Source organism: Sphingomonas lycopersici (assembly GCF_026130605.1).
Lineage (GTDB): Bacteria > Pseudomonadota > Alphaproteobacteria > Sphingomonadales > Sphingomonadaceae > Sphingomonas > Sphingomonas lycopersici.
Map to the genome: position 1 here is coordinate 57,170 of NZ_JANFAU010000006.1, position 57,671 is coordinate 114,840.

Sequence of the window (57,671 nt, forward strand, 5' to 3'; positions counted from 1 at the left end):
ACGCAGACCTTGCCCGCGCGGCTCGGCGCCGACGGCACCGGGCGGCAATCGATCGAGGTGCCGCAGGGGCTCGATGGCACGACCGACATGACGGTCGAGATGGATTATCAGGACGCCAACGGCCAGACCTTGACCGCCTCGCGGACGATCCCCGTCTTCGCTTCGCGCGTCCAGCTCGGGGTCAAGACCGACGGCTGGCTGATGAAGCAGGACGATTTGCGGCTCCGCTTCGTCGCGCTCGACCCCGAGGGCAAGCCGATCAAGGGGCAGAAGATCAATGTCGCGCTGTACAGCCGGCAGATCCTTACCGCGCGGCGCCGGCTGATCGGCGGCTTCTACGCCTATGACAATCAGATGCGGACGACCAAGCTCTCCGCTTCCTGTTCGGCGACGACCGACGCGCAGGGGCTGGCGCAATGCGCGGTCGATCCGGGGGTGTCGGGCGAAGTCTATGCCGTCGCCACCGCGGCCGATGCCGACGGCAATGTCGCGCGCGCGGTCCGCTCGGTGTGGCTGGCGGGCGACGACGATTGGTGGTTCGGCGGCGACAATGGCGACCGGATGGACGTCGTGGCCGAGCAACCCGCCTATAAGGCCGGCGACACCGCGCGCTTCCAGGTGCGGATGCCGTTCCGTTCCGCCACCGCCCTGGTGACGGTCGAGCGCGAGGGCGTGCTGTCGAGCTTCGTCACCGAATTGTCGGGCAAGGACCCGGTGGTCGAGGTGAAGATGCCGGGAAGCTATGCGCCCGACGTCTATGTCTCGGTGATGGCGGTGCGCGGGCGCGTGACGCAAAGCTGGTGGGGCTGGTTCAAGAGCCTGTTCGGCGCGCGCGACGAGGCGCCGGCGGCGACCGCGACGGTCGATCTGTCGAAACCGGCCTATCGCCTCGGGATCGCCAAGGTGAAGGTCGGGTGGGAAGCGCATAAGCTGGCGGTGACAGTGAAGCCCGATCGCGAACGTTATGCCGCGCGCGAGACCGCGCAGGTGGCGATCGCGGTGACCGGGCCGGACGGCAAGCCCGCGCGGACCGCCGATGTCGCCTTCGCCGCGGTCGATCAGGCATTGCTCCAGCTCGCCCCCAATGAATCGTGGGACGTGCTCACCGCGATGATGGGCGAACGCCCGCTCTCGGTGCTCACCGCCACCGCGCAGATGCAGGTGGTCGGCAAGCGGCATTACGGGCGCAAGGCGGTCGAGGCGGGCGGCGGCGGTGGCGCGGATAGCGCGGCGCTCAACCGCGAGAATTTCCAGCCGGTGCTGTTGTGGAAGGGCCGCGTCGCGCTCGATGCGCAGGGGCGGGCGATCGTCCCGGTGGTGCTCAACGATGCCTTGTCCTCGTTCCGGCTGGTGGCGATCGCCACCGACGGCGCGGACCGCTTCGGGATGGGGGCGACCAATATCCGCACCGCGCAGGATCTGTCGCTCTATGCCGGGCTGCCGCCGGTGGTGCGCACCGGGGATCAATATGCCGCGGGGTTCACACTCAGGAACGGCTCGGACAAGCCGATGACGGTGACCGCGGAGGTCGCGCTCACCCCGCGCATCGCCACCGGGCGGCCGCTCACGGTGACGATCCCGGCGGGCGGCGCGGCGCCGATCGCGTGGAACCTCACCGCGCCGCCGCAGCCGGGCAATCTGCGCTGGCAGGTCAGCGCGCGGACCAGCGACGGCAGCGCGGCGGACAAGGTGACGGTGACGCAGGAAGTGGTGCCCGCGGTGCCGGTCGAGGTGTGGGCGTCGACGCTCGCGCGCATCGGCGCCGAAACGACGATCCCGATCCGCGCGCCCGCCGGGGCGCTAAAGGGATTGGGCGGCGGGATGGGATCGGTCGACCTTCGGCTCGACGATACGCTCGCGCCGCCGATGGCGGGGGTGCGCGCGTTCATGGCGGCCTATCCCTATCAATGTTTCGAGCAGCGGATGAGCCGTATCGTCGCTTTGGGCGATACCGCCGGCTGGACCCAGCTTGCGGGCGAGATCCCGGCCTATCAGGCGCCCGACGGGTTGCTGCGCTACTGGCCGAGCGAAAGCCTGCAGGGATCGGAGGCGCTGACCGCTTACGTCCTGTCGATGGCGGGTGAGGCGGGGCTGGCGATCCCCGAGGCGAGCCGGACCAAGATGGTCGAGGGGCTGCGCGCGGTGCTCGACGGGCGGCTGCGGCGCGAGGAATATGGCGATGTCCGGCTCCAGCGGCTCGCCGCCTTCGCCGCGCTCGCCCGCGCCGGCGCGGCGACCCCGGCGATGCTCGGCCAGATCGGGTTGACCCCGGCGGAAATGCCCACCGCGAGCCTGGCCGATTATCTCCTCGCGCTCGATCGCGTCTCGGGGCTCGCCAATGCGCAGGCGTTGCGCGGCGCGGGCGAGACCGCGCTGCGCAGCCGATTGGTCTATGAAGGAACGCGGCTCGATCTCAGCGATGCGTCGAACATGCCGTGGTGGCTGATGTCCTCGGCCGACGAAGGCTCGATCAAGGCATTGCTCGCGGTGCTCGGCAAACCCGGCTGGCAGGACGAGGGGCCGAAGATGATGGTCGGCCTCGCGCTTCGCCAGCAGCGCGGGCGCTGGGATACCACCACCGCCAACGCCTGGGGGGCGCTGACCGTGCGGCGCTTCGCCCAGCTCTATCCGGCGACCGCGATCGCGGGGACGACGACCGCGACCCTGGGGCAGCGCAGCGCGACCTTCGCCTGGCCGCTCGCGGCGGACCGGCGGCAGGCGTCGCTGCCGCTGCCGGCGGGGCAGACGCCGCTGGTGCTGCGCCAGTCGGGCGGGGCGGGGCCGTGGGCGACCGTCTCGGTGCGCGCGGCGGTGCCGCTCACCCAGCCGCTCTCGGCGGGCTATCGGCTGTCGCGCAAGGTCGAGGTGGTCCAGCGCCGCGTCGCCGGGCAACTGACCCGCGGCGACGTGCTGCGCATCACGCTGACGGTCGACGCGACCGCCGAGCGCAACTGGGTGGTGATCGACGATCCGATCCCCGGCGGGGCGACGATCGTCGGCGATCTCGGCGGGCAATCGAAGATGCTCGCCGATCAGGCGAGCGGCGGCGACGGGGTCAAATTCGGCGCGGTCGATGGCGACGGCAAGCTGTGGGACGTCCAGGTCGGGGTCGTCCCGGCCTATATCGAGCGCGGCAATGCGGCGTGGCGCGCTTTCTACGCCTGGGTGCCGCGCGGGCGGTTCCAGGCGTCGTACATGCTGCGGCTGAACGGCGCCGGGCGCTTCCAGCTCCCGCCGACGCGGGTCGAGGCGATGTATTCGCCCGCGATCCACGCCGCGGTGCCCAATGCGCCGGTGGTGGTGGTGCAGAAGTGACGCGATGCCTTTCCCCAAACCTCCGTTCGGGCTGAGCTGCACTTTCTTCCACGGAAGAAGGGCAGCCCTTCGACAAGCTCAGGGCGAACGGGGGGATGTTGGGCACGAACGGGGAGGGCGCGCGCGCGAACGCTGGGCGGTTCCGGTCATCCTCGCGATTGCCGTGCTGTTCGGTATCGCGGACTGGCTCACCCGGCCGCCGCCGCTCCCCGGCTATGCGCAGGTGCGCAATGCGTGGCGGCCATCGGAGGCGTGGCTTTACGATCGCAACGGCATGTTGCTCGATTCCTCGCGGGTCGATTTCGCGACGCGGCGGTTGGCGTGGACCCCGCTCGATCGCATCGCGCCGGTGGTGCGGACGACGATCGTCGACAGCGAGGATCGCCGCTTCGCGCAGCACAATGGGGTCGACTGGCTCGCGCTCGCCGCATCGGCGCGCGATCGCGTCGCGGGGAAGCGCCCGCGCGGGGCGAGCACGCTGGCGATGCAGCTCGCCGGTTTCCTCGCGCCCGATCTCGCGCGGCCGGGCGCACGCGGCTGGCTCGATAAATTGCGCCAGATCCGGGCGGCGCGCGCGCTCGCGGGGGATTGGAGCCGCGATCAGATATTGGAGGCCTATCTCAACCTCGCCGGGTTCCGCGGCGAGGCGCAGGGCATCGGCGCGGCGGCGCTCGGGCTGTTCGGCAAGACCCCGGCGACCGTGACCCGCGACGATGCGTTGCTGCTCGCCGCCTTGCTGCCCAACCCGCAGGCCCCGGCCGAGGCGGTCGCGCGGCGCGCCTGCGCGCTGGCGCACGAGGGGAATTGCGCGCGTTTCCCCGCGCTTGCCGCCTCGGCGCTGGGACCGGCGCGCAGCCTCGCGCTCGATCCGGGGCTGGCGCCGCATCTCGCCGACCGGCTGCTCAAGAGGCCGGGGATGCGCGTCACCACCACGCTCGACATCGCGGTGCAAAGGGTCGCGGTCGCCGCGCTGCGCCGGCAATTGCTCGGGCTCGGCGCGACCCGCGCGCGCGACGGGGCGGTGATCGTGGTCGACAATGCGAGCGGCGACGTGCTCGCTTATGTCGGCGGCGTCGGCGGCAATTCCAGCGCGCCCTCGGTCGACGCGGCCAATGCCTATCGCCAGGCGGGGTCGACGCTCAAGCCGTTCCTTTATGCCGAGGCGATCGAGAAGGGCTATCTCACCCCCGCCTCGATCCTCGACGATACCCCGGTCGAGCTCGATACCGCCTCGGGGCTGTATGTGCCGCAGAATTACGATCGCGCGTTCAAGGGCCCGGTTTCGGCGCGCGCGGCGCTGGCCGGGTCGCTCAACGTGCCTGCGGTGCGCACGCTGCTGCTCGTCGGGGTCGATCCGTTCCGCGATCGTCTATGGGATACCGGGTATCGCGGACTGGTCGAGGACGGGTCCTATTACGGCTTCAGCCTCGCGCTCGGCTCGGCCGAGGTGACGCTCGCCGAGCAGGCCGCCGCCTATCGCAGCCTCGCGCTCGGCGGGCGCTGGGCGCCGCTGCGGCTGGCGGCGGATGATCCGCGCCCCGCGCCGCGCGCGGTGACGACCCGCGCGGCGGCGTGGATCGTCGGTGACATGATGGCCGATCCCGTCGCGCGTGCGGGCACCTTCGGGCTCGATTCGGCGCTGCGGCTGCCGTTCTGGGCGGCGGTGAAGACGGGAACGTCGAAGGCGATGCGCGACAATTGGTGCGTCGGCTTCACCGATCGCTTCACCGTCGCGGTATGGGTGGGCAATGTCGAGGGCGATGCGATGCGCGCCGTCTCGGGCACCAGCGGCGCGGCGCCGGTGTGGCGCGACGTGATGCTCGCGCTCAACGCCCGCCGCGCCGGTGCGCCGCCGCCCCCGCCGCCGGGGGTCGAGGCGCGCCGCGTGACCTTCGCGGGGACGGGCGAGCAGCCGCGCCGCGAATGGTTCCTCGCCGGCACCTCGTTCGCGCGCGCTGACGTCGCGCCCGCCGAGGCGCGCCGCCCGCGGATCGCCGCGCCGGTTTCGGGGAGCGTCTATGCGCTCGATCCCGATATCCCGCGCGATCGGCAGCGGCTGGCGGTATCGGTGACGGGGGCGGCGGGCACGCACCGGCTGCGGCTCGATATGCGCGATCTCGGCGCCGCGACGACGGCCCCGGTGATCTTCCCGCCGCCGGGCCGGCACCAGCTCGCGTTGGTCGATCTGGCGGGGCGAACGGTGGACCGGGTGATCTTCACGGTACGTTGAGTCCGGGCGATCGAACCCGATCGCACGGCGGGCGTTTGTCGTTCGGTCCCATCCCCCTCCCTTTCGGGACTGGCGCGCGTATCGCGCCGGCCGCGTCGCAAGCGTATCGTGCGACGCGGCCACCCCCGTGCTATCGTTACGGCACCGGCCCGCTCCCCCACCCGGCCTCCCACGAAAGTATCCTTGATGGGAGGCCGGGTGGGGAGCGGGCCGGTGCCGCGACAAGGAACAGGTAAGATCATGAGCACAGGCACGATTCGCGTCGGTATCGGCGGCTGGACCTATGAACCGTGGCGCGGCACCTTCTTCCCGCCGAAATGGCCCGCGAAGCGCGAGCTCGAATATGCCGCGGGGAAGATGACCGCGATCGAGGTCAACGGCACCTATTATAGCGGGTTCAAGCCCGCGACCTTCGCCAATTGGGCCAAAGCGGTGCCCGACGGGTTCGTCTTCACGCTGAAGGCCTCGCGCTTCTGCACCAACCGCAAGGTGCTGGCCGAGGCGGCCGAATCGGTCGGGCGCTTCGTCGGGCAGGGGATCGTCGAACTCGGCGATCGGCTCGGGCCGATCCTGTGGCAATTCATGGCGACCAAGAAATTCGATGCGGAGGATTTCGGCGCCTTCCTCAAGCTGTTGCCCGCTGCGCATGAGGGCGTGGCGCTGCGCCACGCGGTGCAGGTGCGGCATGACAGCTTCGCCGACCCGGCATTCATTGCGATGTGCCGCGCCGCCGGGGTGGCGATCGTCTATGCCGATTCGGCGGATTATCCCGCGATCGCCGACGTGACCGGGGATTTCACCTATGCGCGGCTGGAAAATGGCGTCGAGGAGGAACCGGCGGGCTATAGTCCGGCCGAGCTCGATCGCTGGGCGGCGGCGGCGCGCGACTGGGCCGCGGGTGGCGCGCCCGAGGGGCTGCCTTATGTCGAGGCGGCGAAACCGGCGCCCGCGCCGCGCGATGCCTTCGTCTTCTTTATCAACGGCGCCAAGGTCCGCGCGCCGCACGGTGCGATGGCGCTGATCGAGCGGGTCAGATAGCTTCCCGCGCCGGCCCCGCCGGCTCGGCGCGAACCGCCGGTTCGGCGGGCGGCGGCGGCGCGGCATTGGCTGAATTGTTGTTGTCGGCGGATGCGGGCGGCGGGACCATCAGCGCCGCCGCTTCTAAGGCATCGAGCGCGTGGTGCGCGGCGATGAAGCGGCGTGCGGCATTGGCCCAATTGCCCGACGACCCGGCGCCCGGCAGCCGCGAAACCTCGCCCAGCGCGGCCTGCACCTGCCCCGCGTCGAGCAGCCGCCGCGCGCGCGCCAGCCGCTCGGCGGGGAGCTGCGACGGCGTGCTGACGTCGTGGAGGATGATGAGGCTGCCGAGCTGGTGGCGAATCCCGGCGAGCCAGCCCGAGACCCAGCCGTCGCCGCCGCCGTTGGTCAGCCGATCGGCGTTGGCGTCGAGCGCCTGGCGCAGCGCGGCGACCGTCACCGGCTGGCGTGCGGCCTGGATCACGGTGGCGACGGGGCCGGCGGCGATCTGGCCGAACCGTTCGCGCAGCTGGACCTCGAGATAGCCGAGCGTCACCCCGCGATCGATCGCGCGGCGCGCGGCGAAGGCGACCATCATCGCCTCGGCGCGACCGGCCTGCGCGGCGGCGGCGGCAGTGGTGCTGTCGATCGAGGCGGTGCGCGCTTCGAGCGCGGAAAGCTGCGCGGCAAGCGCGGTTTCGCGTGAATCGAGCGCTTCCGGGGTCGGCGGGACGGTGGCTTGCGGGGAAGGTTGCGCTTCGGGCTGCGGCGCGGTTTGCGGCTGGGCGGCGTCGGGCGCGGGCTGGGTGGTCGACGGGGTGTGGACGAACCAGCCGCCCGAATTACGCATCGCGACGAGCATCAGCGCGATGCCGACGACGAATGCCAGCACGACGAGCGTCGTGATGACCAGCCCGACCCGCGGCCGGCGCGCGGCGGTTTCGCTCGGCAGTGGATCGTTCATCGGCGCACTATCCCCGGCCCGGCGCCACGGGTCAACTCGCGAGCGACGCGGCGAGTGCGACGAGCAATGCGTCGTCGGGGCGCGGCGTGCTGGCGATCGCGTCCCAGCCCGCGCCGGCCGCCGCGGCGATCTTCTCGCTCAGCGCGGCAAGACGGATCGTCTCGCGCGGCACCGCGTCACGGTCGACCAGCTCGGCGAAGCGGCGCGCGGCGCGCGGCGAGTGGAGCAGCGCGACCCGGTCGCGTGCCGCCGCGAGCGCCCCGGCGGCCAGATCGAGCGGCGCGCTGCGATAGACGGTGATCGAAACCACATCCGCGAAGGCGATATGCTCCTGCCCCGCGAGGTGGAGCGGCGCGCGAAATCCCGCCGCCCGGGCGGCGTCCAGCGCGGCGACGCCGTCGGTCGTACCGGTCACCGCGACGGTGAGGCCACCGGCGCGCGCGGCATCGGCGCTTTCCTCGCCGACCGCGATCACCGGCAGGTGACCCAGCGCCGTCAGCCCGGCGCCGGCGTGGCGCACCGCATTGGCGCTGGTGATAAGCAATGAATCGAACGCCCCGCCGTGTGTCTCCCACGCGACCGGCTCGACCGCGAACAGCGGCAGCGCCAGCGCCGGCACCCCCAGCGCCGCGAGCCGCGCGATCGTTCGCGCATTGCCCGGCTCGGGGCGCAGCACGATCGCGGCGCGCGTCACCCGCCGAACAGCCGGCGGACCGATTCCGGCGCGCGGCCGAGCAAGTCGCGGGCCAGCGCCGCGGCGACGATCGCGCCGTCCGCGCCCTGCTGCTCGCCCTCGACCGCTTCGCTGCCGTCCTCGGCGAGCAATTGCGCGCGAAGGCCGATCCCGCCCTCGACGATCCGCGCCAGCGCGCCGACCGGCGAGTGGCAGCCGGCGCCGAGCGCGGCGAGAAAGGCGCGCTCGGTCAGCACCGCCTTGCTCGTCGGCGCATCGTCGATCGCCGCGACCAGCGCCGCGGCGGGCGAACCGGCGCGCACCTCGATCCCCACCGCCGCCTGCGACGGGGCGGGAAGCATCTGGTCGATCGGGATCGCCTGCCCGGTGTCGTGGCGTCCGAGCCGGTCGAGCCCGGCGGCGGCGAGCAGGGTCGCATCCGCCTCGCCCGCGGCGAGCTTGGCAAGGCGGGTGTCGACATTGCCGCGGAACAGGATGATCCGCAGGTCGGGGCGCAGCCGCAACAGCTGCGCGCGGCGGCGCGGCGAGCTGCTCCCGACGATCGCGCCGGGTGGCAGATCGGCGATCGATGCCGCGCCGATCAGCCGGTCGCGCACGTCGGCGCGCGGCAGCATCGCGGCGATCGCGATCTCGGCCGGGCGGATCGTCTCGACATCCTTCATCGAATGGACGCAGGCATCGACCTCGCCGTCGAGCAAAGCGCGATCGAGCTCCTTGGTCCACAGCGCCTTGCCGCCGATCTCGGCGAGCGCGCGATCCTGCACCCGGTCGCCGGTGGTGCGCACCGTGACGAGTTCGACCTCGAGGCCGGGATGCGCGGCGACGAGCGCGTCGCGCGTCATCCCCGCCTGGGTGAGCGCAAGGGGGGAGCCGCGGGTGCCGAGCCGGAAGATCATGCCGCGAGCGATGGCCCAGGACGGGGCGACATTCAACCGGATGGATTGTCCCGACGCTTCTCGCTTATCCGTCATGCCGGGCCCGACCCGGCATCCAGAGCCGCAAACACCGCCGCCCGTGGCTCTGGATGCCGGATCAAGTCCGGCATGACGGAGAGGGTTCGCGCCCCCTTCGACAAGCCCGGACGGACGCGATAGAGGGCGGGACATGCTGATCCTCGGGCTCGAATCCTCCTGCGACGAGACTGCCGCCGCTTTGGTCACCGGCGACCGCCAGGTGCTCGCGCACCGGCTGGCGGGGCAGGAAGCCGCGCATCGTCCTTATGGCGGGGTGGTGCCGGAAATCGCCGCGCGCGCGCATGTCGAGGCGCTGGAGCCGCTGATCGAGGCGGCGCTGGCCGATGCCGGCGTGTCGCTCGATCGGGTCGACGCGATCGCCGCGACGGCGGGGCCGGGGCTGATCGGCGGGGTGATGGTCGGGCTCGTCACCGGCAAGGCGCTGGCGCACGCGGTCGGCAAGCCGCTGATCGCGGTCAATCATCTCGAAGGACACGCGCTGAGCCCGCGGCTCGCCGATGCCGATCTCGCTTTTCCCTATCTGCTGCTGCTCGTCTCGGGCGGGCATTGCCAGTTGCTGCTGGTCGAGGGGGTCGGGCGCTACCGCCGGCTCGCGACGACGATCGACGATGCGGCGGGCGAGGCGTTCGACAAGACCGCCAAATTGCTCGGGCTGGGTTTCCCCGGCGGGCCGGCGGTGGAGCGCGCCGCGGCGCTCGGCGATCCGCGCGCGGTGCCGCTGCCGCGCCCGTTGCTCGGATCGGGCGAGCCGCATTTCTCCTTCGCCGGGCTCAAGAGCGCGGTGGCGCGTGCGGTGGGGCAGTATCGCGCGGAGGATATCGCCGCCTCGTTCCAGCAGGCGGTGGTCGATTGCCTGATCGACCGCACCCGCCGCGCGCTCGATCGTGCCGACGGCGCCACCGCGCTGGTGGTGGCGGGCGGGGTCGCGGCCAATGCGGCGGTGCGCGGTGCGCTCGAGGCGCTGGCGGCGGACAATGGCTTGCGGTTCGTTGCGCCGCCTTTGTGGCTGTGCACCGACAATGCCGCGATGATCGGCTGGGCGGGGGCCGAACGGTTCGTCGCGGGGCTGAGCGACCCGCTCGACGTGCCGGCGCGCGCGCGCTGGCCGCTCGATCCGAGCGCGGAGGCGGTGCGCGGCGCGGGGGTGAAGGCATGAGGATCGGGGTGATCGGCGGCGGCGCCTGGGGCACCGCGCTCGCGGCGGTGGCGGCGCGCGGCGGCGAGGTGCTGCTGTGGGCGCGCGAGCCAGAGGTGGTGGCCGCGATCAACGCCGATCATGCGAACCCCCTGTTTCTGCCGGGGGTGGCGCTGTCGCCGGCGATCCGCGCGACCGGGGCGCTCGGCGATCTCGCCGGGGTCGATGCGTTGCTGGTCGTCGCGCCGGCGCAGCATGTCGGACGGGTGCTCGCGGAGACCCCGGTCGGCGCGACGCCGCTGGTGATGTGCGCCAAGGGGATCGAGGCGGGGACGCGGCGGCTGGTCGGCGAAGTGGCGCATGCCGCGCATCCGGGGGCGCCGATCGCGGTGCTTTCGGGGCCGACCTTCGCGCATGAGGTGGCAGCGGGGTTGCCGACCGCGGTGACGTTGGCGTGCGAGGATAGCGACTTGCAGGCGCGGCTCGCGGCGCGGCTCGCGGGGCCGGCGTTCCGGCCCTATGCGTCGACCGACGTGATGGGGGCGGAGATCGGCGGGGCGGTCAAGAATGTCCTCGCGATCGCCTGCGGCGTGGTCGAGGGTGCGGGGCTGGGGCAGAATGCGCGGGCCGCGCTGATCGCGCGCGGCTTTGCCGAGATGACGCGCTTCGGGCTGGCGCGCGGCGCGCGGGCGGAGACGCTCGCCGGATTGTCGGGGCTGGGCGATCTGGTGCTGACCTGTTCGTCGACCAGTTCGCGCAATTTCTCTTTGGGGGTCGGGCTGGGGCGCGGGGAAAGCGCCGCGACCCTGCTCGCCGATCGCCGGACGGTGGCGGAGGGGGCATTCACCGCGCCGGTGCTGGTCGAGGCGGCGCGCGACGTGGAGGTCGATATGCCGATCGTCGAGGCGGTGTGCCGGCTGCTCGACGGCGCCGATGTGCGCGCGGTGACGCGGGATCTGCTGTCGCGCCCGCTGCGCGACGAGGTGTGAGTCTGAAGGGAAGGACCTCTCACCGTTCGGGCTGAGCGTGTCGAAGCCCTGCCTTTTCTTCGTCGGAAGAAGCGCAGCCCTTCGACAGGCTCAGGACGAACGGGTTTTATTTCGTGCGCCGCGCTCAGAAATCGACCGCAATGCCCTTGAGCTCCCAATCGCCGAAGCGGGTCGGGTCGCGATCGTTGGGATCGGTCGGGCCGGGGGTCGCCGGGGCGGGCTTGGGGACCGGCTTGTTGGGCGAGAGATAGGCCGGCGGCTTCACATGCGCGGGGCGTTTCGACATTTGCGATATCCGATCTTGCTGGCGATCTGGCTGGTTCCCCGCCACATGGGCTTGATGACGACCCGCGCCAAGCCCCCTAGACCGCCCCGCCGCCCCGCTTTGCCGCTCGGCACCGCGACCCGCCGCGCCGCCTTGCGATTGCTCGATGCGGTGCTCAGGCGCGGCGAGGCGCTGGAAGCGGCGCTGCCCGCGGCGACGCGCGATCTCGTCTCGCCGCCCGATCGCGGGCTGGCGCATGCGATCGCCGCCGAGACGCTGCGCCGGCTGCCCGATCTCGACGCGCTGATCGATTCGGCCACCCGCCAGATCCTCCCCGACGATGCCAAGGCGCGGATGGCGCTGCGCATCGCGCTCGCCCAGGCGCTCGCGCTCGGCACCCCGCCGCATGCCGCGATCGCCACCGTCCTCCCGCTGGTCGACGGCGGGCCGCGGCGGCTGGTCCACGGCGTGTTCGGGACGCTGATGCGCGGCGGCGCGGCTCTGCCGGAGACGCCGACCCTGCTTGCACCCGTCGCCGAGCGCTGGCGTGAAGCATGGGGCGAGGAGGTGGTCGCCGCCGCGTCGCGCGCGATCGCCGCGCCGCCGCCGCTCGATCTCACGCTGCGCGATCCGGCGTGGTCGGGGCTCGAAGGAGAAAGCCTCGCGCCGGGGCATGTGCGGCTCGTCGATGCCGGGCCGGTGCCCGAGCTTCCGGGCTATGACGCGGGCGCGTGGTGGGTGCAGGATCTCGCCGCCTCGCTCCCCGCGCGGCTGATCGGCAGCGGCGCGGGGCAGGCGCTCGATCTGTGCGCGGCGCCGGGGGGCAAGACGCTCCAGCTCGCCGCCGCCGGCTGGCAGGTCACTGCGGTCGACGCGTCGAAAAGTCGCGCCGCGCGACTGAACGAGAATCTCGCGCGCACAGGGCTTTCCGCCGACGTGGTGGTGGGCGATGTGCTCGATTGGGCGCCCGACGCGCCGGCCGAGGCGGTGCTGGTCGATGCGCCGTGCAGCGCGACCGGCATCTTCCGCCGCCACCCCGATGTGCTCCACCGCGCGCATGACGGGGTGATCGCCGAAATGGCCGAGCTGCAGGGCCGCATCCTCGCCCGCGCGGCGGATTGGGTGAAGCCGGGCGGATTGCTCGTCTACGCCACCTGCTCGCTCGAACCCGCCGAGGGCGAGGCGCAATTGGCGCAGTTTCTCGGGCAGCGGGGCGATTTTGCCGTCATGCCGCCGGCGCCGGGCGAACTCCCCGCCGGAATCGCCGCCCACCCCGACGGTTATGTCCGCACCTTGCCCGGAACGGTCGAGGCGACGGGGGGGTGCGACGGCTTTTTCATCGCACGGCTGCGACGTGCTTCCGCCTGAGCCAGTTGCGCGTTAAGCGGACCGTATGACCAAGCCCGTCCGCATCGCCCCCTCGATCCTGTCCGCCGATTTCGCCAAGCTCGGCGAGGAGATACGCGCGATCGATGCCGCGGGGGCGGATTGGATCCACGTCGACGTGATGGACGGCCATTTCGTCCCCAATATCACGATCGGCCCGGCGGTGGTGAAGGCGCTGCGCCCGTATACGGCGAAGCCGTTCGACGTCCATCTGATGATCTCCCCGGTCGACCTCTATCTCGACGCCTTCGCCGAGGCCGGGGCGGATACGATCACCGTCCACCCGGAGGCGGGGCCGCACGTCCACCGCACGATCCAGCACATCAAGAGCCTCGGCAAGCGCGCCGGGGTGGTGCTCAACCCGGCGACCCCGGTCGATGTGCTCGATTATCTCATCGATCTCGTCGATCTGGTGCTGGTGATGAGCGTCAACCCCGGCTTCGGCGGGCAGAGCTTCATCGACAGCCAGTTGCGCAAGATCGCGGCGATCCGCGCGATGATCGAGGCGAGCGGGCGCGATATCGATCTCGAGGTCGACGGCGGGATCGACCGGCAGACCGCGCGGCTGGCGATCGACGCCGGCGCCGATGCTTTGGTCGCCGGCACCGCCACCTTCCGCGGCGGGCCGGAGGCTTATGCCGCCAATATCCGGGCGCTGCGCGGCGAATGAGCCAACAGGACGATAAAGCCGTTGATTCCGGCCCCGACGGGATCGAACAGGGCAAGAGGCTGGTACGGTCGGGCGGCGATCGCGGGCTGTCGCTCGCCGAGCGCTTGTCGCAGACCTTCGACCGGCTGACGTGGCGCACCCCGATCCATTCGTTCCGGCTCAAGGGGCGCTATCCGCTCAAGCTGATCGCGGTGCCCGACGACCCCGTATTCGGCGATGTCGCGCGCGGGCAGGCGCTGCTCGCCGGGCATTTCCTGTGGCGCGGCGAACAGCTCGCGATCGCCGGGCTCGATTTCCGCACGCTCGATGTCGCGCCGGGCTATGCCGATTATCTCCATTCCTTCGCGTGGCTGCGCGATCTTTCCTCAGTCGCGACGCGGGTGCAGGGTGCGCCGATCGCCGAGGGGCTGATGTCGCGCTGGCTGCTGGCGCATGCCGAAAAGGTCGCCGGCGCGGCGTGGCGGCCCGATCTGTGGGGGCGGCGCATCCTGTTCTGGACCGCGCACGCGCCGCTGATCCTGTCGTCGACCGATCTCGTCTATCGCTCGAAGGTGCTCAACACGCTGGCGCGGGGCGCGCGGCATCTCGATCGCGGGGCGGACAAGACCCCGCCGGGGCCGAAGCGCGTCGCGGCGTGGAGCGGGCTGCTCGCGGCGCGGCTGCTGATCCCCGGCGGCGATGCGGGGCTCGCCTTCGCCGAAGCCGGGCTGACCCGCGCCCTGGGCACCGCCTTGTTCGAAGACGGTGGCGCGGTGAGCCGCGCGCCCGATGCGTTGCTCGATATCGCCGCGCTGCTCGCGACGTTGCGCGAATGCTATGAAGCGCGCCGGCTGGCGCTGCCCGAGGTGGCGGAAAGCGCGCTGGCGCGGCTCGTTCCGGCATTGCTCGGGGTGTGTCATGCCGATCGCGGGCTGGCGAGCTGGCAGGGCAGCGGCCCGGTGCCGGCCGAGCGCGTCGCGCAGGTGATCGAGGCGACCGGGGTGCGCGCCCGCCCGCTCAAGCAGGCGCGCGAATGGGGCTATCAGCGGCTGACGGGGGGCAAGGCGGTGCTGATCGTCGATGCCGCCCCGCCGCCGGTGGCGCGCGCGGTCGACGGCGGGTGCGCCTCGACGCTGGCGTTCGAATTTTCCGACGGCGCGACGCGGCTGATCGTCAATTGCGGTGGCGCGCGCGATGCCTCGCCGCGGCTGCCGCGCACGCTGGCAGAGGGGCTGCGCACGACCGCGGCGCATTCGACGCTGACGCTCGACGATTCCAATTCGACCGCGATCCTTTCCGACGGCAGCCTCGGCAAGGGGGTCACCGCGGTCGAGCTGTCGCGGCAGGAATCGGACGGCGCGAGCCGGATCGAGGCCAATCACGACGGCTATGTCCGCCGCTTCGGGTTCATCCACCGCCGTCAATTGGTGCTGGCGGGCGACGGGCGCGAGCTGCGCGGCGAGGATGCCTTGCTGCCCAAGGGGCGACGGCGCCGGCCCGGGACGACGCCGTTCGCGATCCGCTTCCACCTCGGGCGCGGGGTGGAGGCGTCGCCGACCGCCGATGGGCTCGCCGCGGTGCTGCGCGTGCCGGGCGGGGCCTTGTGGCAATTCCGCGCGCGCGGCGATTCGCTGGCGATCGAGGACAGTCTGTGGATCGACCCCGAGGGGCGGCCGATCGCGACGCAACAGCTCGTCATCACCGGCGCGGCCGATGCCGGCGGGGCGAGCATCAGCTGGGCGTTGAAGCGCGCGCGCTGAGGGTAACTGGCCTTACTCTATTTCGTCATGCCGGACCTGATCCGGCATCCAGAGCTGCAAATGTCGTCACTCGTGGCTCTGGATGCCGGGGCGAGCCCGGCATGACGGAGGGTGAGGGTGGCGCGCAAGCGAATTGAACCCTAATAGGCCGCGCGAACCCTCCCTAGCTTCGCGAAAGCCGACCATGACCACGATCCCGATCAAGCGCGCGCTTCTTTCCGTGTCCGACAAGACGGGGGTGGTCGATCTCGCCCGCACGCTGGCCGGGCGCGGCGTGGAACTGGTCTCGACCGGGGGCACCGCCAAGGCGCTGCGCGACGCGGGGCTCGACGTGCGCGACGTTTCCGATCTCACCGGCTTCCCCGAGATGATGGACGGCCGCGTCAAGACGCTTCACCCGATGGTCCACGGCGGGCTGCTCGCGGTGCGCGACGATCCCGCGCATGCCGCGGCGATGGCCGAGCATCGGATCGGCGCGATCGATCTGGTGGTGGTCAATCTCTACCCCTTCGCCCAGACCGTCGCGAAGGGCGCCGAGCGCGACGAGATCATCGAGAATATCGACATCGGCGGCCCGTCGATGGTCCGGTCGGCGGCGAAGAACCACGCTTATGTCGCGATCGTCACCGATCCGGCGGATTATGCGATCGTCGCCAAGGGCGAGACCGACCTTGCCGAGCGCAAGCGGCTCGCGGCCAAGGCGTTCGCCGCCACCGCCACCTATGATGCGATGATCGCGAGCTGGTTCGGCTTCGCCGATCAGCGCGAGCTGTTCCCCGCGACCCTGCCGTTCGTGCTCCAGGCGCCGACCGTGCTGCGCTACGGCGAGAACCCGCACCAGCAGGCGGCATTCTACAACCACGCCGGCCCCGCGACCCCCGGCATCGGCCAGGCGCGGCAGGTGCAGGGCAAGGAACTGAGCTACAACAATCTCAACGACGCCGATGCGGCGCTCGAGCTGGTCAGCGAATTCCGCGACGCCGCGCCGTCGTGCGTGATCGTCAAGCATGCCAATCCGTGCGGGGTGGCCACCGCGGCGACCTTGGCCGAGGCGTATGAGGCGGCGTTCGCCTGCGACACGGTGTCGGCGTTCGGCGGGATCATCGCCTTGAACCGCACGCTCGATGCGGCGACCGCGCGGGCGATCACCGGGATCTTCACCGAGGTGGTCGTCGCGCCCGATGCCGACGAGGAAGCGATCGCGCTGTTCGCGGCGAAGAAGAATCTGCGGCTGCTGCTGACCGGGGCGCTGCCCGATCCGGCGCGCGGCGGGCTCACCGCCAAGTCGATCACCGGCGGCTGGCTGGTCCAGTCGCGCGACAATGGCCAGATCACCGACGAGATGCTCAAGGTGGTGACCAAGCGCCAGCCCACGGCGCAGGAACTGGCCGATTGCCGCTTCGCCTGGACGGTCGCCAAGCACGTCAAGTCGAACGCGATCGTCTATGCCAAGGATGGCAGCACCGCCGGGGTCGGCGCGGGGCAGATGAACCGGCTGGAAAGCGCGCGGATCGCGGCGTGGAAGGCGAAGGATGCGGCGGACAAGGCCGGCTGGGCTGCGCCGCGTACGATCGGCTCGGCGGTGGCGTCGGACGCTTTCTTCCCCTTCGCCGACGGGCTGCTCGCGGCGGTCGAGGCGGGCGCGACCGCGGTGATCCAGCCGGGCGGCTCGATCCGCGATGCGGAGGTGATCGCGGCGGCCGACGAGGCCGGGCTGGCGATGATCTTCACCGGGATGCGCCACTTCCGGCATTGAGGTCGGGCGCGCGAGACGCGCTTCCCTCTCCCCGTTCGGGCTGAGCCTGTCGAAGCCCTGCACTTTCTTCGCAAGGAAGAAGGGCAGCCCTTCGACAAGCTCAGGGCGAACGGTTCTTTGCTTGAGCGGGGCTTACCGCGTCGCCGCCCCCACGTGGGGCAGGGTCGCCTCGTCCGCGCGCGGCATGCGGCTGAACAAGGCGCGGTCGTCGGGGCCGAACGCCCAGCGCCACAGGATGAACAGATAGGTCGCGGCGATCGCGGGGATGCCGATGATCACCTCGGCCCATTCATATTCATGCGGCAGCGCGGCGAAGGCGCCCCCGACGACGATCGCCGCCGCCGCCGCCCACAGCAGCGGCCAGCGCAACGGCGAGACCGACGCCTGCAGCAGGTGCCCGAGCAGCCGCGCCTTGATCACCGAGGTCAGCGCGACGCTGGTCATCAGCGCCACCGCCGGCCCCGCGGCCTGATATTCGACCGGCCAGCCCAGCGCGCGCATCGTGAGGATCAGCGCGAAGCTCAGCACCACCTGGAACAGCAGCATCGCGGCGGAGATCGCGAGATTGCGGTGGCGCGCGACATAGACGAGCGCGGATTCGCACACCGCCCCGGTCGAGGCGAGCACCTCGGCGGTGAGCAGGAAGGCGAGCGCCGCGGTGCCGGCGACGAATTGCGGCCCCACCGTCCCCATCACCGCCTCGCCGGGGATCGACCCCATCAGCGCGAGGCAGCCCTGCGCGGCGATGATCCAGAACGCCACCTGCCGCACCTGATCGGCGATCGCGGCGCGGTTGCCGGTGGCGAGGTTGCGGGTGATGACCGGCCCGAGGATCGGATCAAACGAGGTCTTGAGCTTCTGCGGCAGCGAGGCGACCTGCTGCGCCATATAATAGATGCCGACGATCTTGGGCGCGAACATCACCCCGAGGATAAAACGGTCGACGTTGCGCGTCCCCCATTCGAGCGCGTCGGCGCCGGCGAGCGGGGCGTTGCGGCGCGCGAGCGCGAACAATTCGCGCAAATGCGGCGACCAGCCGTGGGGCAGGCCGTAGCTGCGCAGGAACGGCACGAGGCTGGCGGTCAGCGCGGCGAGCATCGACGAGACATAGGCCAGCACCAGCCCGTCGCGCGTCGTGATGAACGAGAAGATCCAGGCGGTGATCGAGATCGTCCACGGCTCGACCACCGCGCGCGCGGTCACCGCGGCGCGGACGTTGAGGCGATAGGCGAGCGCGGCGAGGCTGATGTCGGACCAGGCGATCGCGAGGATGATCAGCGGCAGATAGCGATCGAGCCCGGTGACATAGCTGTTGGGGTACATCACCTCGGGGAAGATCCACAGCACCGTGCTCGCGGCGAGGCTGAGGATGCCGCCGAGGACGAGCGCGTCCCATACGACATGGACATGCGGGCGATCGGTGGTGGCGAGCGCCTGCGCCAGCCCGCGTTTCAGCCCGAGCGTCGAGACCAGCGCCGCCAGCTCGACCACCACCACGGCGATCGCGAACCGCCCGACGAGATCGGGGCCGTAGAGCCGTCCGGCGATGAACAGGAACGGGATGCGCGCCGCCAGCCGCAGGATGAACCCTGCGACATTGGTGCGGCCGCCCTTGGCGAGCGTGGCAATATCCTCCGCGGTTTCGCTCATCGCTGGCGCTCCCGACGCCTGAGGTATTTTCGCGGGCCGGCGCCGCACGAAATGCCCCGCTGGGGCATTTCCGAACGATCCGTCAATGCGCCGCCCCCCAGCTTTCGCCGACGCCGATCTCCACCGCCAGCGGCACGTCGAGCTTCACCGCCGGCTCGGCGGCAGTGGCCATCACGCGCTCGATCACGACGCGCGCGGCATCGACCTCGGCTTGCGGCACTTCGAATACCAGTTCGTCATGCACCTGGAGCAGCATCCGTGTGCCGGTAAGACCCGCTTCGGCCAGCGCGGGTTCCATCCGCGCCATCGCGCGCTTGATGATATCGGCCGAGGTGCCCTGGATCGGCGCGTTGATCGCGGCGCGCTCGGCGCCCTGTCGTTCGTGCTGGACCTTCGATTTGAGCCGCGGGAAATGCGTCTTGCGGCCGAACAAGGTCTCGGTGAAGCCATTGTCGCGCGCATGGGTCAGCGTGTCGGCGATATAGCGGCTGATCCCCGGGAAGCGCTCGAAATAGCGATCGATCATCGCCTGCGCCTCGTCCGGGGTCACCGCCAGGCGGCCCGCGAGCCCCCAGCGGCTGATCCCGTAGAGGATCGCGAAGTTGATCGTCTTGGCGCGCGCGCGGGTGTCGCGGTTCAATTCGCCGAACAATTCCTGCGCGGTGAGCGAGTGGATGTCGTCGCCGCGCGCGAACGCCTCCTTCAACGCGGGAACGTCGGCCATATGCGCGGCGAGGCGCAATTCGATCTGCGAATAATCCGCCGCGAGGATGACATTGCCCGGCTCGGCGACGAAGGCGTCGCGGATCTGCCGCCCGGTCTCGGTGCGGATCGGGATGTTCTGGAGGTTGGGATCGGTCGAGGAGAGCCGCCCGGTCTGCGCGCCGGTGAGGCTGTAGCTGGTATGGACGCGCCCGGTGGCGGGGTTGATCTGCTCCTGCAGCGTATCGGTATAGGTGTTCTTGAGCTTGGTCAGCTGGCGCCAGTCGAGCACGCGCATCGCGATCTCGGCGCCGGGGGATTCGTGCGACGCGGCGATCCGCTCGAGCTCATTGACGTCGGTCGAATAGACCCCCGACTTGCCCTTGCGCCCGCCCTTGATCCCCATCCGCTCGAACAAGACGTCGCCCAATTGCTTGGGGCTGCCGATCGTGAACGGGCCGCCGGCGAGGCCGTGGATCACGGTTTCGAGCGCGGCGATCTCGGTATCGAAGCCGCGGCTCAATTGCGCGAGCCGCTCGCGATCGACCTTGATCCCGTGGCGCTCCATCCGCGCGATCACCGCGACGAGCGGGCGATCGACCATCTCGTAGATACGCGTCGATCCCTCGACCGGGAGCCGCGCGCGGAAGCGCCGCCACAGCCGCAGCGTCACATCGGCATCCTCGGCGGCGTAGCGGGTCGCGGTCCTGAGATCGACCTCGTGGAAGCCGAGCTGCTTCTTCCCGGTCCCGACGACATCCTTATACGCGATGCACGAATGCGACAGGTGGGTCGCGGCGAGCTCGTCCATCCCGTGGCCGTGGAGCCCGGCGTCGAGATCGAAGCTCATCACGATCGAATCGTCATAAGGCGCGACATCGACCCCGACGCGGGCGAGGATGATCAGGTCGTATTTGAGATTGTGCCCGATCTTGAGCACCCCGGGGTCTTCGAGCAGCGGGCGCAGCTTGGCGAGCGCGGCGTCGCGGTCGAGCTGCACCGGCTTTTCGGCGAACATGTCGGTCCCGCCGTGCGCGAGCGGGATATAGCAGGCGCGGTTGGGCGCGAGCGCGAGGCTTACCCCGACCAGCTCGGCGAGCATCGGGTCCTTGCCGGTCGTCTCGGTATCGATCGCGACATAACCCTGGTGCCGCGCCTCGGCGATCCAGCGATCGAGCGCGGCCTCGTCGGTGACGGTGGCGTAGCTGTCGTGGTCGCACGGCGGCTCTTCCGCCTGCGGCAGCGCGGTCGGCGAAACGGGGGTCGGTGCCGGGGCATCCGCCACCTGCCCCAATTTGGCGAGCAGCGACTTGAAGCCGTGATGCTCCAGGAATGCGCGCAGCGGCGCCTCGGGGATGCCGTCGAGCGCCATTTCCTCGAGCGGCTGGGGCAAGGGCACATCGCTCGCCAGCTCGACCAGCTTGCGGCTCAGCCGTGCCATCTCGGCATTGGCGATCAGGTTTTCGCGCAACTTGCCCGGTTTCATCCCGGGCGCGGCGGCGAGGACGGCCTCGACATCGCCATATTCGTTGATGAGCTTGGCCGCGGTCTTGGGGCCGACCCCGGGGACGCCGGGGACATTGTCGACCGCATCGCCCATCAGCGCGAGCACCTCGCCCAATTTCTCGGGGCCGACGCCGAATTTCTCGACCACCGCCTCCGGCCCCATCCGCCGGTCGCGCATCGTGTCGAGCATGTCGATGCCCGGCTCGGTCAAAAGCTGCATCAGATCCTTGTCGGAACTGATCACCGTCACCTGCCAGCCCTGCGCCAGCGCCGCCTTGGCATAAGACGCGATCAGATCGTCCGCCTCCCACCCGGCTTCCTCGATGCACGGCAGCGAAAAGGCGCGGGTCGCGTCGCGGATCATCGGGAATTGCGGGACGAGATCCTCGGGCGCGGGCGGGCGATGCGCCTTATACTGATCGTACATCTCGTTGCGGAACGTATGCTCGGCCGCGTCGAGGATTACCGCGAGATGCGTCGGCCCGTCGGCCTCGTGGAGTTCCTTGGCGAGTTTCCACAGCATCGTGGTGTAGCCATAGACCGCCCCGGCCGGCTCGCCGTGCTGGTTGGTGAGCTTGGGCAGGACGTGATAGGCGCGGAAGATATAGCCCGAGCCATCGACGAGGTAGAGATGCGGCATGGTCGGGGGATAGCTCGGATCGCGCGCGGGACCAATCCCGCTTGTGGGGTGATTTGGCGGGTTTGTGGCGTGTTGTGGCCTTGGCGCCCCTTCCACATCTACCCGTCATTCCCGCGCAGGCGGGAATGACGAAGGGACGGGTGCGAGCGCTCAGCTCCCCGGCGCGTCGTCGTCGGCCGCGGCGATCGAGCGCGTGTCGAGCCGGTGGCCGGTCAGCGCGCTGGCGGCGGCCTGGATCAGCAATTGCCGGTCGCGCATCGGGCGCGTCGTATCGCCGATCATCGCCGCGATCGCATAGCGCCGCCCGTCGGGGGCGGTGAGCAGCCCGACATCGTTGAACCCGGCGTTGCGGCGGCCGAGCTCCTGCCCGGTGCCGGTCTTGTGCTGGAGCGTCCAGCCGGGCGGGAGTGCCGCCTTGAGCCGTGCGCGCCCGGTGACGGTCGACCCCATCGTGGTGAGCATGAAGCGGGTCGAGGTTTCGGACAGCAATTCGCCGCGCGCCAGCCGCGCCAGCGCGTCGGCGATCGCGAGCGGCGCGGCGCCATCGGGCGGATCGGCGATATAGGCTTCGAGCGCGGCCTCGCGCACCGCCGGCGAAAGCCGCGAGCGCGCGATATTGAAGCCGTTGCCGAGCGAATAGCTCTGCTGCCAGGTCAGCCCCGCGGTCTTGGCCTGGAGCAGCCGCTCGCCGGGGCCGAAGCGGATGTCGCCCAATTGCTTGCGCTCGATGAACGCGCGCACCGCGGCGGGGCCGCCGACCAGTTTGAGCAGGCGATCGTTGGCGGTATTGTCGCTTTGCGTCAGCGCGCGGACGAGCAGGCTGCTGACGGTGGTCTGATAGCCGCTCGGCTTGACCAGCGCGGCGATCGGCTGGTGGAACAAGGTGAGATCTGCGGGGTAGAGCGTCACCGGATCGTCGAGACGGAGCCGGCCGGAATCGCGCTGGTCGAGCACGGTCATCGCGACCCACAATTTGCTCACGCTTTGCTGCGGCATCAGGCGCCGCGCGCCATATTCGACCGTCCAGCCTTCATCGACCGCGCGGATCGCGATCCCCGCGACCCCGGGGAAACCGCGGACCAGTGTCTCGATCCGCTCGGCCAGCGCGGCGGGTGCGTCGTTGCGCGGCCGCGGGCGGACCTTCGGCACGGGGAGCGACACGACATAAGCGGGGGCGGATGCGTAGGACGAACTGGGTGCGCGCGCGGTGGTCGTGCCCGGCCGCGTACCGGGGCCGCAGGCGATCAACGCCAGTGCGCCCGAAGCGGCTATCGCCCACCGAATTCGCGACCCTAACATCTTCTTCATTGCCCACCCGACCCGATGTCGAGTTAAAACCGATCTCGGCATTGAAAGAAAACATCAGTTTGCGCGGTTCGCGATGAACCGCGCCTGAGCCGCGACGGATTCACGGAACGAGAATCGTATCGACCGCCTTGGGCGAGGTCTCGGGCCAGTCGAGCGTATAATGCAGCCCGCGGCTTTCGTGGCGCAGCAGCGCCGAGCGCACGATCAGATCGGCGGTCTGGAGCAGATTGCGCAATTCGATCAGGTCCGGGGTGACGCGGAAATGGCCGTAATAATCGCCGACTTCTTCGGTCAGCAGCTTGATGCGGTGCGCGGCGCGTTCCAGCCTCTTGGTGGTGCGCACGATCCCGACGTAATTCCACATGAAGCGGCGGATCTCGGTCCAGTTCTGCTTGATGACGACTTCCTCGTCGGAATCGGTGACGCGGCTTTCGTCCCAGGCGCGGATCGCGGGGACCGGGGCGAAGCCGTCCCAATTGGCCGCGATATGCTTCGCTGCCGCCTCGCCATAGACGAAACATTCGAGCAGCGAGTTCGACGCGAGGCGGTTGGCGCCGTGCAGCCCCGATTGGGTGCATTCGCCCGCGGCATAGAGCCCGGGAAGGTCGGTGCGCCCGTCGCGATCGATCAGGATCCCGCCGCAGGTATAATGCTGCGCCGGAACGACCGGGATCGGTTCGCGCGTCATGTCGATGCCGAGACCGATCAGTTTCTCGTAGATATTGGGGAAATGCGCGCGGACGAAATCGGCGGGCATATGGCTGATGTCGAGGTGGACGTAATCGAGCCCGAGCCGCTTGATCTCGTGGTCGATCGCGCGCGCGACGACATCGCGCGGCGCCAGTTCGGCGCGCGGATCGAAATCGGGCATGAAGCGGTGGCCGTTGGTCGGCAGCTTGAGCTGGCCGCCCTCGCCGCGCACCGCCTCGGTGATCAGGAAATTCTTGACGTCGAGATTGTAGAGGCAGGTCGGGTGGAATTGCATGAATTCCATGTTCGAGATGCGGCAGCCGGCGCGCCACGCCATCGCGATCCCGTCCCCCGTCGCGCCGCGCGGCGCGGTGGAGAAGAGATAGGTGCGCCCCGCCCCGCCGGTGGCGAGGATCGTCGCGCGCGCGGTGTAGAGATTGACCCGCCCGGTGCGGCGATCGACCGCATAGACCCCCCACACGTTGCCCGCGCCCGAATAACGCTCCTCATGCCGGCTGGTGGCGAGGTCGATCGCGACCTGATCGGGGACGAGGGTGATATTGGGGTGTTTCTCGGCGGCGCGCTGGAGCGCCTCCTGCACCGCCCAGCCGGTCGCGTCGGCGACATGGACGATGCGGCGGTGCGAATGCCCGCCCTCGCGCGTCAGGTGGAGCGCGTCGCCCTCGGTGGCGAAAGGCACGCCCAATGCCTGCAGCCGTTGGATCGCGGCGGGGGCGTTCTCGACGACGAATTCGACGGTGGCGCGGTCGTTGAGCCCCGCGCCGGCGATCATCGTATCCTCGATATGGCTGTCGAACGTGTCGCCCGGTTCGAGCACCGCCGCGATCCCGCCCTGCGCATGCGCGGTCGAGCCCTCGTTGAGCGCGCCCTTGGCGAGCACGGTGACCTTGAAACGGTCGGCGAGGTTGAGCGCGGCGGTCAGCCCGGCCGCGCCGGAACCGACGATGAGGACGTCGCTGGTGCTGGTCATGTGCGCTTGTTGCCCGAAAGTTGCGCCGCGCGACAAGGACATTCGCCGTCATTCCCGCAGGTCGGGGAAAGAGTCGTGAGGCCAGCCAGAATCGATTCCCGCCTTCGCGGGAATGACGAAAGGGGGCGACGAGGTGCTGCAAAGCCGATACCCCGGCGCGATGATCGAAGCCGAGTTCATCGCCGCATTGCGCCGCCTGCCGCTCCACCCCGGCGCGCTCGGGCTGGCCGATGACGTCGCGCGGCTCGGCGAGCATATCCTCACCACCGACACCCTGGTCGAAGGGGTGCATTTCCTTGCCGGAGACCCGCCCGACGACGTGGCGTGGAAGCTGGTGGCGACCAACCTTTCCGATCTTGCGGCGAAGGGCGCGCGGCCCGAGGGTGTGCTGCTCAATTATCCGCTCGGCGCGGAGGAATGGGATCGGGCGTTCCTCGCCGGGTTGGCGGCGGCGCTGGCGGCGTTCGATTGCGCATTGCTCGGCGGGGATACGGTGTCGCTGCCGGCGGGGGCGCCGCGCGTGTTGACGCTCACCGCGATCGGCGCCGATGCGATGGCGCCGGCGCGCAGCGGGGCGGTGCCCGGCGACGATCTGTGGGTGACCGGGACGATCGGCGATGCCGGCGCCGGGCTGGCGATCGCGCGCGGCGCGGCGGGGCCGGCGACGTTGCTCGCGGCCTATCGCCGGCCGATCCCGCGCGTCGCCGAGGGGCGGCTGCTCGCGCCGCAGGTTCATGCGATGATGGACGTGTCCGACGGGCTGCTGATCGACGCGTGGCGGATGGCGGCAGCGAGCGGCTGCGCGGTGGCGATCGATCTCGCGCTGGTGCCGCTCTCGGCCGATTATCGCGCGTTCGGCGGTGACGCGCTGGCGGCGACGACCGCGGGGGACGATTACGAATTGCTGTTCGCCGCCGCGCCCGACGCGCCGATCCCGGTGCCGGCGACGCGCGTGGGAAAATTCCTGGCCGGCAAAGGATTATCGCTGACCGAGCACGGGAACGCGGTGCCGCTGCCGTTGCGGCTCGGGTTCGAGCACCGCGCGTAGGCGGCCGGAGAAAACCGCACCCGCGCCGTTACCCCGGCTCAAGGCTGGAATGACGGGCGGAATGTCGCTCCGTCGATGCGCTTCATCTTCGCGGGGACACATCGCAAGGCAAGCAACGGCTTCCCCAAACGCCGCCCCGGCTTGCGCCCACGCCGGGCGCTCTATACGCCTTCACCCGTCCGTGTCCGCCACAAGGGGCAAAAGCTCTTGGGCGCGGGGAGAACAGACTAGGGGAAGGAATGCGATGACGACGGTCACTATCGCCATCCTCTGCGGCCTATTGGCCGTGGTCTATGGCATCGTCACAAGCCAACAGGTGCTCCGCGCCTCGGCGGGCAATGAAAAGATGCAGGATATCGCGGCCGCCATTCAGGAGGGCGCGAAGGCTTATCTCTCTCGGCAATATACCACGATCGCGATCGTCGGGGTGATCGTCGCGATCATCCTCGCGGTGACGCTCGGGCTCACCTCGACGATCGGCTTCGTGATCGGGGCGATCCTTTCCGGCGTCGCCGGGTTCGTCGGTATGAGCATCTCGGTGCGCGCCAACGTCCGCACCGCGGAGGCGGCGCGCGGATCGTTGCAGGGCGGGCTGACGATGGCGTTCCGTTCGGGCGCGGTGACCGGGATGCTGGTCGCCGGGCTGGGGCTGCTCGCGATCTCGGGCTTCTTCTGGTATCTCACCGGGCCGGGCGGGCATGCGCCCAATGACCGGGTGATCGTCGAGGCGCTTACCGCGTTGGCGTTCGGCGCGTCGCTGATCTCGATCTTCGCGCGTCTCGGCGGCGGCATCTTCACCAAGGCGGCCGACGTCGGCGCCGATCTCGTCGGCAAGGTCGAGGCGGGCATCCCCGAGGACGATCCCCGCAACCCGGCGGTGATCGCCGACAATGTCGGCGACAATGTCGGCGATTGCGCGGGCATGGCTGCCGATCTGTTCGAAACCTATGTCGTGACGCTGGGCGTGACGATGGTGTCGATCGCCCTGCTCATCCGCGCCGATGCGGGCGAGCTGATGAAATTGATGTCGCTGCCGCTGATCGTCGGCGGGGTGTGCATCATCACCTCGGTGATCGGCACCTATATGGTGCGGCTCGGCGGGAGCGGCTCGATCATGGGCGCGCTCTACAAGGGCTTCGGCACCTCGGCGTTGCTCTCGGTCCCGGCGATCTATCTCGCGACCAAGATGACCCTGGGCGATCTCAACGTGCCGATCGGCGCGCCGGGGTTCCTCGATCAGGCGAGCGACGCGCTCGGCGGCGATCTCACCGATGCGGCCGCGGCGGCACCGGCGGTGACCGGGGTGGCGTTCACCGGCATGGACCTCTTCTGGTGCATGATGATCGGGCTGGTGGTTACCGTGCTGATCGTGTGGATCACCGAATATTATACCGGGACCAATTATCGCCCGGTGAAATCGATCGCGCGCGCCTCGGAGACGGGGCACGGCACCAATGTGATCCAGGGCCTGGCGGTGAGCCTCGAGGCGACCGCGCTGCCTACCCTGGTGATCGTGATCGCGGTGATCGCGGCGTACAAGCTCGCCGGGATCATCGGCATCGCCTTCGGCGCGACCTCGATGCTCGCGCTGGCGGGGATGGTGGTGGCGCTCGACGCTTACGGGCCGGTCACCGACAATGCCGGCGGCATCGCCGAAATGGCCGGGCTGCCCGACGACGTGCGCCACAAGACCGACGCGCTCGACGCGGTGGGCAACACCACCAAGGCGGTGACCAAAGGCTATGCGATCGGCTCGGCGGGGCTTGCCGCGCTCGTGCTGTTCGGCGCCTATACCACCGATCTGCAGACCTATTTCCCGGACACGCAGGTCGATTTCAGCCTCTCCAATCCCTATGTGATCGTCGGGCTGCTGCTGGGAGCGCTGCTCCCCTATCTGTTCGGCGCGTTCGGGATGACCGCGGTGGGCCGCGCGGCGGGGAGCGTGGTGGAGGAAGTGCGCGAGCAGTTCCGCAACAACCCGGGGATCATGGAGGGGACGAGCCGGCCCAATTACGGCCGCACCGTCGATCTCGTCACCCGCGCGGCGATCCGCGAGATGATCATCCCCTCGCTGTTGCCGGTGCTCTCGCCGATCCTCGTCTATTTCATCGTCTCGGGGGTCGAGAACCAGGCGGCGGGCTTTGCCGCGCTGGGGGCGATGCTGCTCGGGGTGATCGTCTCCGGGCTGTTTGTCGCGCTGTCGATGACCAGCGGCGGCGGCGCGTGGGACAACGCCAAGAAATATATCGAGGACGGCCATTACGGCGGCAAGGGTTCGGAGGCGCACAAGGCCGCCGTGACCGGCGACACCGTGGGCGATCCGTACAAGGACACCGCCGGGCCGGCGGTCAATCCGATGATCAAGATCACCAATATCGTCGCGCTGCTGCTGCTCGCGGCGCTGGCGGGGCACGTCGCCGGCTGATCTTGATCGGTTGAACGGTTAAAGGCCGGTCCGGGCAGTCGGGCCGGCCTTTTTTTGTTGAACATCCGCCGTGCAATCACCATTTCGCCGCGGCGCTCGCGCATTCCCACAAGGCAGGGATACTTCCCAAAGTCGCGCTGTTCGGCTAAGGGCGCGCGCGCCCTCAAATCCAGAAAGACAATTGTTTGGCGAAAGAAGAACTCCTCGAGATGCGCGGCCAGGTGGTCGAGCTGCTGCCCAACGCGATGTTCCGCGTCCGGCTTGAGAACGATCACGAAATCCTCGGCCACACCGCCGGCAAGATGCGCAAGAACCGCATCCGCGTGCTGGTCGGCGACGAGGTGCTGGTCGAGCTGACTCCGTACGACCTGACCAAGGGGCGGATCACCTACCGCTTCATGCCCGGCCGGGGCGGCCCCGGCCCGCAATAACATCCGGATCGCGTGTCCGTGGCTGCCGGCCCGGCTCTCGTCCTTGCATCGGCGTCGCCGCGGCGGCGCGATCTGCTGGCGCGCATCGGCGTGGCCCCGGCGCGGATCGTCGCGCCCGATATCGACGAAACCCCGCTCAGGAACGAGCGCCCGCGCGATTATGTGCGCCGCGTCGCCGCCGCCAAGGCCGCTGCGGTGGAACGCGCGCCGGGCGAGGTGATTCTCGCCGCCGATACGACGATCGCGGTCGGGCGGCGGATCCTCGGCAAGCCCGAAGACGAGGCCGATCTGCGGATGATGCTCGGGCTGCTCGCCGGGCGGCGGCATCATTGCCTGTCGGCGGTGGCGGTGATCGACGCCGAAGGGCGGCTGCGCGAGCGCCTCTCCGACACGATCGTCACCTTCAAGCCGCTCTCCCCGGCCGAGATCGATGATTATGTCGCGAGCGGCGAGGGCGAGGGCAAGGCGGGCGGCTATGCCATCCAGGGCCGCGCCGAGACCTGGGTGCGCCGGCTCGCCGGATCGCATTCGGGGGTGGTCGGGCTGCCGCTCTACGAGACCGGCGCGCTGCTGCGCGCGGCCGGCGTGATCCTTGGCTGAATGGCTCTATGAGGACGGCATCGGCGAGACGCGCGCCGCGCTGATCGCCGACGCCCGGATCATCGCCGCGCGGATCGTACGCGACGACGCCGGTGCGCGGCTCGGCGCGGTCCATAGCGCGCAACTGACCGAACCCGGCGTGGTCCGGCTCTCCGACGGCACGGTCGCGACGATCGCGCGCACCCCGCCGGGGCTGACGCTCGGCGCGCGGCTCAACGTGGTGGTGGTGCGCGAGGCGTTGCCCGAGCCGGGGCGCGTCAAGCCGCCGCGCGTCGCCGCCACCGATGAGGCACCGCGCCCCGCGCCCAGCCTGCGCGAGACGCTGGACGGCCCGGTGCGGGTGCTGCGCGCGCATGAGGCGGATGCGCTGGAGGCGGCGGGCTGGTCCGAATTGCTCGACGAGGCGGTGAGCGGCGATATCGCCTTCCCCGGCGGTATGCTGCGCCTCACCCCGACCCCCGCCATGACGCTGTTCGACGTCGATGGCGGCGGCGCGCTCGATGCGCTGGCCGATCGCGCCGCGGCGGCGGTGACGGCGGCGATCGTGCGGCACGATATCGGCGGGTCGATCGGGGTCGATTTCCCGACGATCCAGGGCAAGGAGGCGCGCCAGCGCGTCGCGGCGGTGATCGATGCGACGCTGCCGCAACCGTTCGAGCGCACCGCGATGAACGGCTTCGGCTTCCTGCAGATCGTTCGCCCGCGCCCGCGCGCGTCGCTGCCCGAGTTGCTGCGCGCCGATCCGGTCGGCGCGGCGGCGCGCGCCGCGCTGCGCGAGATCGAGCGCACCCCGCCCGGCGCGCCCAATCGCTATCGCCTGCCCCCCGCGGTGGCGGCGCGAATCGACGCCCGCCCCGACTGGCTCGCCGAACTGGTGCGCCGGACGGGGCGAACCCCTATATTGGACGGATGAAGACCGTGACCTGCCCGATCTGCCGACGTCCCACGGTGCGCGAACATGCGCCGTTCTGCAGCCGCGGCTGCAAGGATCGCGACCTGTTGCAATGGCTCGGCGAAGGATATCGTTTGCCCGGGCAGCCGGTCGATCCAAATGGGCTGGACAGCGGTCGAGACGCCGACTAGAGAGCGCGGCTCCGGCGGTTCGCTGGTATGCCCAGGTAGCTCAGTTGGTAGAGCATGCGACTGAAAATCGCAGTGTCGGTGGTTCGATCCCGCCCCTGGGCACCATTGCTGATAGATATTTGTTAAAGCTCAGGAAGTCTGGGATTTTGGCGCCGAGGCCTAGATCCGCTGCGATGCCGGAAGCGCAACAGTCAATGGAAAAGTTGCACGAACGGCTTCGTGAAGCTCAGAAGAACAAGTTCGAAACGGGTTCGAGGGCTCTGCTCCCGATTTCTCCTGCCTCTTTGAACCTCAAACACGGCCACGCATAATAGCCCCGCCCGCCAGTCGATAACAATGGCGTGGTGGCTGCCTTTATGGAAACAGACGAAGCTGGCCGCCCAATTTGTCGAGTTCAGATGGAAAGGGCCAACCCAAGGCAGGTGCGAGTACCCGGAATAGGGAGGTGGTCGGCGGTTCTAAACGCAATTAGTGCCGGAAGCGTGCTCGGTACTCGGAGCGTCCCGTTTCAGATCGCTCCTCCTTGCCCCTTTCCCTTGTTTCGTTATTGCGGTTGAACATGCGACCGGAGCGGACAGATAGTAAGGCAACAAAGGCCGCTGGATTCTGGTTGAGGCTATCGGTTCATTTCGATGCCTTTTGCATGGCGCCGCGTGCCTACCTGACAGCCTTGTGGTGGTACATTCGACGAAAGCGGGTGCGCGCTCGTGGCCAGTTTGCCCCGCTACTCAGCCATTCACGAAGGGCTTATGACCTCTGGCGCTTGCGGGAAAGGGCCGTTGAGCGGGGCCTTGAGGACGAACCGCGTCCGCCCATCATTGCGTTGATCGATATTCGAGCAGGACAGGATGGGCTCGGCGAGACTCTCCGGAGCCTAGATGCCGAGGGCATCTCGGCGTTACAGCTAGGCGCGTTGGATGTACCGACATTGGCTGATGTCGCCCGGCAAATAGATTGGGGCCGAGACCCGTGGCTGATGCTGATCGCAGTCGGCGATAGGTGCGCGCCCGGAACGGCGGCGGCCTATTGCGCGGCCATCGCAAAGGCTGGGAGCGGGGTGCGGATCGCATATGCGGACGACGACTTGTTGAACAAGGCGGGCCGGCGCATCTCGCCGCACTTCAAGCCTGATTGGAACAGTGAATTATTCCGCTACTTTGACTATATTTCGAGCGCTTGCGTTCTTCGAGTCGCGCCAGAGCTTCTGGAATCCGTCGCCGAGGCGGACGACTGGCGGCGACAGATCGTCGCGCGCGTGGCAGAGCAGGGGACTCCGCTCCACGTCCGCAGGGTGTTGCACCATCGCCGAACGCGCCCGAGTCCGGTACTTCCGGCGGCGCTCGATGTTCCGGTACGGGAATTGCCGCCCGTCACCGTTATCGTACCCACGCGTAATCGTGTGGATTTGCTGCAAACATGCCTGGCAGGCATTGAAGGCACCAACTATCCGGATATTGAGGTCGTCGTCGTCGACAATGATAGTGACGATCCACATACGCTGGCCCTTCTCTCGAGCCTTGACCCGGCTCGTTACAGGGTCCTACGCCACGATGGAGCATTCAACTATTCGGCAATCAACAATCGTGCCGTGGCGGAGGCTCGGGGGCGCCTGTTATGCCTGTTGAACAACGACATCGAGATGATTGAGCCGAATTGGCTGGCTACGATGGCTGTGCAGGCCGTCCGCGAGGATGTAGGCGCCGTCGGCGCGCGGCTGCTCTATCCGGATGGACGTATCCAGCACGCGGGGGTCGTCATTGGCGTAGGCAATGCGGCAGGGCATGCGCATCGGCTACTCCGTCCGGACGAGGAGGGTTATTTCAAACGCCACGCATTGCCGCAGTTCACTTCAGCGGTGACGGCGGCGTGCCTCGTTGTGATGCGCGAGCGCTTTCTCAAGGTTGGCGGGTTGGACGAGTTCAATTTTGCGGTCGCCTTTAACGACGTGGATTTGTGCATGCGGCTAAACCGGCAGGGTTGGCAATCGCTCTATGAACCGCGAGCGACGCTGATCCATCACGAATCGGTGTCCCGCGGGTTTGACCGGGATCCGGTTGGGGCGGCGCGATTTGCCGGGGAAATGGCGGCGCTCAGGCGGCTATGGCGTACAGACGAGTTGGTGGACCCGTTTCACCACCCGGAGCTTAGCCGGATGAGCGAGCGCTTCGTTGTTGCCCTGTAAGGACAAGAGGTGACATCCTCGCGCTCTATGCCTGCCGGAGAGCGGTTGGCTTTATCGCAGGTGACGTTGTGCGCGGCGGCATCCGTGAACGTGGCGGCGACGATACGCGCGCTCGAGGTGAGTTTGGCTCAAATCGATTTTGCGGCTTGCAAGCTGTTTACCCATCTATCCGTAAACCCCGGACATCCCGGTATTACGGTTGTGCCGATTCAGCCGCTGACGTCATCTGAAGCCTATTCGAATTTCGTTCTTTCGCAAATGGTTGGCCATATCGAAACGACCCATTGCCTTGTTGCGCAATGGGATGGGCATGTGATTGATGCGCGGCGATGGCGTCCGGACTTTCTTGATTACGATTATATCGGAGCGAGTTGGCCGCAGTTCGATGATGGGCATGATGTCGGCAACGGTGGCTTTTCCCTCCGCAGCCGCCGACTTATGGAGGCTTGCAGGAAGGCAGAGTTCTGCCGTTCGCATCCCGAAGATCTCGCCATCGGACGGAAGAATCGCTTGTGGCTGGAGAGGCAGGGCATGCGCTTTGCACCACGAGCCGTCGCCGATATTTTTGCGGCCGAGCGCGTTGGTGACGCGCGGGTGACCTTTGGCTATCACGGCGTGTGGAACATGCCTCGTGCGATCGGGACCGACGCTTTCTGGCAAGTTTACCGTGAACTTGATGATCGGGGTACGGTAAGGCACGATCTCGCCAGCATCGTGAAAGACGTGAGCCGTGGATCCAACGGTATTGGGCGCGCGATTCGAATGATTTTCGATTATCTCGACACGTAGCATGCCGATGGGACGTCGATCTTGAAAACGCGTTTTTCTCCAAGCACCCTCGATAGGAAGGCCAGCAAACCGTGATCAATCCGTTACCCGGCTTGCCGCTGGTAGAATCCCCTCTATTTCCAATGCTTAAGGCGTCGCAGGGATTGACTGCAGAGGAAGAGCGGATTGGCATTAGCCTACATGAAAAGGGATTTGCCGTATTCGAATTTCCGGATGCGGAACTCGACGCCCGAATCGCCAGGATCCAGGACAATCTACAGCCTCGTTACGGAATCGATTTCAACGATCCGCGGAGCGATAAAACATCTGGGGAGCACCGGATCCAAGACGCGTGGAAATTCGATGAGGATGTTCGCGCAATAGCGGCGAATGAGACGGTGCTCGATCTCCTCAGCAAGCTTTACGGCCGTCGCGCATTCCCGTTCCAAACCTTGAACTTTCCGGTGGGCACGCAGCAGGAGATTCACTCGGATTCGGTTCATTTTTCCAGTCTGCCAGAACGCTTCATGTGCGGTGTCTGGTTGGCGATGGAAGACGTTGGGCCTAATGCCGGGCCGCTATTCTACCACCCCGGCTCCCACCGCTGGCCGATCATGACCAATGCGCTGATCGGGAGGCGTGGCTTCGGCAGCACGCTCAATTCGGCGCAAGATCCTTATGGTGCGGCGTGGCGCGCACTGTGTGCGGTCGATGCGGCGCCTGCGGAGACGTTCCTCGCGCGCAAAGGGCAGGCGTTGATCTGGTGCGCGAACCTGCTTCACGGGGGGACTCATCAGGACGATCCGAGCCAAACGCGCTGGTCCCAGGTTACCCACTATTATTTTAATGATTGTATCTATTATACGCCCGCCTTTTCAGACGAGGCGCTGGGGCGGCTAGATTTACGTAATCTCGTGGCGATAAGTGACGAGCTACCTCGGCCGAACTTCTACATGGGCGAAATTCTGGATACCTCTTCCAAACGGCGAGCGGGTCGGCGGGAGTCAATCAGGCAACGATTGGTGAAGTATCTACGAAGATAAGGAGTGGAGGAGTATGTTTTGCATAACCACGCCATCACTCGATTGGAGACGCGCTGGCCTTCCGACCCGACTCCAGCATCTGACACACCCTCTATTTGATCGCGGATTGCTCGGTGGAACGTCAATACATGTCCTTATGGTATTTACCAGGTCTTTGCCGCGGCGGCGCGCGGAAAGGCAGAAAACCCTTTCGACAAACCGCCGCCCCAGAACGAACGAGGGTGTTATTGCTGGAAAAGGACTCTGGAACCGCGATCTCTCTTCGACTATCGGATCAAGGGTACGGATCTAATTATACTACGGAAATAAGCGGAGAATCGCGCCGTGTCTGAGATTTATGCAAATTCAATCGAAGGACGAGAGAAGGGGGCGGAAAATGCTCCCAAAGTGTGCATAATCACTCGCACCAAGAATCGAGCAATATTGCTTCGTAGAGCTGCCGAAAGTGTTAAAAATCAGGTATTTCAAGATTATTGCTGGGTGGTTGTTAATGATGGCGGGGATAGGGAGGAAGTCGAGTCGATCCTGAGAGAGAGTGGTGTCGCTGAAGACAAGATTAAGCTCGTTTCTCACCCAATATCTGTGGGGATGGAGGCGGCGTCGAACGCTGGCGCGCGTTCGATGGATTCGGAATATCTTGTAATTCACGACGATGACGACAGTTGGGACCCGGAATTTCTTTTAAAGACGACTTCGTTTATGGAGGGACCAGGCGCGCGTCTTTTCGGCGGCGTCGTGACTTATTCCAATTACGTGTCCGAACTCATTCGAGACGACAAAGTAATCCAGCTTGCGGAGAAGCCATACCAAGGTAAGATCACCGGCGTTGATCTTGATTCCATGATTGATAGGAATCTGTTCCCGCCGATTTCATTCCTCTTCCGCCGTGATATTTATAATATGGTTGGCGGCTTTGATGAGACATTGCCGGTTCTTGGCGACTGGTTATTCAACATGGAGTTCTTGCTGAGAGCCAATATCGGCGTAGTTCCGGAGTTTCTATCATTTTATCATCACAGGGACCGCTCCGAGCTGACGCCGTCGGAGTATAAGAACACCGTCGTCGATCAGGTTTCGACACACAGAGAATATACATCGATCACCCGAAATATCTTTCTGCGTCGTAACATCAATCAATCCGCAATATCCCTGCGCTTGTCGTTGGCTGATCCCGGGCGGTCTGCTGGAGACGGAATCGAGCCCGGGGAGGGGCGGGCCGTAAATGCTCCGCCATCGCTTCAAATGCTATCGCGGGGGGATGGGGACCTTGCATGGGCTATTGGCGCAATCAACGCGGCTCTGGCGGATCGGCGTCTAAAGCAGCTCTTTAAGCACCGCAAATTGAGTCCATTGCCCCCTAATGCAACGTGGAGTCTCGCCCTGCCAGCTCTGCGCAAACTCAAGATCGCGCTGCCAACCCCAGCCGATTTCGACGAAGGCGCCTATTTACGTGCGAACCCCGACGTCGCTGCGGAGGTGAAAAAGGGCGCGCAGAAGTCAGGCTTCACGCACTATATCTTACACGGCCGGCACGAAGGGCGGGCGCGTCCCAGCGGAGAATATTCCGCGCAACCCGAGCAGCCTGGTTACGTGATCGGTAGCGAGCGGGCGTCCAGCCGCGTCAGACCGGTATTCAATAGTCCGATGATGTTACGTAGCAGCCAGCGTGCATCGGGCTTTGAGAAGGTCCTGCATGTTGCGCATCACGAATGGCACGGGATCCGTCAGGCGGTAGCTTATTGCCCTGGAAACAAGCTGCTCGTTCCGGCGGGAGAGTCCATTGATGAGGATGATAAGCGGGAGATTGCGGAAACCATATCTCGAATGGGAATCGATAGGATCTGCATCCACGGCTATTCCGATAACGTAGACCTTCTCCTCCTCTACCTTCGATCCGCCCTTTCGCCGAACGTCAAATTTTACATGGTAAGCCATGTCACCACGGCGCAATTCGATAATCGCTTCGAGATGACGGTGATATCGAAGATCCTCAATCGGCTAAGATTTGGGGTTCTGTGCGGAGTTGCGTCGGTAAAACCAAATTTTCATCAAGTGATCGATGGATTTTGGAACGGAACCGTTATTAATTATGCACCGAACGTGCCCATGGCCCAGGGACGAAGGAGTTCCCGCGTGGAGGTGTATGCTCCACTCGACGTGGGTTGGCGCAAGAACCTGTTCACCAATATCCTGGCTGCGTCGCTGGCCAAGAACGTAGATGTCGTGAAAACGGCCAATTTTCCGAATGGCCTTGAGGATATTCACGATATTCGGAAATTGCGTCTGGTTGGGTATCTCCGTGGGCATGACCTGCTCGATGAAATGGCGCGCAGTTCGTTGACCCTCATCGCTACCCTGGCCGAGTGTCAGCCAATGACTCAGTTGGAGAGTTTCGCGGTGGGCACTCCTGCGTTGACAGGGCCGCTAGAGGTCGTCGAATTCGCGAAGGATCCGCTGATTGATCTTTGTACGACCCACTTCCTCGACAATCCGGCGCTTCTCGCGCGTGACATCGAAAGGGTGGTCGACGTTTTGCGCAGCGATCCGGCAGGTATGGAGCAGATGATAGCCGATCATCTGAGTCGGCGACATGCGATTGCAACGCGGAACTATGCAGATTTTCTGGAGCTCTAAAGACTAATGTCTAAATCTAAAGTTTCCGTCTGCTTCGTCACCAACGAACTATATCCGCTCGGGCCCGGTGGCATTGGGCGGATGCTCTATAACTTCGCGAAGCACAATGAGGATATCGGATTTCCGGCGGATTTGCATTTCTTGATTCCCCGGTCGCTGATCGAAGCGAATGCTGATGGATGGAATCTCCTTCAATCGGCGTTCGAGAACATCGCGACAATTCACGTATGTCCTAATTTGTCGTCGAGCCCTGTGCCAATTGCCCAGCTGCTTGCAAAGGCGGAGGCCTATCCCTGGACGGGCGAGTGGCTCTTCGCGGACTCCTATCGCTACTACCTTGGCCTCCTCGCGGCCGAACAGGCGCGAGGCGGACCGTTCGACATCATCGAATTTCCTGATTTCGGCGGGTGGGCGGTTGCCAGTATCGAGGCGAAGCGGGCGGGGTTGGCCTTCTCCAACAGCCTTATTTCGGCCCGGGTCCATTCCACGCAGGGCGTACTTTATGGTGTGGAAAGGTTCGCCTACGATCCCGGCCACTGGGCCGGTATCATGTTTGATGCCGAGCGGCACCTATTCGCCAATGCGGACCTTATCGTCGGGCATGATCCCGAGATCATGAAGTACACGGCGAAGCATTACGGCCTTGAGGAGAGGTGGGAAGGGCGTTCGATTCTCGAATTCCCGCCGATTTTCGTTAATGTCACGCCCAGTGCATATGAGCGAGCCGATAGAATTGTGCTTGCTCATGATGAAGAAGACTCGATTGATTTCATTTTTTCGTCGAGGCTTCAACCCGTGAAGCGGCCGGATATTTTTATTCGGGCAGCGATTTTATTTCTTGAAAATTTTGTCGCCTATAAGGGTGTTTTCCGATTGGTATGCGCGGGATGGGACAGCTCTTTTGTGAGCGCTCTTAAATCCCTGGTGCCCGAAGGATTTTCCGATAGAATTTTGTTTATCGAAAGAGCATCCAAAGAAGAGCGGCAATACTATATTGATAAATCGATCGTGGTTGTACCGTCTGATTATGAGAGTCTTTGTTTGTTCGCGTTCGAAGCCGCGATCGCGGGCCGGAAGGTGATCTTGAACGGCGCATGCCCGGCTTTTGGAAATGGATTTCGCTGGCGCAACGGCGAAAACTGCCTGTTGTTCGACGGTTCGGTGGAATCCCTTACGGAGGCCCTGCACGAGGCCTTGTCGTGGCGCCCCCGTTCGGTCGTCGAGGTCGCTCCCGATCAGCCCTACTGGCTTGGTGACGCGAGCTTGCGAGTCAAGTCGCCCGCCTCTTCAGGCGAGTGCGCGAGCGATATTGCTGTTGTGTGCTATGGCATAGAATCTTCTGGAGAATTTTTTAGGCATTTCGATCTCGCCTGCCAGATCGAGGACGAGCTAAAAGGAACTGATGTAAAATACGATATTTTCTTTCAGTTACCCGGCGGCAGTTTCTCTCCCGAAAGCCCTGAGGCGGAAATCGTGCGTGAGAAAGGCTGGGAAGTCGTATTCTCGTCGGGGAACCGAGAGTGCCCGGAGATGTTTGGCCGGCGCCTGAAAAAACTCGGTAAGTCATTGATTTTTCTTTTTCCTTTTGGATTCGAGGCTAATCGCTCATTTATCTCGTCGGCGATAAGAATGTTCCGAGAAGACTCGTCTCTAGCGATCGTGAGTGGGCATATTGAACTGGTGGACCCGCATAGCGGTAGAAGCGACTATCTTCGGTCTTACGCCGGAGAGGCGCCGTCCACGGCGCTACTGTCGAGCCGCGTTGCGCCGGCTTTGTGCGCTATGCGCTCCGATGTGCTGAGTCGCGTTCCCTTCGATGCGCTAGCGGGTTCGTTGTGGTTCGAGGTTTTTGCGCGGACCTGCGCACTACGGGGAGAAAGAATCGCCATCATGCCGACGCTGGCCGGAACGTTGGATCCGTTCGCGCGCCGTCGGCTTGAGACAACGAAGAGAATCTCGGCGGGTCTGCTCGATCAAATGGGTCTTGCGGCCGGTTGGAAGGCTCGTTTGCTCAGTATTGACCCGGTTCAGATCCCGGCGGAGTCCGATGGTCGTCCCATTTCCTACAATGGGGGTAAACTGCGACAAATCTTTCGGATCAACCCGCGGGGACGGGCACATTCGTGGGAACCCGTTGGCTGGCAGAGCGATGCGAATGGCGCGCTCGTGCATCCGCTTGACGGGGAAATCACGGTTGGAGAGATATCGGGCCCCTATAGACGGGTCAGTAGTATCACAGCTCATGTTCGCAATGACGACGACAGTAATGACGGCGCGGAGGTCGCAATTGGCTTGGCTCGGTATGAGCTTGGTGTCGAACAAATAATGAGAGCGATTGAAGGTGACGACCTTGTAGAGGGGATAGTTGTTAGCGACTGGGTAAATCTGGAGCGTAGTACTTCGGTCGATATCAATCTGTCTTGCTACGGAGTAAGCAAAGGCGGGGATAAGATCTTGCTTATCAGTAGGCCGGTAAAAAATAGTTCTGGAGAGAACTCTAAAATTGTTTTCTTAAGCATCGACTTGCATTTTAACAGCTTAAGTATCGGCTGAATATTAAGAGGATTGCGACATGGATTTAATTCACGAAAGCTGGAGTTTGATGCTTTGCCTGCGGTAGGTGAGCAAGCCGCCGACGAGGCCGCGCAATATTATCACCGTGGTCAGGGTCAGTCGTTGATTTCTCGTATCGAATTTGCCTTAAGCGTTGCGATGAAGGGCTGACAGAATTTGACCTGGCTCACATGTCTCCCTGATTTCGTTCAAGTGCGATTGGAATCTGGTCCGATGGAAGGACGGACGATGAAGCGAACGAGATTCACAGAAGGGCGGATTATTGCGGTGCTGAAGGAGGTCGAGGCGGGCTCCAAGGCCGCCGAACTGGCCCGACGGCATGGCGTGTCGGAAGCGACTATTTACAACCGGAAAGTCAAGTATGACAGGCTTGAGGAGTCCGAAGCGAAGCGACTACGCGCGCTCGAGAACGAGAACGCCAGGCTCGAACGGTTGCTGGTTGATGCGATGCCCGACAATGCTGGCCTGAAGAATCTTTACGTCAGAATTGGTGAGGCCCGCTGAGGGCGAGAGGCGGTCGCTCATCTCTGAGTGCATTGCGGGTGAGTGAGCGGCGGTCGCACCGCGTCACCGGCGCTGACCGGAAGAGCGTGCGTTACCGGTCGCACCGGAACGATGATGGTAACCGAACGGCTGAGACCGCCTGCCGGAGGGTGGGTTGAGTGGGTAAGAGACGTCCATAAGGACGTCGATATGGACGTCCTGAGCGAGAGCGAGGGCCGTCTGCGGAGATATTGGGCCGGGAAGGCAAAACCCTTGCCCGTCCCAATAAAGCAGGCGCCGATATTCCGCGCAGCACACTTGCCGATTGGTGTGGCCGCTCGATGCGGGCCCTGCAGCCCGTGATCGACCAGATCGAGGCATCGGTCCTGGGCAGCGACGTCCTGCACGCCGACGACACACCCATCCGCGTGCTGGCTCCGGAACGCGCCAGGGGTATCGGCAAGGGTGTCAAGCAAGGCCGCATCTGGGTCTACGTCTGTGATCAGCGCCCCTGGGCCGGCGTCGCCCCGCCCGGGGGCGTCTATCGCTATGCGCCCAGCTGGAATGCACAGCACGTCCAGGACCATCTTCGCGATGCGCGCGGTATTCTCCAGGCCGACGCCTACAAGGGCTATTCGAAGCTCTACGAACCCGGCGCGGATGCGAACCCGCGCTTCCGCGAGGCCGCCTGCTTTGCCCATTGGCGACGCGATTTCCACGACGTCTGGGTGTCGCAAAAATCCGAGATCGCACACGAGGCACTCGAGCGTATCGGGCAGCTCTATGACATCGAGCGCGAGATCACCGGCAAGCCCGCCGATATCCGTCGGGCCGTGCGCCAGGAACTGAGCAAGCCGAAGCTCGGGGCCCTGCAGACCTGGGCCGAGACGCAGCTCACCCGGATCCCGGGCAAAGGCGATCTCGCCAAGGCCTTTCGCTGTGGCCTCGGTCGCTGGCACGCTTTCAGCCTGTTTCTGGACGATGGCCGCGTCGCCATCGACAACAATGCCGCCGAACGTGCTGTCAGGCCCATATGCCTGGGAAAGAAGAACTGGCTGTTCGCCGGTTCCGAGGCCGGCGCCGAAACCCTCGCGCGCGCCATGACGCTCATCGAAAGCGCCAAGATGAATGGCCTCGATCCCCAAGCCTACATCACCGACCTGCTCAATCGCATCCACGACCACAAGATCAACAGGATCGCTGAATTACTCCCCTGGAACTGGGCACCGCTGACCGTCCCGCAAGCACTGGCCGCCTGATGGCCACGGTCACCTACGTCCTCACCCTCGATTATGTCGCCAGGATACTCGACGAGGACGTGGAATTGCTGGAAGCCATCGTCTCGAATGGCGACAACCTGACCTACGGCACCATCATCCGCGTCTGTACCGGCCCCGACGAGACCATCACCGCGCTAACCGATCACGGCGTCGATGAGTTGACGGACATGCTCAGCCAAGCGCGTCTCACCACCAACACCTGGCACCAGTTCCTTGATGACTTCGTCGACGATCCCGAACTCGCCAACCGCCTCAAGGCACAGGCATCGCAGTAGCAATCGGTCGGTTACCGATGATGGCGAGCGTCGACCGAAGCTGCACGAACTCGCCCAGCAGCGCGGTCGGTTCGCCTCTCGTCGGCTACACATCCCTCGGCGGGAAGGGCGTGCTGATCAATTGCAAGAAGGCCCGGCGACGTTACCAGGACGAGAAGTTGATGGGATTCGGCGCCGTGCAATAGGTGCGCGGGTACCGGATTCGGCGCTGGTGTTGCCCAATCGGCGCTGGAGCCCGGATTTCGTGCACGATCAGATCGCGACGAGGCGTCGGTTCCGGGGCTTGAACACTGCCGCCGACGCGCCCCGGGAACAATACCTGACACCTCGATCTCGGGATGGAGGGGCGTGCGGGAGCGGGCCGAGCTGATCGCCGAGCCGGGCAAACCCGGCATGACCGTCGGCGACTTCGGGCGCCGGCGCCCCGTCGCCTGCCGCCTGACCGGGAGCCAATCACCGCCTGCGGCGGGCTCGCCGGACGGCAACAAATCCAGGTTGTCGCCGGGACTGCGACGGCCGTTATGCCTGGGCCGAAGACCAGGGGCTTCCCTGCGTCTATCAGCTCGCCGATCACCGGCATTTGATGAAAATGCCAGCCGGACCTTTCTTGACGCGGTCCGCTACTCAATGCGCAGAAAAGGCGATGCGGTGTTCAGATGTAATCCGATATCGTGCCGAGTTGGTCGCGATGGATAAAAAGTTTATTGGTCCCCGTCGGCCGATCCATCAACCGACCGCTATCTTCGTCGATATGCTTCATGTGATATTCAGAACCGAATAAATCCAAAACGCTGCCGATACTCTCGGTGTCCAATATCTCTACAATCGCAATCGGATGATCGCGTGCTATTACCTCCCTCATTCCTTTCAGGACTTCAATTTCGAACCCTTCGACATCGATCTTTATCAAATCGACCCGGTCGAAATTTGAATCTATAACAATCTGCTTGCGATAAACTTCCTGATTACCGAGAAGGTGATCAAGGCTGATAACTGGAACCTTCTCGGTAAACCACGGATCGGAAATGTGCGTGTTAAGAAAGCTCTCGCCGCTCGCCATTACGTAGACGCCCGAAGGATGACGAAGCTCAAGCTCTCCCAGTTCCATCCCGAGTCCAAAACGCATTGGGGATATCCGGCTGTCTAATTCGTTGCCAAATATATTAACGAGCAAACGGCTGTATGTAACAAACGACGGTTCAAATGCCATTACCCGACAGGAGGGATTGGCGGTTGCCGCAGCTAAGGAAAATACGCCTGTGAAGGCGCCCACATCAAAGACCCACTCCGATCTTTTTGAAAGATGGCACCAAAGCTTCAGCGTTCCTGTTTCGAAACTTGCGGGTCCTGCATACATATAGTGACCGGCCACCACGTCATCCGCATTCGTAAACATTACGAATGAATCTTCGCCTTTTGCTGCCTGGCAATTCACAAATCCCCGATAGCGCAGTTTCTCGTTACAGGACGGCACCTCTGAAGCTGAAAATCGCTGGAATCTCGTGGCCTCAACGGCCATCAAATTCCTGGCAGCAAAATCAACGTAATCCATTTTTCTATCTTTCATTTTCCTGGACCGAGGTTGTGCTCAGCGCCGCGCTGCGATGCGTCAAACCGATCCCGTTCAGTTGCATAAAGTGCAACTGTTCATCCGCTTCGTTGGAGTTCCGCGTGCATGGGATCCTCGTAACGCGTCCGGGCCGGTTGCCGTTGGCGAGGCGAACGCAGCACATCGGTGTCTTGAGGTCAACCTACCTTCGCAAACCGTGTTGCGGCTTGATCGCGTCGATTTCACGAGCGGCCGTCACCTAGCGGGCGTTCGGCTCTAGCGTCCGACGCCGCCGGGAACGGGGCTATAACTGAGAGTATGTGTCCACCGCGGCATTGACGTCATCGTAACTCACCGCTTGTGAATCGTGAATAAGCACTGCTCGATTACAGATGTTTCGAACGAGATCTGTGCTGTGAGAGGCTAGAATAAGAGTTCTATCCTGTCGTTTCTCGAATAGCTCGTAATGGCACTTGCGATGAAAATTCTGATCACCCACCAAAATAATCTCATCTATCAGATAGCACTCAAACTCAATTGCAAGTGATAGTGCGAAGGCCAGCCGTGCTCGCATGCCGGACGAGTATGTTTTCACCGGCATTCTTAATTGTCGGCCAAGCTCCGTAAAATCTTCAACAAATGATCGTATTTCTGAATAATCTTTCTTGTAGATTCGAGCGATGAATCGCGCGTTGTCATAACCCGTCAGGCTGCCTTGAAACCCCCCTGAGAAGCCGAGCGGCCATGACACCGACATGCGGCGCATAACCTTGCCGGATGTCGGCATTTCGACGCCGCCAATTAATTTGATGAGCGTGGTTTTGCCCGCCCCGTTTCGCCCCAGCAGCGCAATGCGCTCGCCTCGTTCGACAACCAGGTTAACATTGGCAAGAACCTGCTTGGACGACGCGCCGTGCGTATAGGTTTTCGAAAGGTTGCTACAGATAATCATTCGACTGTAAGTGTCCGGCGAACGCGGCGGCAAAGCGTGAGGCCGACCAACGAAATTATAACCGAGGTGATAATGGGATTCCAGGGGTCGTAATAAGCGATAATCTCGTCGCCCCATAGGCCTTTCCGCATCATCTCCATTGCGTTAACAAATGGCGAAAGAAGAAGATATTCTCTCATGCCAGGGGTCATCCACGAAAGTAACGTAAACGCTCCGGAGAACGGGATCATGATATATGTTGTAACCGGGACAAACTTCTCCAAAACCTCGGACATTTCGGAGATCGGAGATATCACTAGGCATATCGACAAGCATAAAAACGCGTAAGCAGCCCAACCCGCGATAAAAAGGCCGATATCCGATGGTATCGGAAATAAGTCGAACGCAACGAGTACCGTTGCGATCGCCAGATACGCCATCATGCACCCAAGCACCTCGATGGTGAAGCGGGCTAGGATAAAGTCGAGAATCTTTATCTGCCGATGATAAAGCAGGCTGCTATTTACCGTGAAAATGACGACGCTACGCTGCACGGCGTGCCTGAATAGGGTGAGTGGGATATAGCCCGTCACGACAAAGGCAACAACGCTTATGCCGTGCTCCTGGGGGCCTTTGGTCAATCGCCAAAGGAGAGAGACCAAGCCTGCAAACAGGAGTGGTTCAGCCATGATCCACAAAAAGCCGATGTTTTCACGGCCAAATCGGGTGGTCAATTCGCGGATGATCAGTGCGTGAAGCACGCGGACTTGAATTGTCCAGCCTTCTCTAAGCCTGCGAAGCCCGTTTCTAGCCATTGTCAGTCTTCTGGCGCGTGCTCAAGGATGCCGACAATTAGCATCCACGCAATGAAGTAAAGGCAAATCGCAGCCGCCGCGACAATGATGACATTCAAAAGGCGCCTTGGCAGCAGCGGCATGTCAGGCAGGTTCGGATCGACGACCCGCTCAAGATAGAATTGCTGGCGCTGGGCCTCGGCTCGAGATTGGACGAGTGCCGCGTTGGCCGCGTTCAAGCTCTGGGTCGAGAATTCCTGTTCGACCAGCAAATTCTCGTAGCCTCCGATTTTAGAGGCAATGCCGGTATCGGTTCCGACCACCCGGCTGTCTTGCGAAGCGATTTGGGCAGACATCGCGCTGATCCTCGTCCGGAGCGCCGGAATAGAGGGGTTGTTGGGCGCGACGCGCTGCATCAAATCGAGCTGTGCCTGAAGGGCCGCGCGCTCGGCAATCATCTTATTGGCGATCTCGAGCACGCCGCCTGCTTGTTTGCCTGGGTCGATCAACGCCTGTGTGTTGCGATACTCCGCCAGCGCGACACGCGCCGCCTTTGCCCTGATGGTTGCCACGCGCACCTGATTCTGGGCTTCGGCGATGGCTTTTGTTTGCGCGCGGGCGTTGAGCCGATTTACCAGCGCCTCGCTGAGGTAAAGCAGTTGCTGATTGATTTCATAGGCGTCTTGCGGGGTGAAGGCCTGAACCTTGATCGTAGCGGTTCCAGTCTCGGCGTCGAGGCGCGCGTCGACCATCTTGTCATAGTATTTAAACAAATTCTCGAAAGTATCTTCCGAAAACGGATGCGGAAAACGGGAAATGAAATCTGCCTGAGCTGAAGCAAATTTTGCCCGAATGTCGGGATTCTTCTCCAGCGCCTTAAGCGCGTCTCGAGAACGGACGAAGGTGAGGACCTCGTTTGCTTGTTCCTGGCCGCTCGACATCCCGGTCATCTGGACAAGGTTCGCTAATGTAGACACTGGCGATCGCTTCTGATCGGGGCTCTTGATGACGAAGCGAGATTCGGAAATGTAAATATCCGACGCAATCAGGCCATAATAGAGCGCTGCGAGAATCGTCGGAAAAACGACGAAGATGATGAACCAACGCCTTTTTTTTAACCAGTCCGAAAAGGGTGGGCGGACGGTCGTTTCGGTTTCGGCAGGGAACGAAGGATTGACGTTCATAAATATCTTTGCAGCGGCTCAATGGGGAACCTAGGACCCGCTCGCGCTAGGCCAACGCAGAGCCGCGCGCAAGGTCGGGTAGCGCCCCGCTGACCTTAATGTACGGGGAACTATTGTCCATCCTTGAATCCCGATGCTAAGGCGTGCCGCCGTCGAAGCCGCAAGCCCCGAGTTAATTCAGCAATGCAAGCTAAAAATTTCCTTTGTCTGGTCCTGCTCGCGGGGCTCGGGGGGTGTGCTACGCTCCCCTCAAGCGGCCCTACCGGCAAGCAGATTGAGAAATCGGCCCGCGTACCGGAGGAAGGGGCGCCGATCGAGTTGGTCGAAATCCGCACGGTCGCCGACGTGCCGAACGTGGCATCGGACGCGCCAGCGGTCGCGGCGCTGCCGGAACTCGCGCCTCCGCCGACCGATATGATCGGTCCCGGTGACGTATTGGATATCAATATATATGAAGCGGGCGTTACGCTGTTTTCGGACAGGGGTGGTGCTGGCGCGGCGAACCAGGTGGCGGCCGCCCCCGGCGTCCAGGTGCAGAAGCTCCCGCCGACGCGGGTAGACGATGCTGGCACTATCACCATCCCTTATGCCGGCACGCTTCACGTAACGGGAACGACGACCGGTCAGGTCGAGGCGATGATTCGGAATTCACTACGTCGCCTTTCGCAGAACCCGCAAGTGCTGGTAACGTTGAGTCAGACTATCACGAACTCGATCATCGTCGGAGGCGAAGTAGCGAAACCGGGAAGGCTCGTGCTGCAGACGAACCGCGAAACGCTGTCGGATGTGATCGCGCTTGCTGGCGGTTATCGGGGGAATGCCAAGGATCTGACGCTGCGGATAGTTCGTGGTGGTCGGAGCGTCGATCTTCGGGTGAACGATCTGGCGGAAAATCCGAGCTCGGACATCCGGGCCTACCCCGGTGACCGCCTGATGCTGATCAACAATCCGCGCACTTATTCGGTGTTGGGCGCTTCCGGACGCGTCGAGCAGATTCCTTTTGGTCGATCTTCGGTCTCCCTAGCGGAGGCGATTGCGACGGCAGGAGGAGCCAATCCAAGCCTTGGCGACCCCGCTGCGATCTTTCTGCTGCGTTACGTGCGGGATGAGCGCGGCAACGATGTGCCGATGGTTTATCATCTCAATATGATGAAAGCGGGAACTTACTTCGTCGCGCAGCGCTTCCCCATGCGTGACAAGGACGTATTGTACTTCGGTAATGCCGCCGCCAATCAGCCTAGTAAGGTAATTCAGCTTATCAGCCAGCTGTTTGCCCCGCTTTTGACTGTTACAAGTGGGATTCAAGCCCTCAAGAACTGATCGACGAGCGATAGGTGGGACTCGGCGTTCGTTTCATAGGCCGCTCCGATTTGTTTCGGCGGTAATACGAAGCGGCATGAGTTTTACGGAGTGTCGCGCGCAGCGACTGCGTCGGCAACCGCCCGTCGTATCCCCACCGACCGCCACGGCTGCCCGATCCCTGTCTCCCATCGGTCGCGCAGCGCCCAGAGCCAGTTCACCCGCCGCTCGGCGATGCCCGGCAGGCTGAGCAGATCGCCGCCCAGCCAGGGCAGGAACGGGTTGCGCCGCGCATAGGACCAGATCTCGACCCGCTCGCCGCCGCGTGCGGAGGCGCCCCGCGCGTGGAAACCCACCGTATCAGCGACGACGAGGGTATTCTCCGGCACCGCCAGCGGCTCTGCTGGCCCCAGCTTCATCGCCGCGAGGTCCTCGCTCGAGACCCGCGGCGAGCCTCGCGCAGAGAGCCGGTCGATCGCCTGCGGGTCCGCGAGGCTGCGTCGCCGTTCCCAGGCGAGCCGCTCGGGGGTGAAACGATGCGACCCGCGCACATAGGTAAACGGCCCTTCGTCCTCCGCCACCGGATTGAGGAACAGCCACGCCTTGAGCGAGGAGTGGAAGCTGTCGGCGTGAAGCGCTTCCTGCGGGTCGGGCTCGTTGCCGCCGTCGCGCGTCACGATCGTCTGGATATAGTGCAGCGGCGTCGTGCGGAAACTGGCGACGAAGTGGAACAGCGCGACGAGATCCTTGCGCGCGAGCAGCGCGCGCAACGCCGGAATCGCGGCGAGCATCGCGGGATCGATCGCCATCCGGCGCGTGATCGCATCGCCTTGGCGCATTTCGCGCGCCGGACCCTGATAGGACAGGATCGCCGCACGCAACGCGGCGAATTCGCCCGGCGGGAGCACGTCATGGATCGCGACGAAGCCGTCGCGCTCGAAGGCCTCGCGCCATTCGGGGCGGACGTGCCGCGCGAGCCGGCGGCGACGCCACGCGCACAGTGCGGCCGCCAGCCTGACCCGCGCCAGGTGGAGCCCGTAAGCGTTGAAGCGGCGCGATCCGATGATCGGATTGTCGAGGAAGCTCTTGGCCGAGGTGACGAGTTGCACCGCCCATAGCGGCGCGAGCAACGCCGTCCCGACCCTCACTCGCTTCGCTTGGGACGCCATGACTTTACGTTTCCGCCAATAACTATCTGAGCGCAATCGATGATCGCGGCATTTCGCCGTGGCCCGGGCTTTTCCCGGGCCATAAGGTTCGTGGTGCGGCCGATCAGCCCTTGGCGATCGCGTCGATCGCCTGCAGCCGCGCGAGCAGCGCCTCGATGCGGTCGAGCGGCAGCGCGTTGGGGCCGTCGGACAGCGCCTTGTCGGGATCGGGGTGGGTTTCCATGAACACCCCCGAGACCCCGGCGGCGACCGCCGCGCGCGCCAGCAGCGGGACGAATTCGCGCTGCCCGCCCGAGCGTTCGCCGAGGCCGCCGGGCAGCTGGACCGAATGCGTCGCGTCGAACACCACCGGGCACCCTGTCGCGGCCATGATCGCCAGCCCGCGCATGTCCGAAACGAGATTGTTGTAGCCGAACGAGGTGCCGCGTTCGCACAGCAGGAAGGCATCCGGGTCATGCCCGGCCGCGGTCGCCGCGTTGCGCGCCTTGGCGACGACCTGGTTCATGTCGGCCGGCGCCATGAACTGCGCCTTCTTGATGTTGACCGGCTTGCCCGAGGCGGCGACCGCGGCGATGAAATCGGTCTGCCGCGCGAGAAAGGCGGGGGTCTGCAGCACGTCGACCGCTTGCGCCACCGCGGCGACCTGGCCGGGTTCGTGGACGTCGGTTAGCACCGGAAGCCCGGTTTGCTCGCGTACTTTCTCGAGGATGCGCAGGCCCTCGTCGATCCCGAGCCCACGGAAGGAGCGGTCGGAGCTGCGGTTCGCCTTGTCGAACGAGCTTTTGAAGATGAGCAACAGATTCAGCCGCTGCGCCACCCCGGCCAACGTTTCGGCGATGGAAAGCGTCAGTTCCTCGCTTTCGATGACGCAGGGGCCGGCGATCGCGAATAAAGGCGTGTCGGCGCCAATTGCGTGTCCGCAGAGGATCATAAAAAATACCCGTCAGCTAATTCTTGAAGCATCGTGGATTGCCGGCTAGCGCAGAAAGAGGGCAGCGCCAATGGTACGGACCGTCGATTCTTTTAAAGCCGAATTGAGGCGAATGGTGGTTTCCCGATGCCGAACATTCGCTAGGATGGGCGGTGTGTTACATTTCGTTGACGATGTGTTGGTAGCCGGGGCGTTATGAAAGTTGAAGTTCTCCAGGGGCGCTATGCCTCGTCTGCGTTGAAGACGCTGGATATAGAGCTTCAGGCGCTCGAAATCCTCAGAGAAGCGCTGCAGGCGCCGGCGCTTTCCCGATCGGTCGACGCCGCGATCAGGACGATCGCCGCGACGCGCGGACGGGTCATCATCACCGGCATGGGGAAGAGCGGACATGTCGCGCGCAAGATCGCCGCGACGATGTGCTCGACCGGGACGTCGGCACTCTATCTCCATCCGGGCGAAGCGAGCCACGGCGATCTCGGCATCATCACCCGTGAGGACGTGGTCTTGGCGATCACCTGGTCGGGCGAGACCACCGAGCTGGGCGATATCCTGCAATATTGCCGGCGCTACGGCGTGCCGCTGATCGTCGCGACCTCGCAGGCGGACAGCACCGCCGCGCGCGCCGCCGACATCTGCCTGATCATGCCGACGGTGCGGGAGGCCTGCCCGAACGAACTGGCGCCGACCTCGTCGACGACGCTGCAGATCGTGCTGGGCGACGCGCTGGCGGTGGCGCTGATCGAAGCGCGCGGCTTCACGCCGTCGGATTTCCGCATCTTCCACCCGGGCGGACGGCTGGGCGTGCAGCTCAGCACGATCGGGCAGATCATGGGCACCGGCGACGAGATCCCGCGCGTGACGCGCGGCGCCTCGCTGACCAGCGCGACGATCGAGATGAGCCGCAAGCGCTACGGCTGCACCGCGGTGGTCGACGAGGCGGGGATGCTGATCGGTGCGTTCACCGACGGCGATCTGCGCCGCTGCATCGCGGTCCACGATCTCAACGATGATATCGCGCTCCACATGTCGCCCCAGCCGGTGACGGTGACCGCCGATACGCTGGCGGCGGAGGCGCTGAAGACGCTCAACGACCATGCCGTCTCGGTGCTGTTTGTGGTGGACGATGCGGGAATGCTGATCGGGATCGTTCACATGCACGATATCGTCAGGATGGGCGTTGCCTGATCTGATCGTCGTTCCGGCTCGTTACGCATCGACTCGTCTTCCCGGAAAGCCATTGCTCAGCATCGCCGGGCGCACCTTGCTCGAGCGGGTGACCGCGGTGGCGCGCGCCGCAGCGAGGCAAGCCGGCGATTGCGACGTGGTGGTGGCGACCGACGACGCTCGCATCGCCGACCATGCCCGCGATCTCGGCCTCGATGTCGTGATGACCGCGGCCGAACTCGATTCGGGAACGGCGCGCGCCTGTGCGACGGCGCGCGGCCGCGCCGTGCCGCCCGCGATCGTCGTCAATCTGCAAGGCGACGCGCCGTTCATCCCGCCGGCGGTGGTCGCGACGCTGATCGAGACGCTGCGCGGCGGCGGCGCGGATGTCGCCACCCCGGTCTATCAGCTCGACTGGGACCGGCTCGACCGGCTTCGTGCGCACAAGGCCGACGCGCCGTTCAGCGGGACGACGTGCGTGCGCGGCGCCGACGGGCGGGCCTTGTGGTTCTCGAAGGCGATCATCCCCGCGATCCGCGACGAGGCCGCGCTGCGTGCGGCGGGCGGGCGGTCCCCGGTCTGGCAGCATCTCGGGCTGTACGGCTATCGCATGACCGCGCTGGAATGGTTCGCGGCCGCGGGGCCGGGCGCTTATGAGAAGCTCGAAGGGCTCGAACAATTGCGCTTCCTGGAAAGCGGCTGGACCATCGCCACGGTCGAGGTAGAAACGCCGGACCATGCCCTTTCCGGTATCGACACGCCCGCCGATCTCGCGCTCGCCGAAGCCGCGATCGCCCGCCTCGGGGATCCTTTTCCCGGTTGAAGTCACGCGATGTTCGTGATCGTCCGTCATGGCAATACCTTCGCCGCCGGGGAGGCGCCGCGCCGGATCGGTGCGCGCACCGATCTGTCGCTGACCGACGAGGGCGTCGCGCAGGCGCACCGGCTCGGGGCGCATTTCGCCGCATCGGGCTGGCGCTTCGCGCGCGTCCTGGTGTCGCCGCTCGCGCGGACGCGGCAGACGGCCGAGGCGATTCTGGCCCACCAGCCCGATCCCCCGGCCGCCGAGCCGTGCGAATGGCTGCGTGAGATCGATCACGGCCCCGATGAGGATAAGCCCGAGGATGCGGTGCTCGCCCGTATCGGTTGCGCCGCGCTGACCGCCTGGGACGAGCAGGCGCTCCCGCCGCCTGATTGGATCGTCGATGCCGAGGCGCGCAAGGCGGGTTGGCGCGCGCTTTTCGCGTCGGGCGATCGCGATGCGCCGACGCTCGTCGTGACCAGCAACGGCGCGGCGCGCTTCGCGCTGCTGGCGGATGCTGCGCTTTCCGCCGCGATCAGCGGATTGCACAGCCTGAAGCTGCCGACCGGGGGTTATGGGATCGTGCGCCGGGGGCGGAATGATGCACTTGAGGTTCCGGTCTGGGGCCGACGTCCTTGATGCCCGATATGGCATCGTTCCCGCCGCTGCTGCGCGCGCCGCCCTTTCCGGGGGTGGACGCGTCGGTTTCGCGGGCGTTGCAGGGCGATGAGCCCCGGCCGGCCGACGATTGCGGCGCGCTTTTCGAACAAATGCGCGCGGCGCGGGTCGGCGGGCGTTTCTGGGCCGACGACGCGGCGCTCGCGCGCACCGCCGGAACGATCGTGCGCCCGCGCCTGATTGCCGACCTTCGCGTCCATCTCGAAGCGCTGGATGCCGCCGACCGTAAGGCGGCGCTGTGGATCGCGCCGGTGCGACACCGGCAATGGGCGCGTGCGCTCGCCGCGCTTGTCGCCGCCGAGGGCGGGGATTGGCGCGGCGAGATCGACCCATGGTCGGCGCTCGCCGGTGCGCAGCGCCTCGTCGCGCACGGCGACGACGAATGGGTGGCGCTCGCCCGGATCACCGGATTGCCGGTGCGCCTGCTCTCGCCGGGGCGGTTCGGGGCGCCGGGCGACGACGATGCGACGCTCGATCGCCTCGCCGCCCGCGCACTGACCGATACCGCCTATCGCGACCCGTTCACCGGCGCGCCGGCCACGCTCGCCGCGACGATCGAGCTGCTCGCGATGTGGCGGCGCCTGTTGGAGGCCAATCGCCCGATCGCGGTCGCGTCCGGGATGGCGTGGTGGAAACGCGCCGAGATCCGCCGCTTCCTATGGCATCCGCAGCGCGCGCTTCGGCTCGTCTCGCGGCCGACGCGCGCGCTGTCGATCGCACGCCGCGCCGGCGGGGCGGTCGCGATCTGGCCCTCGCGCGTGTCTCCCGCGCTGATCGATCAGGCCGGACGCGCGGGTGTGGCGCTGGTCCGGGTCGAGGACGGCTTCGTGCGCTCGGTCGGGCTGGGCGTGGCGCTGGTGCCGCCCTCGTCGGTGGTGGTCGACGCCGCGGGTATCCATTTCGATCCATCCGGCCCGAGCGATCTCGAACGGATCCTCGCCACGACCGCCTTCTCCCCGCATCTGCTCGACCGCGCGCGTGCATTGCGCGCGGCGATCGTCGCCGCAGGGATCAGCAAATATGCTTCCGGCGCCGGCGCGCCGGTGCCGGATCGCCAGCCGGGGCGCAGGCTGGTGCTGGTGCCCGCACAGGTGGAAGATGATATGTCGGTGGTCGCCGGCGGCGGGGGACTCCAGTCGAATCTCGAGCTGCTGCGCCGTGTCCGCGCGCGCGAGCCCGAGGCCGAAATCTGGTTCCGTCCCCACCCCGATGTCGATGCCGGCCACCGGAAAGGGGCGGTTCCCGATGTGGAGATTCTCGCTTTCGCCGACCGCATCGTGCGCGAACCGGGCATGGCGGCGCTGCTCGACAGCGTCGATGCGGTGCATGTGCTCACCTCGCTCACCGGGTTCGAGGCGCTGCTGCGCGGGCGCGACGTGACCTGCCACGGCACCCCTTTCTATGCCGGATGGGGCCTCACGCATGATCTCGCGCCGGTGCCCGAGCGGCGCGGCCGCGTGCTGTCGCTCGACGAATTGGTCGCGGGGGTGTTGATCCTCTATCCGCGCTATCTCGATCCGGTGACCGGGCTTCCCTGTCCGCCCGAGGTGCTGGTGCAGCGGATGGCGACCAACAGCGCGCGCAACCGCCTCAACTGGATCGCGCCCTTGCGTCATTGGCAGGGACGCGTGATGGCGGCGTTTCGATGACCGGCATCATTCTCGATATCTCGCGGCTGATCTCGCGCGTGCGCTATTCGACCCCCTCGGGCGTGGACCGGGTGGAGATGGCCTATGCGCGCGGCCTTCTGGCGCATTATGGCGACGGACTGGCCTTTGCCGCGGTGCATCCCGCGGGGCTCTACGGGCGTATTCCGCGCGCAAAGGCGCTCGCCTATCTCGACGAACTGGAACGTCGCTGGTCGCGTCAGGATGGCAATCCCCGCCAGCGTTCGCTCGCGTCGGTCATGCCCTGGCTCGCCGCTTTACTGCCCGATCGCCGCGCGCCGCGAAGCGACGGCGCGGTCTATGTCCAGGCCTCGCCGCACCATCTGACGAATGCCGCCAAGGTGCGCGCGATCCTCGTGCGGGAACAGGCGCGCTTCCTGTGCCTGGTGCATGATCTCATCCCGATCGAATTTCCCGAATATGCGCGTCCCAGCGGCGCGGCGCTCCACCGCAAGCGAATCGAGACGGTGGCGGCGCTGGCCGATGCGGTGATCGTCAACTCGGCCGCGACCGGGGCGTCGCTCCAGCCGTGGCTCGACCGGAGCGGACGCGAGATCGACATGCATGTCGCCTTGCTCGGGACCGAGCCCTTGTCCGCGGCGGCACCGACGCCCCAGCCCGACGAACGGCCCTATTTCGTGTGCCTCGGCACGATCGAGCCGCGCAAGAACCACCTTCTCTTGCTCCATCTGTGGCGGCATCTCGCCGAAACGCTGCCGGCGGGCGACGTGCCGCGTCTGCTCGTCATCGGGCGCCGCGGCTGGGAGAACGAACAGGTCGTCGACATGCTCGAACGCTGCCCGGGGCTGCGCGGGCATGTCGAGGAACTGGGCGATTGTTCCGACGCGCGCATGGCGACCTTGCTGTGCGGCGCCCGGGCGCTGCTGATGCCGTCCTTCGCCGAAGGCTATGGCATGCCGGTCGCCGAGGCGCTCTCGCTCGGCACGCCGGTGCTCGCCAGCGATCTGCCCGCGCTGCGCGAAGTGGGCGGTGCGACCCCCGATTATCTCGATCCGCTCGACGGGCCGGGGTGGCGCGCGATGATCCTCGATCATGCGGCCCGGGGGCCGGGCTATCGTGCGCAGATGGAGCGGCTGCCACGCTGGCGAGCGCCGGGCTGGGACGAGCATATCGCGATCGTGGCGCGCGCGATCGCCGCGCTCCAGACGCGCGGGCCGGGCCTTACTTCCTGAGCGACGTGATCCGCGTGCAGAACGCGCTGTCCCAGAAGATCGCCGAAATGGCGTAGTTCCGGGTATCGTCGACATAGTGATGCCGCATATGGTGGCGCTTGAGCGCGGCGCCGAGTTTCCCGCGCATCGGCCATTGATGGCAGGCATAGTGGATCGTGTCATACGCCACATAGCCGGTAATGAAGCCGAGGAACGCCCAGGTACCTGCCTGCCCGATCAGCGCGACGCACGTGGCCCAGATCAGCGCGGCGATCGGCAGGCTCACCGACAGCGGCATGATCCCGCGGAGCGGGTCGTTCGGATTGTCGTGATGGTTGCCGTGGATCAGGAACACCAGCCACTTCGCTGCCGACTGCTCCAGCTCGAGGTGGAACAGATAGCGATGCATCGCATATTCGAACAGCGTCCAGACCAGCAGGCCGGCGGCGAAAAGGCCGATGCCCTCCACCGGGCCCGCCGATTTCCACCCCACCCATGCGATGAACGGCAGCAGGAAGCCCCAGGCGATCGCAAAAACGCGCGCCGAGATCAGCGTAAGCTTCTCCAGGCGTTCGTTCTTGAACAGCCTGATACGCGGCGAACTGGCGTCTAGGGCGGACATTGGTTCGACGCTGGACAGTAGGTGCGGTTGGCTGTCAAGTCAAAATACCCCCAGACGAGGCAGGATGGTAACAAGAGATGTTCGTTCGATGGCATCATGGAAGGCTTTCCATGGATGAGCAGGAATGAAGAATCGGTTCGCTCCTGAACGAATTCTCGTCACGGGTGCGTCGGGCGGGCTGGGCGGGGCGCTGGCACGTCATTATGCCCGGCCGGGTGTCCATCTTTCCTTATGGGGCCGTGATGTTGCGCGCCTTTCGGTGGTCGCCGCGGCCTGTCGCGCGGCGGGGGCGACGGCCGAGCCGCGGTCGCTCGACCTGACCGATCTCGACGCCGCGCTCGCGGCGCTGGCGGCCGAAGACGCGGCCGGCCCGATCGACCTCGCGATTCTCGCCGCCGGTCAGGGCGATATTCGCGCGCACGGCGATCGCATCGAGGATCCCGCGCTGGTCGCACGGCTGAGCGCGGTCAATTTCAGCGCGCCGGCGACGATTGCGGCGGCATTGGCGACGCGGATGACCGCGCGCGGGCATGGGCGGATCGTCCTGATCGGGTCCGCGGCGGCATTCCACGCGCTGCCTTTCGCTGCCGCTTATTCGGGCACCAAGGCCGGGCTCGCGCGCTTCGCCGACGCGTTGCGCCTCGCCGCGCGCGATCATGGGGTGATCGTCACTTTGGTCTCGCCCGGCTTCATCGATACCGAGGCGGGGCGGCGGGTTCCCGGCGCGAAGCCGATGCTGATCCAGCCCGAAATCGCGGCGGCGCGCATCGCGCAGGCGGCGGCGGCGGGCAGGGCGCACCTCATCCTGCCCTGGCCCTTCGCATTGCTGCGCGCATTCGATCGGATATTGCCGCGTCGGTTGCGCGATCGGCTGCTGTCGGGTCTCGCGCCGCCGGATCGGTCGCCGCGACGCTAAACTCGGATCGGCTCGCCCAATATGTCGTCGAGCACGATATGGTGCAATTCGGCCGGGGTAAGGTCGGCGCGCGCGCGATCGCCGGGCACGAGGCGCCCCGACCGGTCGAACTTCATGATCACATAGGGGGTATGGCGGTCGCCGCCGGGCGCGGTGGCGCCGGGGATGCTCGGGCGATGGTCGCCGAAGAAGACCAGCATCGCGGGGCGTTTCAGTGCGCCGAGGCGATCGATCAGCGTGGCGAGCATCGCATCGCTATTGGCCAGCAGCCGCAGATAGTTCTGCGTCAGATCGCTTTCCCCGGCGGCACCGCTCGACGCCCAGGGGCCGTGATTCTCGATCGTCACGGCGTAGAGCAGGGTCGGGCCGGCGGCGTCCCGGGCAAGCGCGATGATCTCGTCGGCCATCGCGGCATCGGTGACGTAACGGCCCTGACCGGGCAGCGGGGCGGCGAAGCGATCCTCGCCGACCAGCTCGGCAAAGCCGCCCGCCGGCATGATCCGGTCGCGGCCGTAGAAGCGCATGTCGTGCGGGTGGAGGAACAGGCTGCGCCAGCTCGCCGCGGCGAGCCGCGCCGGCAGCGCATAGGAGGGCTCGCCCAGCGCGGTGAGAAACGGATCGTAGCGGCGGAAGCCGAGTTCGGTCTCACTCCGACCGAACAGCACCCCATATTCGGTACGCATCGTATAGGCGCCGAACCCGCTCACCTCGAGCCGGCCCCAGCGCCACGCCGTCTCGGTGGCGCGGGCAAGCGCCGGCAGCGCGAGGCTCGGGTCCCCGAAGAGGGCGACCGGGTCGGCAAAGCTCTCGCATTGCACGATCACCACCAGCTCGGGTGCGTCATGCATCGCGCGCCGGCCGCGATCGCGGACGGGCGGAGGATCGGGGATCGTGCGCCAGCGCAGCCAGTAGAGCAGCACGGTCGGCAGCAGGCCGTGTTTCAACACGTCGTTATAAGCGTCGGGCACGCGCATGAGGCGGCGGAGCGGCGGGGCGCCCAAGCCGAGTCCGCCCGCTGCCAGGCTGGCGAGAAACAGCGCCAGCCCCGCCAGATGCGCCGGCAGGTCCGCGACCGAGAGCCACGCCAGCCCGGTGAGCAGCACCAGCGCCGCAACGATGACCGCGACGCGCTGCCACACGCGGATCGCGGAGAGATAGAATTGCGGATGACGGAAGACCGCACCGACCAGCGCCAGATCGGAAAACAGCAAGGGCTCGCCGAGCATGCTGTGTTTGGCGTTCGAGGCGAGCGTCAGCAGCGCCGCCAGCGCCAGCGTCAGCGCGGCTGCGACCCCGACGCTGCCGCAGAGCGCCAGGAACAGGCCGAAGGTCGTCGTCGTCAGCCA

44 protein-coding genes, 1 tRNA gene and 3 pseudogenes (2 of these 48 running past the window's edge) are annotated in these 57,671 nt (G+C 65.8%); 32 read left to right on the forward strand and 16 right to left on the reverse strand.

The genetic code is table 11. From position 1 onward, the window contains the following. The 3 genes from NED98_RS13250 to NED98_RS13260 all read left to right on the forward strand — a co-directional run. On the forward strand, nucleotides 1-3,315 hold the 3' portion of the coding sequence (locus tag NED98_RS13250) for an alpha-2-macroglobulin family protein (protein ID WP_265313336.1). Its footprint begins 2,478 nt before the window's first position; only the last 3,315 of its 5,793 coding nucleotides appear in the window; its start codon lies beyond the left edge, outside the window; it ends in the stop codon at nucleotides 3,313-3,315. 163 nt (nucleotides 3,316-3,478) lie between these two features. Further along, nucleotides 3,479-5,545, forward strand: coding sequence for a penicillin-binding protein 1C (gene pbpC, locus NED98_RS13255; RefSeq protein WP_265313337.1), 2,067 nt, complete (start codon nucleotides 3,479-3,481; stop codon nucleotides 5,543-5,545). Between the two features lie 240 nt (nucleotides 5,546-5,785). Further along, entirely contained in the window at nucleotides 5,786-6,583 is a 798-nt protein-coding gene (locus NED98_RS13260) for a DUF72 domain-containing protein (protein WP_265313338.1), read from the forward strand. Here NED98_RS13260 and NED98_RS13265 read toward each other — a convergent pair. The 3 genes from NED98_RS13265 to hemC are packed head-to-tail and all read right to left on the reverse strand — an operon-like array spanning nucleotide 6,576 to nucleotide 9,116. Beyond that, complete coding sequence (locus NED98_RS13265) at nucleotides 6,576-7,526, reverse strand: hypothetical protein (protein WP_265271257.1); 951 nt, start codon at nucleotides 7,524-7,526, stop codon at nucleotides 6,576-6,578. The two genes, NED98_RS13260 and NED98_RS13265, sit on opposite strands and share 8 nt — an antisense overlap. A 31-nt stretch (nucleotides 7,527-7,557) precedes the next feature. Then, nucleotides 7,558-8,220, reverse strand: coding sequence for a uroporphyrinogen-III synthase (locus NED98_RS13270; RefSeq protein WP_265313339.1), 663 nt, complete (start codon nucleotides 8,218-8,220; stop codon nucleotides 7,558-7,560). Further along, a complete protein-coding gene (hemC, locus tag NED98_RS13275) occupies nucleotides 8,217-9,116 on the reverse strand; it encodes a hydroxymethylbilane synthase (RefSeq protein ID WP_265313340.1) in 900 nt (299 codons plus the stop codon). The genes NED98_RS13270 and hemC overlap by 4 nt, the downstream gene beginning before the upstream one ends. Before the next feature lie 208 nt (nucleotides 9,117-9,324). Here hemC and tsaD point away from each other — a divergent pair, with 208 nt between their 5' ends. Together tsaD and NED98_RS13285 are read left to right on the forward strand one after the other, a co-directional pair. Then, nucleotides 9,325-10,350 carry a tRNA (adenosine(37)-N6)-threonylcarbamoyltransferase complex transferase subunit TsaD gene (gene tsaD, locus NED98_RS13280; protein WP_265313341.1) on the forward strand — a complete coding sequence of 342 codons (1,026 nt, stop codon included), beginning with the start codon at nucleotides 9,325-9,327 and terminating at the stop codon, nucleotides 10,348-10,350. Then, on the forward strand, nucleotides 10,347-11,318 hold the full coding sequence (locus NED98_RS13285) for an NAD(P)H-dependent glycerol-3-phosphate dehydrogenase (RefSeq protein ID WP_265313342.1): 972 nt from the start codon (nucleotides 10,347-10,349) through the stop codon (nucleotides 11,316-11,318). The genes tsaD and NED98_RS13285 overlap by 4 nt, the downstream gene beginning before the upstream one ends. A 124-nt stretch (nucleotides 11,319-11,442) precedes the next feature. Here the strand turns inward: NED98_RS13285 and NED98_RS13290 are convergent, their stop codons facing one another. Continuing rightward, on the reverse strand, nucleotides 11,443-11,604 hold the full coding sequence (locus NED98_RS13290) for a DUF1674 domain-containing protein (RefSeq protein WP_179512890.1): 162 nt from the start codon (nucleotides 11,602-11,604) through the stop codon (nucleotides 11,443-11,445). 45 nt (nucleotides 11,605-11,649) lie between these two features. Here NED98_RS13290 and NED98_RS13295 point away from each other — a divergent pair, with 45 nt between their 5' ends. From NED98_RS13295 to purH, 4 genes are all read left to right on the forward strand, one after another. Then, the gene (locus NED98_RS13295; RefSeq protein ID WP_432423329.1) at nucleotides 11,650-12,951 is read left to right on the forward strand and encodes an RsmB/NOP family class I SAM-dependent RNA methyltransferase; all 1,302 of its coding nucleotides are present in this window, start codon (nucleotides 11,650-11,652) and stop codon (nucleotides 12,949-12,951) included. Between the two features lie 25 nt (nucleotides 12,952-12,976). Beyond that, the gene (rpe, locus tag NED98_RS13300; RefSeq protein WP_179512889.1) at nucleotides 12,977-13,639 is read left to right on the forward strand and encodes a ribulose-phosphate 3-epimerase; all 663 of its coding nucleotides are present in this window, start codon (nucleotides 12,977-12,979) and stop codon (nucleotides 13,637-13,639) included. Further along, on the forward strand, nucleotides 13,636-15,378 hold the full coding sequence (locus NED98_RS13305) for a heparinase II/III family protein (protein ID WP_265313343.1): 1,743 nt from the start codon (nucleotides 13,636-13,638) through the stop codon (nucleotides 15,376-15,378). Before rpe ends, NED98_RS13305 begins: the two co-directional genes overlap by 4 nt. 184 nt (nucleotides 15,379-15,562) lie before the next feature. Beyond that, nucleotides 15,563-17,134, forward strand: a complete 1,572-nt coding sequence (gene purH, locus NED98_RS13310; protein WP_265313344.1) for a bifunctional phosphoribosylaminoimidazolecarboxamide formyltransferase/IMP cyclohydrolase — start codon at nucleotides 15,563-15,565, stop codon at nucleotides 17,132-17,134. A 132-nt stretch (nucleotides 17,135-17,266) separates the two neighbouring features. Here purH and NED98_RS13315 read toward each other — a convergent pair whose 3' ends face one another. The 4 genes from NED98_RS13315 to nadB form a co-directional block, all read right to left on the reverse strand. Continuing rightward, entirely contained in the window at nucleotides 17,267-18,784 is a 1,518-nt protein-coding gene (locus NED98_RS13315; RefSeq protein WP_265271272.1) for a lipopolysaccharide biosynthesis protein, read from the reverse strand. A gap of 82 nt (nucleotides 18,785-18,866) precedes the next feature. Then, on the reverse strand, nucleotides 18,867-21,632 hold the full coding sequence (gene polA / locus NED98_RS13320; protein ID WP_265313345.1) for a DNA polymerase I: 2,766 nt from the start codon (nucleotides 21,630-21,632) through the stop codon (nucleotides 18,867-18,869). Between the two features lie 150 nt (nucleotides 21,633-21,782). Next, the gene (locus NED98_RS13325) at nucleotides 21,783-22,940 is read right to left on the reverse strand and encodes a class A beta-lactamase-related serine hydrolase (RefSeq protein ID WP_265271658.1); all 1,158 of its coding nucleotides are present in this window, start codon (nucleotides 22,938-22,940) and stop codon (nucleotides 21,783-21,785) included. Between the two features lie 100 nt (nucleotides 22,941-23,040). After that, complete coding sequence (gene nadB / locus NED98_RS13330; RefSeq protein WP_179512883.1) at nucleotides 23,041-24,621, reverse strand: L-aspartate oxidase; 1,581 nt, start codon at nucleotides 24,619-24,621, stop codon at nucleotides 23,041-23,043. A gap of 160 nt (nucleotides 24,622-24,781) precedes the next feature. On the opposite strand from nadB, the gene thiL reads away from it, so the two are divergent. The 16 genes and pseudogenes from thiL to NED98_RS13410 all read left to right on the forward strand — a co-directional run. Beyond that, nucleotides 24,782-25,669, forward strand: coding sequence for a thiamine-phosphate kinase (thiL, locus tag NED98_RS13335; protein WP_265313479.1), 888 nt, complete (start codon nucleotides 24,782-24,784; stop codon nucleotides 25,667-25,669). Between the two features lie 244 nt (nucleotides 25,670-25,913). Beyond that, nucleotides 25,914-28,094: a sodium-translocating pyrophosphatase gene (locus NED98_RS13340; RefSeq protein ID WP_265313346.1), complete on the forward strand. Its 2,181-nt coding sequence runs from the start codon at nucleotides 25,914-25,916 to the stop codon at nucleotides 28,092-28,094. Nucleotides 28,095-28,279: 185 nt separating this feature from the next. Beyond that, nucleotides 28,280-28,525 (forward strand): translation initiation factor IF-1, encoded by a 246-nt coding sequence (gene infA, locus NED98_RS13345; protein WP_026325702.1) that lies wholly within the window; start codon nucleotides 28,280-28,282, stop codon nucleotides 28,523-28,525. Nucleotides 28,526-28,543: 18 nt separating this feature from the next. Continuing rightward, a complete protein-coding gene (locus NED98_RS13350; protein ID WP_265271649.1) occupies nucleotides 28,544-29,125 on the forward strand; it encodes a Maf family protein in 582 nt (193 codons plus the stop codon). Next, the gene (locus NED98_RS13355) at nucleotides 29,118-30,038 is read left to right on the forward strand and encodes a ribonuclease (protein ID WP_265313347.1); all 921 of its coding nucleotides are present in this window, start codon (nucleotides 29,118-29,120) and stop codon (nucleotides 30,036-30,038) included. Before NED98_RS13350 ends, NED98_RS13355 begins: the two co-directional genes overlap by 8 nt. After that, on the forward strand, nucleotides 30,035-30,208 hold the full coding sequence (locus NED98_RS13360) for a DNA gyrase inhibitor YacG (protein ID WP_179512879.1): 174 nt from the start codon (nucleotides 30,035-30,037) through the stop codon (nucleotides 30,206-30,208). Before NED98_RS13355 ends, NED98_RS13360 begins: the two co-directional genes overlap by 4 nt. 29 nt (nucleotides 30,209-30,237) lie before the next feature. Further along, nucleotides 30,238-30,313, forward strand: a tRNA-Phe gene (locus NED98_RS13365). Nucleotides 30,314-30,851: 538 nt separating this feature from the next. After that, nucleotides 30,852-32,390, forward strand: a complete 1,539-nt coding sequence (locus NED98_RS13370) for a glycosyltransferase family 2 protein (protein ID WP_265313348.1) — start codon at nucleotides 30,852-30,854, stop codon at nucleotides 32,388-32,390. A gap of 9 nt (nucleotides 32,391-32,399) precedes the next feature. Then, on the forward strand, nucleotides 32,400-33,179 hold the full coding sequence (locus tag NED98_RS13375) for a DUF5672 family protein (protein WP_349293264.1): 780 nt from the start codon (nucleotides 32,400-32,402) through the stop codon (nucleotides 33,177-33,179). A gap of 71 nt (nucleotides 33,180-33,250) precedes the next feature. Continuing rightward, entirely contained in the window at nucleotides 33,251-34,201 is a 951-nt protein-coding gene (locus NED98_RS13380; RefSeq protein ID WP_265313349.1) for a phytanoyl-CoA dioxygenase family protein, read from the forward strand. Nucleotides 34,202-34,525: 324 nt separating this feature from the next. Continuing rightward, nucleotides 34,526-36,835, forward strand: a complete 2,310-nt coding sequence (locus tag NED98_RS13385) for a glycosyltransferase (protein ID WP_265313350.1) — start codon at nucleotides 34,526-34,528, stop codon at nucleotides 36,833-36,835. 6 nt (nucleotides 36,836-36,841) lie between these two features. After that, the gene (locus NED98_RS13390; protein ID WP_265313351.1) at nucleotides 36,842-39,388 is read left to right on the forward strand and encodes a glycosyltransferase; all 2,547 of its coding nucleotides are present in this window, start codon (nucleotides 36,842-36,844) and stop codon (nucleotides 39,386-39,388) included. Between the two features lie 249 nt (nucleotides 39,389-39,637). Continuing rightward, nucleotides 39,638-40,029 (forward strand): annotated as a pseudogene (locus NED98_RS13395) (transposase); the annotation flags it as partial. Nucleotides 40,030-40,179: 150 nt separating this feature from the next. Then, a pseudogene (tnpC, locus tag NED98_RS13400) lies at nucleotides 40,180-41,151 on the forward strand (IS66 family transposase); the annotation flags it as partial. Next, nucleotides 41,151-41,447: a hypothetical protein gene (locus NED98_RS13405; RefSeq protein ID WP_265313352.1), complete on the forward strand. Its 297-nt coding sequence runs from the start codon at nucleotides 41,151-41,153 to the stop codon at nucleotides 41,445-41,447. The pseudogene tnpC and the gene NED98_RS13405, both read left to right, overlap by 1 nt. A gap of 16 nt (nucleotides 41,448-41,463) precedes the next feature. After that, nucleotides 41,464-41,861: pseudogene (locus NED98_RS13410) on the forward strand (IS3 family transposase); the annotation flags it as partial. A 238-nt stretch (nucleotides 41,862-42,099) separates the two neighbouring features. On the opposite strand, the gene NED98_RS13415 reads toward NED98_RS13410, so the two are convergent. From NED98_RS13415 to NED98_RS13430, 4 genes are all read right to left on the reverse strand, one after another. Next, nucleotides 42,100-42,999, reverse strand: coding sequence for an FkbM family methyltransferase (locus NED98_RS13415; protein ID WP_265313353.1), 900 nt, complete (start codon nucleotides 42,997-42,999; stop codon nucleotides 42,100-42,102). A gap of 301 nt (nucleotides 43,000-43,300) precedes the next feature. Continuing rightward, on the reverse strand, nucleotides 43,301-43,948 hold the full coding sequence (locus NED98_RS13420) for an ABC transporter ATP-binding protein (protein ID WP_265313354.1): 648 nt from the start codon (nucleotides 43,946-43,948) through the stop codon (nucleotides 43,301-43,303). Continuing rightward, entirely contained in the window at nucleotides 43,945-44,742 is a 798-nt protein-coding gene (locus NED98_RS13425) for an ABC transporter permease (RefSeq protein WP_265313355.1), read from the reverse strand. The genes NED98_RS13420 and NED98_RS13425 overlap by 4 nt, the downstream gene beginning before the upstream one ends. Before the next feature lie 2 nt (nucleotides 44,743-44,744). Then, the gene (locus NED98_RS13430; RefSeq protein ID WP_265313356.1) at nucleotides 44,745-45,905 is read right to left on the reverse strand and encodes a KpsE/RkpR family capsule polysaccharide export protein; all 1,161 of its coding nucleotides are present in this window, start codon (nucleotides 45,903-45,905) and stop codon (nucleotides 44,745-44,747) included. A gap of 318 nt (nucleotides 45,906-46,223) precedes the next feature. On the opposite strand from NED98_RS13430, the gene NED98_RS13435 reads away from it, so the two are divergent. Next, the gene (locus tag NED98_RS13435) at nucleotides 46,224-47,225 is read left to right on the forward strand and encodes a polysaccharide biosynthesis/export family protein (RefSeq protein WP_349293265.1); all 1,002 of its coding nucleotides are present in this window, start codon (nucleotides 46,224-46,226) and stop codon (nucleotides 47,223-47,225) included. An 83-nt stretch (nucleotides 47,226-47,308) separates the two neighbouring features. Here the strand turns inward: NED98_RS13435 and NED98_RS13440 are convergent, their stop codons facing one another. Both NED98_RS13440 and kdsA read right to left on the reverse strand, forming a co-directional pair. Further along, nucleotides 47,309-48,352, reverse strand: a complete 1,044-nt coding sequence (locus NED98_RS13440; protein ID WP_265313358.1) for a phytanoyl-CoA dioxygenase family protein — start codon at nucleotides 48,350-48,352, stop codon at nucleotides 47,309-47,311. A 124-nt stretch (nucleotides 48,353-48,476) separates the two neighbouring features. Beyond that, nucleotides 48,477-49,304, reverse strand: coding sequence for a 3-deoxy-8-phosphooctulonate synthase (gene kdsA, locus NED98_RS13445; protein WP_179512867.1), 828 nt, complete (start codon nucleotides 49,302-49,304; stop codon nucleotides 48,477-48,479). A 195-nt stretch (nucleotides 49,305-49,499) separates the two neighbouring features. Between kdsA and NED98_RS13450 the strand changes: the two genes are divergently transcribed. The 5 genes from NED98_RS13450 to NED98_RS13470 are packed head-to-tail and all read left to right on the forward strand — an operon-like array spanning nucleotide 49,500 to nucleotide 54,808. Further along, a complete protein-coding gene (locus NED98_RS13450; protein ID WP_265313359.1) occupies nucleotides 49,500-50,489 on the forward strand; it encodes a KpsF/GutQ family sugar-phosphate isomerase in 990 nt (329 codons plus the stop codon). After that, nucleotides 50,482-51,291 carry a 3-deoxy-manno-octulosonate cytidylyltransferase family protein gene (locus tag NED98_RS13455; protein WP_265313360.1) on the forward strand — a complete coding sequence of 270 codons (810 nt, stop codon included), beginning with the start codon at nucleotides 50,482-50,484 and terminating at the stop codon, nucleotides 51,289-51,291. The genes NED98_RS13450 and NED98_RS13455 overlap by 8 nt, the downstream gene beginning before the upstream one ends. Nucleotides 51,292-51,300: 9 nt before the next feature. Next, a complete protein-coding gene (locus NED98_RS13460) occupies nucleotides 51,301-51,909 on the forward strand; it encodes a histidine phosphatase family protein (RefSeq protein ID WP_265313361.1) in 609 nt (202 codons plus the stop codon). A gap of 8 nt (nucleotides 51,910-51,917) precedes the next feature. Beyond that, the gene (locus NED98_RS13465; protein WP_265313362.1) at nucleotides 51,918-53,597 is read left to right on the forward strand and encodes a capsular polysaccharide export protein, LipB/KpsS family; all 1,680 of its coding nucleotides are present in this window, start codon (nucleotides 51,918-51,920) and stop codon (nucleotides 53,595-53,597) included. Then, nucleotides 53,594-54,808, forward strand: coding sequence for a glycosyltransferase family 4 protein (locus NED98_RS13470; RefSeq protein ID WP_265313363.1), 1,215 nt, complete (start codon nucleotides 53,594-53,596; stop codon nucleotides 54,806-54,808). Before NED98_RS13465 ends, NED98_RS13470 begins: the two co-directional genes overlap by 4 nt. Here the strand turns inward: NED98_RS13470 and NED98_RS13475 are convergent. Then, nucleotides 54,798-55,409, reverse strand: a complete 612-nt coding sequence (locus NED98_RS13475) for a sterol desaturase family protein (RefSeq protein ID WP_265313364.1) — start codon at nucleotides 55,407-55,409, stop codon at nucleotides 54,798-54,800. The two genes, NED98_RS13470 and NED98_RS13475, sit on opposite strands and share 11 nt — an antisense overlap. 124 nt (nucleotides 55,410-55,533) lie before the next feature. On the opposite strand from NED98_RS13475, the gene NED98_RS13480 reads away from it, so the two are divergent. Further along, on the forward strand, nucleotides 55,534-56,325 hold the full coding sequence (locus NED98_RS13480) for an SDR family NAD(P)-dependent oxidoreductase (protein ID WP_179512861.1): 792 nt from the start codon (nucleotides 55,534-55,536) through the stop codon (nucleotides 56,323-56,325). On the opposite strand, the gene NED98_RS13485 is transcribed toward NED98_RS13480, so the two are convergent. Continuing rightward, on the reverse strand, nucleotides 56,322-57,671 hold the 3' portion of the coding sequence (locus tag NED98_RS13485) for an LTA synthase family protein (RefSeq protein ID WP_265313481.1). 129 nt of this gene lie beyond the right edge of the window; the window shows 1,350 of its 1,479 coding nt (coding positions 130-1,479); the start codon falls outside the window, past its right edge; the stop codon is at nucleotides 56,322-56,324. The two genes, NED98_RS13480 and NED98_RS13485, sit on opposite strands and share 4 nt — an antisense overlap.

Bases quoted from the DNA above. Each gene is read 5' to 3' on its own strand.
- NED98_RS13260 (WP_265313338.1), top strand. From the start codon at position 5,786: ATGAGCACAGGCACGATTCGCGTCGGTATCGGCGGCTGGACCTATGAA.
- NED98_RS13265 (WP_265271257.1), bottom strand. From the start codon at position 7,526: ATGAACGATCCACTGCCGAGCGAAACCGCCGCGCGCCGGCCGCGGGTC.
- hemC (WP_265313340.1), bottom strand. From the start codon at position 9,116: ATGATCTTCCGGCTCGGCACCCGCGGCTCCCCCCTTGCGCTCACCCAG.
- tsaD (WP_265313341.1), top strand. From the start codon at position 9,325: ATGCTGATCCTCGGGCTCGAATCCTCCTGCGACGAGACTGCCGCCGCT.
- NED98_RS13285 (WP_265313342.1), top strand. From the start codon at position 10,347: ATGAGGATCGGGGTGATCGGCGGCGGCGCCTGGGGCACCGCGCTCGCG.
- NED98_RS13290 (WP_179512890.1), bottom strand. From the start codon at position 11,604: ATGTCGAAACGCCCCGCGCATGTGAAGCCGCCGGCCTATCTCTCGCCC.
- NED98_RS13295 (WP_432423329.1), top strand. From the start codon at position 11,650: ATGGGCTTGATGACGACCCGCGCCAAGCCCCCTAGACCGCCCCGCCGC.
- rpe (WP_179512889.1), top strand. From the start codon at position 12,977: ATGACCAAGCCCGTCCGCATCGCCCCCTCGATCCTGTCCGCCGATTTC.
- NED98_RS13305 (WP_265313343.1), top strand. From the start codon at position 13,636: ATGAGCCAACAGGACGATAAAGCCGTTGATTCCGGCCCCGACGGGATC.
- purH (WP_265313344.1), top strand. From the start codon at position 15,563: ATGACCACGATCCCGATCAAGCGCGCGCTTCTTTCCGTGTCCGACAAG.
- NED98_RS13315 (WP_265271272.1), bottom strand. From the start codon at position 18,784: ATGAGCGAAACCGCGGAGGATATTGCCACGCTCGCCAAGGGCGGCCGC.
- polA (WP_265313345.1), bottom strand. From the start codon at position 21,632: ATGCCGCATCTCTACCTCGTCGATGGCTCGGGCTATATCTTCCGCGCC.
- NED98_RS13325 (WP_265271658.1), bottom strand. From the start codon at position 22,940: ATGAAGAAGATGTTAGGGTCGCGAATTCGGTGGGCGATAGCCGCTTCG.
- nadB (WP_179512883.1), bottom strand. From the start codon at position 24,621: ATGACCAGCACCAGCGACGTCCTCATCGTCGGTTCCGGCGCGGCCGGG.
- thiL (WP_265313479.1), top strand. From the start codon at position 24,782: ATGATCGAAGCCGAGTTCATCGCCGCATTGCGCCGCCTGCCGCTCCAC.
- NED98_RS13340 (WP_265313346.1), top strand. From the start codon at position 25,914: ATGACGACGGTCACTATCGCCATCCTCTGCGGCCTATTGGCCGTGGTC.
- NED98_RS13360 (WP_179512879.1), top strand. From the start codon at position 30,035: ATGAAGACCGTGACCTGCCCGATCTGCCGACGTCCCACGGTGCGCGAA.
- NED98_RS13370 (WP_265313348.1), top strand. From the start codon at position 30,852: ATGGCGCCGCGTGCCTACCTGACAGCCTTGTGGTGGTACATTCGACGA.
- NED98_RS13390 (WP_265313351.1), top strand. From the start codon at position 36,842: ATGTCTAAATCTAAAGTTTCCGTCTGCTTCGTCACCAACGAACTATAT.
- NED98_RS13405 (WP_265313352.1), top strand. From the start codon at position 41,151: ATGGCCACGGTCACCTACGTCCTCACCCTCGATTATGTCGCCAGGATA.
- NED98_RS13415 (WP_265313353.1), bottom strand. From the start codon at position 42,999: ATGGATTACGTTGATTTTGCTGCCAGGAATTTGATGGCCGTTGAGGCC.
- NED98_RS13420 (WP_265313354.1), bottom strand. From the start codon at position 43,948: ATGATTATCTGTAGCAACCTTTCGAAAACCTATACGCACGGCGCGTCG.
- NED98_RS13425 (WP_265313355.1), bottom strand. From the start codon at position 44,742: ATGGCTAGAAACGGGCTTCGCAGGCTTAGAGAAGGCTGGACAATTCAA.
- NED98_RS13430 (WP_265313356.1), bottom strand. From the start codon at position 45,905: ATGAACGTCAATCCTTCGTTCCCTGCCGAAACCGAAACGACCGTCCGC.
- kdsA (WP_179512867.1), bottom strand. From the start codon at position 49,304: ATGATCCTCTGCGGACACGCAATTGGCGCCGACACGCCTTTATTCGCG.
- NED98_RS13450 (WP_265313359.1), top strand. From the start codon at position 49,500: ATGAAAGTTGAAGTTCTCCAGGGGCGCTATGCCTCGTCTGCGTTGAAG.
- NED98_RS13460 (WP_265313361.1), top strand. From the start codon at position 51,301: ATGTTCGTGATCGTCCGTCATGGCAATACCTTCGCCGCCGGGGAGGCG.
- NED98_RS13465 (WP_265313362.1), top strand. From the start codon at position 51,918: ATGGCATCGTTCCCGCCGCTGCTGCGCGCGCCGCCCTTTCCGGGGGTG.
- NED98_RS13470 (WP_265313363.1), top strand. From the start codon at position 53,594: ATGACCGGCATCATTCTCGATATCTCGCGGCTGATCTCGCGCGTGCGC.
- NED98_RS13475 (WP_265313364.1), bottom strand. From the start codon at position 55,409: ATGTCCGCCCTAGACGCCAGTTCGCCGCGTATCAGGCTGTTCAAGAAC.
- NED98_RS13480 (WP_179512861.1), top strand. From the start codon at position 55,534: ATGAAGAATCGGTTCGCTCCTGAACGAATTCTCGTCACGGGTGCGTCG.